Genomic DNA, 56,245 nt, shown 5'->3' on the forward strand with positions numbered 1-56,245 from the left:
TCCCCATGTTGGAGATGCTGAAGCCGCCGCCCTGGAACTCCTCCAGCTTGAGCTTGCCGGAGCGGGCGCGGGCGGCCAGGTCCTTCATCTCGTTGCTGATGGCGGCCAGGCCCTTCTGGTCGGCCTTGCGGACGATCGGCGTGATCAGCCCCTCGGGGATGGAGACGGCCACCGAGATGTCCACGTCGTGGTACTGGATGATGGCGTCATCGGTCCAGGAGGCGTTGACGTTCGGGAACTGGCGCAGCACCCGGGCGGCGGCCTTGATGATCAGGTCGTTCACCGAGAGCTTGAAGGCGCCGGGACCTTCCTTCGGCGCGCGGCTGTTGAGGTCCGCCCGCAGCTTCAGCAGCGCATCCAGCTCGATATCCATCGAGACATAGAAGTGCGGCACCGTCGCCTTGCTCTCCGCCAGGCGCCTGGCGATGACCTTGCGCATGGAGGAGTTGGGCAGGGCGGTGTGCGGCGCCGTGATCGGCGCGGCGGGTGCCTTCGGCGCCTGCGCCGCGGCCGCTGCCGGCGTGGCGCTGGTGGAGGGGCCCGCGGCCGGCGCGGCCTTGGCGGCCGGCGCGGTCTTGGGCTGCGCCGCAGCGGCCTCGATATCGGCCTTCACGATCCGGCCGTTCGGACCGGAGCCCTGGATGCCGGAAAGTTCCAGTCCCGCCTGCTTCGCCATGCGGCGGGCCAGCGGCGAGGCGAAGATGCGGTCGCCCGCCTCGGCCGGCTTCGGCGCCGGCTTGTTCTCGTTCGCGGTGGCGGCCTTGGGCTGCTGCTCGCCGGAAGCAGGCTTGCTGGCCGGGGCCGCCTCCTGCTTCGGGGTGGCCTCAGGCTTCGGCGCCGCCTTGGGGGCGGCACCGGCGCCCTCCGGCACCGCCTCGCCTTCCTCGACGAGGATGCCGATCGGGTCGTTGACCTTCACGCCCTCGGTGCCGTCCTGCACCAGGATCTTGCCGAGGATGCCCTCATCGACCGCCTCGAACTCCATCGTCGCCTTGTCGGTCTCGATCTCGGCGATGATGTCGCCGGCCTTCACCGGCTCGCCTTCCTTCTTCAGCCAGCGCGCGAGCGTCCCCTCCGTCATGGTCGGGGAGAGCGCGGGCATCAGGATGTTGGTGGCCATCGTCCCGCGTTCCCCTTACTTCCGGTAGGTGGCTTGCTTCACGGCGTCCACGACGTCCGCGACGGTCGGCAGGGCCAGCTTCTCGAGGTTGGCCGCATAGGGCATCGGCACGTCCTTGCCGGCGACGCGCACCGGCGGGGCGTCCAGATGGTCGAAGGCGTGCTCGATCACCTGCATCGCCACCTCCCCGCCGATGCCGGAGAAGGCCCAGCCTTCCTCGACGGTGACGAGGCGGTTGGTCTTCTTCACGGAGGCGACGATCGTCTCGATGTCCAGCGGGCGGATGCTGCGGAGGTTGACCACCTCGGCCTCGATGCCCTCCTCGGCCAGCTTCTCGGCCGCCTGCATCGCCAGGCCCACCTCGATGCTGTAGGCGACGATGGTGACGTCCTTGCCGGCGCGCTCCACCTTCGCCTTGCCGATCGGCAGGATGAAGTCCTCGGCGGTCGGGCACTCGAAGCTCTGGCCGTAGAGGATCTCGTTCTCCAGCACGATCACCGGATTCGGGTCGCGGATGGCGGCGCGCAGCAGGCCCTTGGCATCGGCCGAGGACCAGGGCGCCACCACCTTCAGCCCCGGCACATGCGCGTACCAGGAGGCGTAGTCCTGGCTGTGCTGCGCCGCCACGCGGGCGGCCGCGCCGTTCGGGCCGCGGAAGACGATCGGGCAGCCGAGCTGGCCGCCGGACATGTACAGCGTCTTGGCGGCGCTGTTCACGATCTGGTCGATCGCCTGCATGGAGAAGTTGAAGGTCATGAACTCGACGATCGGCTTCAGCCCGGTGAAGGCCGCGCCCACCGCCATGCCGGTGAAGCCGTGCTCGGTGATGGGGGTGTCCACCACCCGCTTCGGGCCGAACTCGTCCAGCAGGCCCTGGCTGATCTTGTAGGCGCCCTGGTACTGCGCGACCTCCTCGCCCATCAGGAAGACGTTGGGGTCGGCGCGCATCTCGGCCGCCATGGCATCGCGCAGCGCCTCGCGCACCGTGATGCTCTTGGTCTCGCCCCAGTCCTTCTCCGCCTCGAGGGCGGGCGCCTTGGGCTCGGCCTTGGCCTCCGGGCGCTCCTGCGCGCCGCGCGCGGCGACGGCGCCGTGGTCCTCCGCCTGCTCGGCCACCGCACCGGTCTCGCCGCCCTGCATGGTGGCGTTGGAGACGGGCTGCTGCGGACCGGCCGAGGCATTGCCGGCGTCGCCACCGTCGATCTCGGCGATCGGCGAGTTCACCGCCACGTTCTCGGTGCCCTCGGCCACGAGCAGCTTGGTCAGCGTGCCTTCATCGACCGCCTCGACCTCCATGGTCGCCTTGTCGGTCTCGATCTCGGCGATGACGTCGCCGGAGGCGACGGTGTCGCCTTCCTTCTTCAGCCAGCGCGCCAGCTTCCCCTCGGTCATGGTGGGGGAAAGGGCGGGCATCAGGATCGTCGCACCCATCGCTCAGCGCGCCTCCACCAGGATGTCGGTCCACAATTCGCTCTCGTCCGGCTCCGGGGAGGACTGCGCGAACTCCGCGGCCTCGCCGACAATGCGCTTCACCTCGTCGTCCACCGCCTTCAGCGCGGCCTCGTCCTGGCCGCGCTCCAGCAGGCGCTTGCGCGCGGTCTCGACCGGGTCGTGCTGCTCGCGCATCTTCTGCACTTCCTCGCGCGTGCGGTACTTCGCCGGGTCGGACATGGAGTGGCCGCGGTAGCGGTAGGTCAGCATCTCCAGGATGTAGGGGCCCTTGCCCTCGCGGCAGTGCGCGACGGCGCGCTCGCCGGCCAACCGGACCGCCTCGACATCCATGCCGTCCACCTGCTCGCCCGGGATGCCCCAGGGGGAGCCGTCCTTCGAGCGGTCCTTGGAGGCGGAGGCGCGCTCCATGGAGGTGCCCATGCCGTAGCGGTTGTTCTCGACGATGTAGACAACCGGCAGCTTGAACAGCGAGGCCAGGTTGTAGCTCTCGAAGACCTGGCCCTGGTTGGCCGCGCCCTCGCCGTAATAGGTCAGGCAGATATTGCCGTTGTCGCGGTACATGTTGGCGAAGGCCAGGCCGGTGCCGAGCGAGACCTGCGCGCCGACGATGCCATGGCCGCCGTAGAAGCCCTTCTCGCGGCTGAACATGTGCATCGAGCCGCCCTTGCCCTTGGAGTAGCCTCCGGAGCGGCCGGTCAGCTCGGCCATCACGCCGCGCGCCTCCATGCCGGTGGCGAGCATGTGGCCATGGTCACGGTAGGAGGTGATCACCTGGTCGCCCGGTTGCAGGCACATCTGCATGCCGACCACGACCGCTTCCTGGCCGATATAGAGGTGGCAGAAGCCGCCGATGAGACCCATGCCGTAGAGCTGGCCCGCCTTCTCCTCGAAGCGGCGGATCAGCAGCATGTCCCGATAGGCCTGGAGCAGTCGCTCCTTCGGGAGAGCGGAGGAATCGGCTGGCGGCGCCTTTGCCCTGCCGCGACGCTTGGTGGTGCCCGCTTCGGCGCCTTGAACCATCCGGCTGCTCCATATTTGCTTGCCGCCGCGCAGGGATTGGCGGCGCTGCAAGGCCGGAGATACGTGGCTCCTGCGCGGTCTGCAAGCGGCCCGCGGGACCTAAGCCTCTGATGCTGCACCGCAATACAACGATTAACCAATTTTCGGTTTAACCCTCCCGTCCCTATGTGCCGGCGCAACGGCCGGATGGCCTGCGGGACGTGCGATGGCCGAATCTTTCGCCTCACCCCCCTGGAGGCGAAATCCATGCACCGTTTGCTCCTGACGAACTTCGGCATTCATGCCGCCGATCAATTCACCTTGGCTGCCCTGCCATTGCTCGCCACCCTGCTGATGCCGGGGGGGCCAGCCCTGGCCGGGGTGATGGTGGCGGCCCAGGGCGCCGCCTGGCTGCTGCTGTCATTGCCGGCCGGCGCCTGGGTGGACCACTTTCCGCGCCGGCGGCTGATGGTGCTGGCCTCGGCCGGCGCGGCGCTGGCACTGGGAGGGGCCAGCCTGTTCGCCGCCGTGCCGCACCTCCTCGCACCACTGGTCATGCTGGCTGCCTCGGGAACGGTGGTGACGGTGCTGGCGGGCTTCGCAATCCTGCCGGAGCTGGTCGGGCGTGCCGCCCTGCCGGCGGCCAATGCGCGCCTGGAACTGGCGCGCGCCGCGGCGACGCTGCTGGCGGCGCCGGTGGCCGGGGCGCTGGCCACGCTCGGCCGGCCGGAGGCCACCCTGGTGCTGGCGGCAGGGCTGGCCTGCGCTGCCGGCCTCGCGGCCCTGGGATTGCCGGAGCCCGGCGCCGTGACGGCGGGGGAGCGGCGCCCGCTGCTGCGGCTTCTGGCGGCGGGGGCGCGGTTCGTCTGGGAGCAGGCGCTGCTGCGCGCGGTGGCGATGGCGGCCGTGGCCTGGAACTTCGCCTTCTTCGCGCTGGCCACCGTCGCCATGCCGTTGGCGCTGGAGGTGCTGCATTTCTCGCCCCGGATGGCCGGGCTGGCGATCGGCGGCTATGGCGCGGGGCTGGTGGCCGGCGCGCTGCTGGCCGGGCGCCTGGCACCGCGGCAGGCACCGGCGCGGATGTTGCTGGCGGGGCCGGCCCTGTCGGTCGCCGCGATGCTGGCCTGGGGCCTGGCGCCGCAGGTCGCCGCGCCGGGCGCGCGAATGGGGCTGGTGATGCTGGCGCAGTTCCTGCTCGGCTTCGGCCCGATGCTCTGGCAGGTCGTGCAGACCAGCCTGCGGCAGGTGGTGACGCCGCCCGCGCTGCTCGGCAGGGTGGGGGCCACCATGCAGGTGGCGGTGTTCGGCGTGCGGCCGCTGGGCGCGCTGGCCGGCGGGGCGCTGGCGGCCCAGATGGGCTTCAACGCCACGCTCTGGCTGGCGGCGCTCGGCTTCAGCCTGTCGCTGCTGGTGGTCGCCGCCTCGCCCTTGCGGCGCCTGCAGGCCATGCCGGTGCCGGCCTGAGGCTCAGGCGGGGGTGCCCTCCACCACCCGTCCGATGCAGGGGTTCCCGCCGAGCCAGTAGCACAGCTCGGCCGGGCGCTTGATGCGGTGAAGCGCGAGATCGGCGCGCAGCCCCACCCGCAGCGCGCCGCGGTCGGCCAGCCCGAGCGCGGCGGCGGCGTGACGGGTGACGCCGAGCAGCGCCTCGGCCACGGTCAGGCGGAACAGGGTGCAGCCCAGGTTCAGCATCAGGAGCAGCGAGCGCGCGGGGGAGGAACCGGGATTCAGGTCGGTGGAGAGCGCCATGCGCAGGCCGGCGGCGCGCATCGCGGCGATGTCCGGATGCCGGGTTTCGCGCAGGAAATAGGTGGCGCCGGGCAGAAGCACGGCCACGCTTCCGGCTTCCGCCATCGCTCGCAGACCTCCGGCGCTGGCATGCTCCAGGTGATCGGCGGAAAGCGCGCCGTGGCGGGCGGCGAGCGCAGCACCACCGAGATCGGAAAGCTGGTCGGCGTGCAGCTTGACCGGCAGGCCGACGGCCTTCGCGGCCTCGAAGACGCGCGCCGTCTGGGCAGGGGAGAAGGCGATGCGCTCGCAGAAGGCATCCACCGCATCGGCCAGGCCGGAGGCGGCGGCGGCGGGGATGATTTCGTTCGCCACAAAATCTGTATAGGCCTCCGCGCCGCCGGGGAAGTCCGGCGGCACGGCATGGGCGGCGAGCAGGGTGGTGGCGATCTCCACCGGGTGCTCGGCGGCGAGGCGGCGCGCCACGCGCAGCATCTTCAGCTCGCTGGCGAGGTCCAGCCCATAGCCCGACTTGATCTCGACCGTGGTGACGCCCTCGGCCATCAGCCCCTGCAGCCGGGGCGTCGCGGCGACGAGCAGCGCCTGCTCGCTGGCCTCCCGGGTGGCGCGCACGCTCGAAAAAATGCCGCCGCCGGCGCGGGCGATCTCCTCATAGGTGGCGCCGGCCAGCCGCTGCTCGAACTCCGCCGCGCGATCTCCCCCGAAGACGAGATGCGTATGGCAGTCGATCAGCCCCGGAAGAATCCAGGCGCCCTCGCAATCCGCGGTTTCCCTGGCGCCGCCCGGTAGGTCCGCGCGGCGGCCGAGCCAGGCGATGCGGCCACCCCGCACCGCCACGGCGCCATCCTCGATGATCCCGAGCGGCGCCTCCGCGGGTCCGTCCATGGTCGCCAGATGGGCATTCAGCCAGACGCGGTCGAACACGGCTCAGCCTCCCTCGACGAAGCCGGTGAAGGCGCCGCGCTCGACGAGCCGCTTCACCGCGGCGATGTCGGGCGCCATGTGCCGGTCCTCGTCCCAGGGCGCGGCGACCTCGCGGACACGCGCGATGGCCGCCTCCAGCGGGACGGAGGAGGCGAGGGGGTGATGGAAGCCCACGCCCTGCGCCGCCGCCAGCAACTCGATGGCGAGGATGGTGGCGGTGTTGTCGGCCATCTCGGCGAGGCGCAGGGCGGCGCCGGTGGCCATGCTGACATGGTCCTCCTGGTTGGCGCTGGTCGGCAGGCTGTCCACGCTGCGCGGCATGGCGAGCGCCTTGTTCTCGCTGGCCAGCGCGGCGGCGGTGACCTGGGCGATCATGAAGCCGGAGTTCAGCCCGCCCTCGCGCACCAGGAAGGCCGGCAGGCCGGAGAGCACCGGATCGGTCAGCAGGGCGATGCGCCGCTCGGCCAGGGCGCCGGTCTCGGCCAGGACCAGGGCGAGGCTGTCGGCGGCGAAGGCCACCGGCTCGGCGTGGAAGTTGCCGCCCGAGAGCACCTCGCCCTCGGCGGTGACGAGCGGGTTGTCGGTGACGGCATTGGCCTCGCGCGTCAGCACGGCGGCGGCGTGGTTCATCAGGTCGAGGCAGGCGCCCATCACCTGCGGCTGGCAGCGCAGGCAATAGGGGTCCTGCACGCGCGGATCGCCGAAGCGGTGGCTCTCGCGGATGGCGCTGCCTTCCAGCAGGGCGCGGAGGGCGGCGGCGGTGCGGATCTGCCCGGGCTGACCGCGCAACTCGTGGATGCGCGGGTCGAAGGGCGTGTCGGAGCCGCGCGCCGCGTCCACCGAGAGGGCGCCGGCCACCAGCGCGGTCAGCCAGAGCGCCTCGGCGGTGAAGAGGCCGGCCAGGGCGAGGGCGGTTGAGACCTGGGTGCCATTCAACAGCGCCAGCCCCTCCTTCGGACCCAGTTCCAGCGGAGTGAGCCCGGCGCGGCGCAGCGCCTCGGCGCCGGGCAGCACCTCCTCGCCGGCGAAGGCCTCGCCCTCGCCGATCAGCACCAGCGCCATGTGGGCCAGCGGCGCCAGGTCGCCCGAGGCGCCGACCGAGCCCTTGGCCGGGATGGCGGGCAGGATGCCGGCCTTCAGCAGCGCCAGCAGGTGCGCGATCACCTGCGGCCGCACCGCGGAGGCGCCGCGCGCCAGGGAGAGCGCCTTCATCGCCAGGATCAGCCGCACCACGGGCGCCGGCAGGCAGGCTCCGGTGCCGGCGGCATGGCTGCGCAGCAGGTTGCGCTGCAGCTTCGCCAGATCCGCCGCGCCGATGCGCTGGCTGGCCAGCTTGCCGAAGCCGGTGTTGACGCCATAGAGCGCCTCGCCTTCGGCGATGCGGGCCGCGAGGGCGCTGACGGAGGCCTCGACTGTCGCCTCCCAGCCCTGGGGCAGCTCCAGCACCTCGCCTTCCATGATGGCGCGCAGGTCTTGCAGCGTGGCGCTGCCGGGCGTGACGATCATCGGGCGCTCCTCAGCATCGGCAGGTCGAGACCCTGTTCGCGCGCGCAGTCGATGGCGATGTCGTAGCCCGCATCGGCGTGGCGCATGACGCCGGTGGCGGGGTCGTTCCACAGCACGCGCTTCAGGCGCCGCGCCGCGTCCTCCGTGCCATCGGCGACGATCACCATGCCGGCATGCTGCGAATAGCCCATGCCGACGCCGCCGCCATGGTGCAGCGAAACCCAGGTGGCGCCGGAAGCGGTGTTGAGCAGTGCGTTGAGCAAAGGCCAGTCGCTGACGGCATCCGATCCGTCCTTCATCGCCTCCGTCTCGCGGTTGGGCGAGGCGACGGAGCCGGAATCCAGATGGTCGCGGCCGATGACGACGGGCGCGGACAATTCGCCCTTCGCAACCATCTCGTTGAAGGCGAGGCCGAGGCGGTGTCGCTGCCCGAGGCCGACCCAGCAGATGCGCGCCGGCAAACCCTGGAAGTGAATGCGTTGCTGCGCCATGTCGAGCCAGCGGTGCAGGTGCGGATCGTCGGGGATCAACTCGCGCACCTTGTCGTCGGTCCTGCGGATATCCTCGGGATCGCCGGAGAGCGCGGCCCAGCGGAACGGCCCGATTCCGCGGCAGAAGAGCGGGCGGATATAGGCCGGCACGAAGCCGGGAAAGCCGAAAGCCCCCTCCAGCCCTTCATCCTTGGCCATCTGGCGGATGTTGTTGCCGTAGTCGAGCACGGCCGAGCCCAGGCGCTGGAAGTCGAGCATGGCCTGCACATGCGCGACCATGCTGCGCTTTGCGGCGGCCGCCACGGCCTTTGGGTCGCTCTCGCGCTTCGCCTCCCACTCGGCCAGCGTCCAGCCGGCGGGCAGATAGCCGTTGGAGGGGTCATGCGCGCTGGTCTGGTCGGTGACGATGTCGGGCACCACGCCGCGCCGCACCAGTTCGGGGAAGATCTCCGCGGCATTGCCGAGCAGGCCGACGCTGATCGTCTTCCGCTCCGCGCAGGCGGCACGGATCATCGCCAGCGCCTCGTCCAGCGTCCCGGCGCGGCGGTCGAGATAGCCGGTCTCCAGCCGCTTCTCGATGCGCGAGGGCTGGCACTCCACCGCCAGCACGCAGGCGCCGGCGAAGACGCCCGCCAGCGGCTGCGCGCCGCCCATGCCGCCCAGCCCGGCGGTGAGAATCCAGCGGCCGGCGAGATCGCCGCCGAAATGCTGCCGCCCGGCCTCGGCGAAGGTCTCGTAGGTGCCCTGCACGATGCCCTGGCTGCCGATATAGATCCAGGACCCGGCGGTCATCTGGCCGTACATCATCAGCCCCGCGCGATCGAGCGCGTTGAAATGCTCCCAGTTCGCCCAGGCCGGCACGAGGTTGGAATTGGCGATGAGCACGCGCGGCGCGTCCTTGTGCGTCTCGAAGACGCCGACCGGCTTGCCGGACTGTACCAGCAGCGTCTGGTTTTCCTCCAGCCGCTTCAGCACGGAGACGATCGTCTCGTAGCACTGCCAGTCGCGCGCGGCGCGGCCGATGCCGCCATAGACGACCAACTCGCCCGGGCGCTCGGCGACCTCGTCGTCCAGGTTGTTCATCAGCATCCGCATCGCCGCCTCGGTGGTCCAGGATTTGGCGTGCAGCGTGTTGCCGCGCGGGGCGCGGATGGCGGGGGCGTTGCGGAAGCGGGTCTGCGACATGGGTCTGTCTCTTCCGATGACGGTTCAGTCCAGCGCGCCACCGAGCCGGTAGCGCGTGCCGGGATGGGTCAGCCAGGCGCGCGTCGCCACCACCTGCCAGGACCAGGTCCGGCGATGGATCAGCAGGCAGGGCTCGTCCGGCGAAATCTCCAGCGCCGCGGCCACATCCGGCTCGGCGCGGACGGCCTCCACCACATGTTCGACCCGTTCGGGCGGGGCGCAGGAGGTCAGATAGCGATAGGGCGTGATGCGGCTGAAATCCTGCTCCAGGAAGCGGGGTGCGATCACCGGATTGACGGTGCGGTCCTCGAACTGGACGGGCTCGCCATTCTCCCGGTGCACCAGCCGGCAGCGGAACAGCTCGGCGCCCTCCGGCAGGCCGAAGGCGGCGGCCAGCGGCACATCGGCGCGGCAGCGGCCGAGCGAAAGCACCCGCGCCGTGTGCGTGCCGCCGCGCTCCTGCATTTCCTCGGCGATGTCGCGCAGCTCCAGCATGCTCGACTGCGGCTTGGCGCCGGCGACGAAGGTGCCGACACCCTGCACCCGCACCAGCAGCCCGGCATCGGCCAGCTCGCGCAGCGCGCGGTTGACGGTGACGCGGGAGACGCCGGTCATCCGCACCAGCTCGTTCTCGGAGGGCACGCGGTCCTCCGCCGACCACTCGCCGCTGGCGACGCGGCTGAGGATGAAGGCCTTGATCTGCTGGTAGCGGGGCGTGGCCGGGCTGGGCGAGGGCAGCAGGCCGGGAGCGGCGTCGGGCATGGGCGGGATGGTGGTTGTCTTGACAAGTCTCGTCAACCGGAATCACGATCCATCACCCAGACCGGAAGGATGATCCCGGCCATGAGCCTGTTCTTCGCCGCCGATGCCCTGCTGCCCGGAGGCTGGGCGCGGGATGTGCTGATCGAGGCCGATGCGGTGGGCGCCATCCGCACCGTCACGCCCGGTGCGGCCCCTGGCGCGGCCGAGCGCCTGCCGGGCGTGGCCATCCCCGGCGTGCCGAACCTGCATTCGCACGCCTTCCAGCGCGCCATGGCCGGCCATGCCGAGCGCCGCTCGCCGCCCGAGGCGCGCACGGCCGAAGGCGGCGCGGATTCCTTCTGGACCTGGCGCAACACGATGTACCGCTTCGTCCACAGCTTCACGCCGGAGGATGCCGAGGCCGTTGCCGCCCAGCTCTATGCCGAATGCCTGGAATGGGGCTTCACGAGTATCGCCGAGTTCCACTACCTGCATCACCAGCCCGACGGCACGCCCTATGCCGCGCCGGCGGAGATGGCGCTGCGGCATCTGGCGGCGGCGCGCCGCGCCGGCATCGGCCTCACCCTGCTGCCGAGCCTCTACCGCCATGGCGGCATCTTCGGGAAGGACCCGGCGCCAGGGCAGCGGCGCTTCCTGAACGACCTCGACGGCTTCTGGCGCATCGTCGAGGGCATCCGGGCCGCCATCGCGGGCGATCCGCAGGCCGGGCTGGGCCTCGGGCCGCACTCGCTGCGCGCCGTGACGCCGGCCATGCTGGCGGAAGTCGCGCAGTTTGGCGGCCCCATCCACATTCATGCGGCCGAGCAGCAGCGCGAGGTGGCGGAATGCCTCGCCGCCACCGGCGCCCGGCCCGTGCAATGGCTGCTGGAGAATGCACCGCTCGACACGCGCTGGTGCCTGATCCACTGCACCCACATGACCGGGGCCGAAGCGCGGACGCTCGCCCGCAGGGGCGCGGTGGCGGGGCTCTGCCCGACCACCGAGGCCTCGCTGGGCGACGGCATCTTCGACCTGCCGGCCTATCGCGAATCAGGCGGGCGGCTCGGCTTCGGCACGGACAGCCATGTCGGCACCTCGCCGCGCGACGAGATGCGGCAGCTTGAGACCAGCCAGCGCCTGGCGCGACAGCACCGCTCGGTGGCGACGGATGACGCGCACCCGCACCCCGCGCGCAACCTGCTGGAGATGGCAGTGGCAGGCGGCGCCCAGGCCAGCGGGCGGCCCATCGCCGGCCTCGCCGCCGGCCAGCGCTGCGACCTCGTGGTGCTGGACCCGGAGCATCCCGCGCTCTGCGGCCGGGACGGCGATGAGCTGCTGGATGCCTGGGTGTTCAGCGGCCAGGGCAATCCCGTGCGGCAGGTGGTCGTGGGCGGGCGCACGGTGGTGCGGGACGGGCGGCATATCCAGGCGGCCGAAATCGCGGCAGGCTTCCGCGCCGCGATGAAGAGGCTTGCCACATGACCCCGACCATCCGCCCCGCCCGGCGCACCGAAATGGACCTGCTGCTCGACTGGGCTGCCGCCGAAGGCTGGAACCCCGGCCTCCAGGACGCCGGCGCCTTCTTCACCGCCGATCCGGAAGGTTTCCTGCTGGCGGAGGTGGCGGGCGAGCCGGTCGGCTGCATCTCCGCCGTGCGGCAGGGCGGCGGGCACGGCTTCATCGGCTTCTACATCGTGCGGCCGGAGTGGCGCGGGAAAGGCGTCGGCATTGCCCTGTGGCGGGCGGGCATGGCGCGGCTGGCCGGGCGCGTGGCGGGTCTCGACGGTGTGGTGGCGCAGCAGGCGAACTATGCCCGTTCGGGCTTTGTCCTGGCCTGGCGCAATGTCCGCTTTGCCGCCGTGGCGCCGGTGCCGGTCGCGGGCGGGGAGGCGGAAGTGGTCCCGGCCGATACGGTGCCCTTCGCGGCGATCGCCGCGCTGGATGCCTCCGCCTCTCCGGCTGATCGGGAGGTCTTCCTGCGCGCCTGGATGGCGGCGCCCGGGCATCGCCCGCTGGCGGTGAAAGGCGAGGGCGGGTTGCGCGGCTTCGGCGTTGCGCGCCCTTGCCGGGAGGGCACCAAGCTCGGCCCGCTGACCGCCACCGACCCCGCCGCCGCCCGCGCCCTGTTCAACGCGCTGGTGGCGGGCATGCCCGGACCGGTTTTCCTCGACCTGCCGGAGAGCAATCCGGCGGCCGTGGCGCTGGCGCGGGAAGCCGGCATGGCTCCCGCCTTCGAGACGGCCCGGATGTATGCCGGACCCTCCCCCGCGCTGCGGCAGGAGCGGATCTTCGGCGTGGCAAGCTTCGAACTGGGCTGAGGCCGCCTCAACCGGCCGCCGCGACCACCTCCGCCGCCCGCATCACCCGCAGGAAGTTGCCGGACCACAGCAGGCCGATCGCCTCGGCGTCGTAGCCGCGGCGCTGCAGCTCGGCGGTCAGGCCGGCGCTCTCGGCGGCGTTCATCCAGCCCTGCACACCGCCCCCGCCGTCGAAGTCGGAGGAGAGGCCGACATGCGCGATGCCGACGCGCTGCACGGCGTAGTCCACATGGTCGGCCATGTCGGCGACGGTGGCGCGGACTTTGCCATCCGTGCCGGGCGCCCGCAGGAAACCTGGCACGGCGGTGATCTGCACCAGGCCGCCGGTGGCGCGCAGCGCGTCCATCTGCTCGTCGTCGAGGTTGCGGGGATGGTTGCGCAGGGTGCGGCAGCAGGTATGCGTGGCGACAACCGGGCTGCGCGACAGCTCCACCGCCTGCATCATGCTGCTCTTCGCGGCATGCGAGACGTCCACCAGCAGGCCGAGGGCGTTCATCTCGGCGATGGCGGCGCGGCCGAGGGCGGAGAGGCCGCCATGCAGCGCCGGCCCGTCACCGAGATCGGGGCGGGGAATGGCAGCATCGGCCAGCAGGTTATGGCCGTTATGCGTGATGGTGACGTAGCAGGCGCCGAGCCCGCGCCACAGCGCCAGGCGCGAGAGGTCCTCACCCATGCCGTAGCCGTTCTCCACCGCCAGCAGCACGCCGAGCGCGCTGTTCTCGCGCAGCGCCTCCAGCTCGGCCGCGCGGGTGACGATGCGGCGGTTGCCGCCGCCGGCGCTGCGGCGGATGACGCGCAGCATGGCCTCGGCGCGCCGTGCGGCCTCGGCATGGGCTTCCGGCGTGCGCGGCCCCTGCGGCAGATAGGCGGCGAAGACCACCGCCCGCAGGCCGCCGGCCTCCATCTTCGGGAAGTCCACGCAACGCCCGGTGGCGCCGCGCGGATCCGGCGTATCGGGCCAGGGGATGTCGACATGCGTATCGAGGGTGAGGGTGGCCGTGTGGACCGAGGCAGGGGACAGGCTGTCGTTCATCGCTCACCCGGGGACAGTGGAGATGCCAGGGTCCGCTCCCTTGTGCACCGCGTCAACGGGGCGGCGCAGGATCAGGGCGGCGCGATAGGGCGGCTCGCCGTACCAGGCCATGAGCTCCAGCGCTTCCGCACGCAGCGGCAGGTGCTCGGCATCGGCGGCGGTTTCCTGGCGCAAGGGATCGGGCCAGGGATCGTTCACCAGGAAGCGGTCGCTCCAGGCATGGTGCAGCAGGATCCAGTGCGGGGTGTACCGGCCATGCGTCGGGAACTGACTGACCAGCAGCAGGACCGGTGCGCCCTCGGCCACCGGCGCGGCGAGGTCGGTCACCGCGAAGCCGCCCAGTCGCACGGGAATGCCCGCCTCCGCCACGCGGGCGCGGAACCCGGCCTGGACGAAATCGATCAGGTCCCGCTTCTCGTCGGTGTCCACACGCTCGGTGAGGGTCGGGCGCTCGGTGGTGACCAGGATCTCCGGCGCGAAGCCGCGCGCCTGGGCGGCCAGCGCGAGGCCGAAGGGGTCGCAGCCGCCCGGGCCGGACTGGGCGACGATGCTGCTGGCCTCACGCCACAGCGCGATCTCCTCGCTGCGCGTGACGGGCCGGCCGGTGAGGGCACCGAAGCCCATCAGCAGCGAGGCCGGGCCGCAGGTGAAGCGCGTGCTCTGCGGATAGAGCGGGATGGCGCGGCGCGGAACCGGCACGTCGTTGTCCAGCCAGCGCTCGGCATAGGAGGCGCCGCCCTCACCGCCAAGGCCGAGCAGTGGCAGCAGGGCGGGGTCCAGCCCATCCTCCACCGTGCCGGCCGGCGCGCGCAGCACCAGCACGCCCTCCCTCCGCGCCGCTGCCTCCAGCCGGGCGGCCAGCCGGCGGGCGATGGCCTCACGGTCGGGCGCGGCCGCGTCCACCCAGAAGCCGGCGATGCGCAGCAGCGCGCCGGTCGGGCGGCGCAGGGCGAGGATGGCGCCCTGCGGAGCCGCCTCAGGCCCCTCGGCCAGCCAAAGCGTGCCGGGAAAGTCGTGCAGCGCCTCCCGGCGCGCCCGCAGCGCGTCGGGCATGGCGGTGGCAAGAACAGCTTGGGACATGGCGACCGGGCCTCCCCTCAGGCGGATTTCTCAAGGTTCCAGAACAGCGCCACCGGGCTGGGGATGAAGCCGGAGAGCTTCGTGCTGTAGGCCTGCGGCGTGAAGTACTGGCCGAGCGGCAGGAAGGGCGGCTCCTCGAAGGCCAGGAGCTGCATCTGCTCGGTGATGCGGCGCTGCTCGGCGGCCTCGGTGGCGGCGAACCAGGCGTCGCGCAGCGCCTCCATCCGCGGATTTGGCCGGGTGCCATAGAGGTGCAGGTGACTGCCGGGGTTGGAGACCCAAAGGCCCGCCCAGCCCGTGCAGTAACAGTGCCAGCCGCCGCGCCCGGCGGCCCCGGGTGCATTGGCGCGGCTGATCAAGGTGCCCCAGTCGACGCTCTGATAGTCCACGTTGAAGCCGATATCGCGCAGCATCTGCTGCGCCACCGGGGACATGGCGGCACTGGAGGCAAGGTCCGTCGCCGCCATCTGCACGATGGCCTCGCCGGCATAGCCGGCCTGCTTCACCATCTGGCGGGCGCGCTCCAGGCTACGCTCGCCGGTGATCGCCTCCAGCCCGGCCGTGCTGGCGGCCGCCGAGCCGGGCAGGAAAACGCCGGCCCCGGTGCGGTAGAGCTCCGGATTGCCGCCCACCAGGGACTGCATGTAGTCCACCTGCCGCACCGCCGGCAGCAGCGCGCGCCGCAGCGCCGGGTTGTCGAAGGGCGGCACGCTGTCGTTCAGCCGGAATTCGGACCAGACGCCGATCGGGTCGATGGTCTCCACCTTCAGCCCGCGCTGGCCGCGCAGCACCGGCAGCAGGTCGGCCAAGGGCCGCTCCAGCCAGTCCACCTCGCCGCTCTGCAGGGCGGAGACGGCGGTGGCGGGATCGGGCAGGATCTTCCACTCGATGCGCGCCAGCTTCGCCACCTTGCCGCCCGCCCACATGTCCGGCGGCTCGTCGCGCGGCACGTATTTCTCGTTGCGGGCGAAGGCGACCGAGGCGCCGGAGACCCATTCGTCGCGCAGGAAGCGGAAGGGGCCGCTGCCGGTGAAGTCGGTGACGGTGGTGGTGGCCGGCGTGCGCGCCACGCGCTCGGGCATGATGTAGCAGGCGGTGGCGCCGAGGCCGTAGAGCAACTGGCCATAGGGCTGCTTCAGCCGGATTTCGAATTCCTTGTCCCCGCTGGCCCGCATCTCGTCGAGCTGCGCGGCGAGGCGCTTGCCGAACAGGTCGCGCTGCGACCACCGATGGATGGAGGCGACGCAGTCGGCGGCGCGCACCGGCTCGCCGTCATGGAAGGCCAGCCCCTCGCGCAGGCGGAAGCGCCAGCGGAGCCTGTCATCGGAAAGTTCATAGGACGCCACCATCTGCGGGCGTGGCACGAGCTTGCTGTCGAGCCCGAAGAGCTGGTCCCAGATGGCGGAGGCGGCATTCAGCGAGACCAGGGTGCTGGATTGCAGCGCATCCGGCGTCTGCAGGTTGGCGTGCGGGACGAAGCGCAGCGTGTTCGCCGCCGACTGTGCCAGTGCAGGCCGCCCCAGCGCCCCGGCGGCAAGTGCGGCGCCGCCCAATTGCAGCGTGGCACGGCGGGGGAGGGCGGGTGCGGGCATGGCGATCTCTCCGGCGGCGTCCTGAGGCGAGGGTGCGGCGTCATGCCCGGGGGAGCAAGCCTGAACCGGGCCGCTCCACCTTTCCTGATGCCCGGCGCCGGCGCGGCGGGCCGGGCTGCGCCACCTCCGCGCGTCCGCAAATGCACAGAAAAAGGAGGGGGTTTGGGGGAGTTCGCTCCCCCAACCTTGTTCAGGCCTTCGCCGCCATCACCTTCGCCAGCAGTTCCGGCCGCGCGGTAGGCGCCAGCCAGCGGAAGGCGCCGACGATGCGGTTGCGCGGGTCCACCCAGATCACGTTGCCGCCCGCGCCCTGGGCGAAGAAGCTCTCGCGGCTGGCGGCGGGGTAGCGCCCCTGGCCGTTCAGCCACCAGAGCAGGCCATAGTCGGCGTTCAGCGCGCAGGGCGTGGTGCAGGCCGCGACCCATCCCTCCGGCAGGACGCGCCGGCCTTCCCAGATGCCGTCCTGCAGCATGAGCTGCCCGATGCGGGCCTGGTCCTCGGCATGGGTGAAGACGCCGCCGCCCCAGTGCCCGCCGCCGGAGACCGACTGGATGCGCCGCCCGTCGATCTCGACGAAGCTGGTGCGATAGCCCTCCCACCGCCAGTCCTCGCTGGCGCCGATGGGGCGCATGATGCGTTCGGCGAAGACCTCCGGCAGTGGCCGGCGGAAGCGGTGCAGCAGCGCCAGCGAGAGCGCGTTCACCCGGATGTCGTTGTATTCCCAGTAGGTGCCCGGGGTCTTCAGCGGGCGGTCTATGCCCTTGGGGCCGGTGCCCTCGCGCTTCAGGTCGCGGCCGCGGTCGATGCGGTCGGCCTTGCCGAACAGCGTGCCTTCCCATTCGCTCGTCTGCTGCAGCAGCATCCGCCAGGTGATGGCGCCGTTCCGCGGTCCCTGGAAGGCCGGGTCCCGCACGCCGGCCGAAACCGGGGCGTCGAGGTCGCCGATCAGCCCGTCCCCCACCGCCAGACCCGCAAGCAGGGCGAGGTAGCTCTTGGCGACGCTGAAGGTCATGTCCACCCGGCGCGTGTCACCCCAGCGCGCGACCAGACGGCCCTCGCGCAGGATCAGCCCGTTCGGCGCGCCGCGCGGGGCGGTGTTGCCCAGCACCTCATTGTCCGGCGGCGGCTCAAAGAAGCCGCTTTCCAGATGCGCCAGCAGGTCGCGCGGGAAGGGGCTGTCGCTCGCCTCGGCGAAGGCGACGGCCTCGGCGAGGCGGTCAGGGTCGAAGCCGGCCTCGGCCGGGGCGGCGGACGGGAAGGGAGATGGCGATTCCATGCCCAGGACGGTGCGCGCGCCGCCAGTGCGGCGCAAGCCAGGGGAGGGATGCGGAAGCGCCGCGCCCACCCCATCTCTGCGCCCGAACAGAGGAGGCCCGCATGTCCGAACCCGCGAACCGCGAAACCGCCATCCTGGGGGGCGGCTGCTTCTGGTGCATCGACGCCGCCTACCGCGACCTCGAGGGCGTCACGGAGGTGGTCTCCGGCTATGCCGGCGGCCATGCCGAGAACCCGACCTATGAGCAGGTCTGTGGCAAGAAGACCGGCCACGCCGAGGTGGTGAAGGTGGTCTTCGACCCCGCCGTGCTCTCCTACGCCGATCTGCTGCGGATCTTCTTCACCCTGCACGACCCGACCACCAAGGACCGGCAGGGCGCCGATATCGGCCCCCAGTACCGCAGCATCATCCTCACCACCTCGGAAGCCCAGGCGGAGACGGCGAAGGCCGTGATGGCGGAGATCGAGGCAGCCGGGATCTGGGGCGCTTCGCTGGTGACGGAGGTGGAACCCGCCGGCGCCTTCTGGCCGGCCGAGCCGGAGCACCAGGACTACTTCAAGCGCAATCCGTGGTCGGGCTATTGCCGCGCGGTGATCGCGCCGAAGGTGGCGAAGTTCCGCCAGCACTTCGCCAACCGGCTGAAGGCGCGCGCCGCTTGAACGCGGCCAGGGAGGGCGCTGCCCTCCCTGGACCCTCCCGCCGGGAGACAGTGTCACCCCGGACCCCGCCATTCGTTTCAGTGGCCGGCTGTCAGCTCCGCGCCCGGCTTGTCATGCACGCCAAGCCGCTCGACCAGCGTGGCGCTGGCCGCGTTGAGGCCCACCACCTCGGCCGCGACGCCACGCGAGCGGAAGCCCAGCACCACCCGGTCCAGCGCGCCGATGCCGCTGATGTCCCAGAGATGGGCGCCCGAGACGTCGATCACCACGCGGTCCAGTTCCTCCTTGATGTCGAAGGCGGCCAGGAAATCCTCGGTCGAGGCGAAGAAGATCTGGCCCAGAACCGTATAGGTTCGCTGGCGGCCATCCGCGGAAAGGGCGGACTGCACGCTGAACATGCGGCGCACCTTGCCGGCGAAGAAGATGCCGCTCAGCAGCACGCCGACCAGCACGCCCTTGGCGAGGTCATGCGTCACCAGCACCACGGCGACCGTCGCCAGCATCACGACCGAGGAGGAGTGCGGATGCGTCATCAGCGTCCGCAGCGAGGCCCAGTTGAAGGTGCCGATGGAGACCATGATCATCACCGCGACCAGTGCGGCCATCGGGATGCGGCGGACGAAGTCGCCCAGCACCAGGATCAGGAACAGCAGCACCGTGCCCGCCACGAAGGTGGAGAGCCGGCCGCGGCCGCCGGAGCGCACATTGATCACCGACTGCCCGATCATCGCGCAGCCCGCCATGCCGCCGAGGAAGCCGGTGACGAAGTTGCCCAGGCCCTGGCCGACGCACTCGCGCGAGCGGTGGCTCGGCGTGTCGGTCATCTCGTCCACCACCGCCGCCGTCATCAGCGACTCCAGCAGGCCGACCGCCGCCAGCGTCACGGAATAGGGCAGGATGATCTGCAGCGTCTCCCAGTTCAGCGGCACGTCGGGCAGGAAGAAGCTGGGCAGCGTGTCCGGCAGCGCGCCCATGTCGCCGACCGTGCGGAGCTGATCAAAGCCGAAGCCGAGGGAGACCGCCGTCAGCACGACAATGCAGACCAGCGGCGAGGGCACCGCCCTGGTGAAGCGTGGGAGGATGTAGATGATGGCCAGCCCGAGCGCGACCATCGGGTAGGTCAGCATCGGGACGCCGATCAGCTCCGGCAGCTGCGCCGAAAAGATCAGGATGGCCAGCGCGTTGACAAAGCCGGTCAGCACCGAGCGGGAGACGAAGCGCATCACCCGGCCGAGCTTGGCGAGGCCTGCCAGCATCTGCAGCACGCCGGTCAGGATGGTGGCGGCGAGCATGTACTGCAGGCCGTGATCCTTCACCAGGTCCACCAGCACCACGGCCATTGCACCGGTGGCTGCCGAGATCATGGCCGGCCTGCCCCCTGCGATGGCGGTGATGACCGCCATGGAGAAGGAGGCGTAGAGCCCGACCTTCGGGTCAACGCCGGCGATGATCGAGAAGGCGATCGCCTCCGGGATCAGCGCAAGGGCAACGACGAGGCCGGAGAGCAGGTCGGCACGGATATTGCCAAACCACTCGGCACGCAGCCGGGATGGTGGAGACATGTCGGGAATTTCGCTTTCGGCAGGAGGGATGAAGGGGAGCGCCAGCCACGCACGGCGTCAGCGCACCAAAGACCGGCGCGGCTGCAACGCTGTGAATCAGAGGTCTGGCGCGGGCCTACATCGGACCGATCGGCTTCCTGGCGGGAGGGCTGCCACGGACTTTGCCGCAGCGCAACATGAACGATTTGTCTCTAAACCGCTGCTGCGGGCGGTGACAAGCACGAAACGAAGATCGCTCTTCATGCTTTATCGCAGTGCGCGGGTGCAGGAAGGCCACTATCAACGCGCTCGGATTGCGGACGGGAAGGCAGTTACGCAGGGGCAGAAACAGCGGACGGCGCCCAGCTATGCCGGGCGCCGTCAAAAACACTGGGTTCCTTTGCGGAACTGTTCCTCCCCAAACTCGGCCTGCAGAGCAACCCCGAGAGCCCGCACCTTAGCAGGTCTTATATAAGACACAAGTCTGCCTTTGCGGGATCTTGATCCCACATCCAGGATAGGGGAACACGCCCGCGTGTTGTCCGACCCATGCCCAGGAGTCGTCCCGCCAGCCATGTCCATCCCACTCTCGTCATCGCCTGCCCGGCTGGACGCCCGCCCGTTGTACCGGCAGGTGGAGGAGATCCTGCTGGGGCGAATCGTCGGTGGGGAATGGCCGCCGGGCCATGCGCTGCCTTCCGAGCCTGAACTCGCGGCGGAACTCGGGGTTTCGCAGGGCACGGTGCGCAAAGCGCTGACGGCGCTTGAGCGGCGCCACCTGATCGACCGGCGGCAGGGCCGCGGCACCACGGTCACCCAGCACAACAGCGAGACGGCGCGGCACCACTTCTTCCGGGTGCGGGACCTCAGTGGTCGCGCGGTCGTCTCGCGCATCATGGTCGTCTCCTGCCTGGCGCGCGCGGCCGAGCCGTGGGAGGCGAAGGCGCTGAGCATTCCGGAGGGCGCGCCGGTGCATCACATGCGCCGCATCCGCCAGCTCGACGGCAGCCCGCGAATCTTTGAGCGATGCACCCTCTCGGGCCTGCTCCTGCCCGGCTTCCGGCTGGAGCCGGGGGAACTGCACCAGGAACTCTATGTGCACCTGCAGCAGGCGCATGGCGTGACCATCGAACGGGCGGAGGAGGAGCTTTCCGCCGCCGGCGCCGATGCGGAGACCGCCGCGGCGCTTGGCAAGCCGGCCGGCGTGCCGTTGCTGAGGGTGCAGCGAATCGCCTATGACGTGGCGGACCGCGCGGTTGAGGTGCGGCTGTCGATGATCGATACCGAGCGCCACCGCTACGCCGTGAAGCTCGACTGAGACGGCCCCAGGCCGCGTGACGCTTGCATGCAGGGGGGGGCGGTGGTAATGGCCGCGCCTTCCTGATTGACCGCTGACTCTATACAGCACGACGAAAAGAGAGGCCCGGCGCCATGGCCGTTCCGAAGAAGAAGGTTTCGCCCTCCCGCCGCGGGATGCGCCGCAGCCACGAGGCTCTGTCCGCCCAGGCGCACCATGAGTGCCCGAACTGTGGCGAGCTGAAGCGCCCGCACCACGTCTGCGCCTCCTGCGGCCACTATGACGGCCGCGAGGTCGTGGCGGCGGGCAAGCCCCTGAAGTCCGCGGTTCGCGTCTGAGCCTTCCGGCGCCGTCGAGGGACATGGACAACTTGCCGCAGGTGACACTGCCGCAGGATGGCGCCCCGCAGCCATCGCCGTCGGAGGGCTTTGCCCTTGCCATTGACGCGATGGGCGGGGACCACGCCCCCGACTCCATTCTCGACGGTGTCGAGATCGCGGCGGAGCGGCACCCCAAGGCGCGCCTGCTGCTGGTGGGCGACGAAGCTCGGCTGGGGGCGCTTCTGTCCCGCCGGCCCCGTGCCGCGCGCATCTGCGCCATCCGCCACGCCCCCGACGCCATTCCCGGCGACATGAAGCCGACGGCCGCACTGCGCGTCCGCCACTCCTCCATGCGCGTCGCCATCGACGCCGTGGCGGCGGGGGAGGCTGCCGGGGTGGTCTCGGCCGGCAATACCGGTGCGCTGCTGGCGCTCGGCAAGGTGGTCCTGAAGACGCTGCCGGAGATCGACCGGCCCGCGCTCGCCGCCATCGGGCCCTCGGCGCGAGGGGACGTGGTCCTGCTCGACCTCGGCGCGAATGTCGTCTGTGACGCGCGCAACCTCGTCGAATTCGCCATCATGGGCGACGCCTTCGCCCGCGCCGTGCTCGGACTGACCAATCCCAGCATCGGGCTGCTGAATGTCGGCAGCGAGGAGCTGAAGGGCGATGACCGCGTGCGGCAGGCCGCCGAAATGCTGCGCGAGTCGGTGCTCGGCGCCCATTTCCGCGGCTTCGTGGAAGGGCACGACATCACCGCCGGCACGGTGGACGTCATCGTCACCGACGGCTTCACCGGAAATGTCGCCCTGAAGACGGGCGAGGGCGCCTTCAAGCTGATGGGGAGCCTGCTGAAGCAGGTCTTCACCTCGTCCTGGACGGCCAAGCTTGGCTACCTGCTGGCGCGCCCGGCGCTGGAGCGGCTGCGCGAGTTCATGGACCCGCGCCGCTACAACGGGGCGGTGCTGGTCGGCCTGAACGGCGTCATTGTGAAGAGCCATGGCGGCACCGATGCACTGGGCTTCGCCCATGCCATCGACGTTGCCATGGATATGGTGACCCATCGCTTCAACGAGCGGATCCGCGAAAGCGCCGCGACGCTGCCGCCGCGCGGGCGCACAGTCGCCGCCGAGCCCGGCGTGAACGCTCGCTGACCGGCCGCTTCTGGACATCTGCCGCATGACCCCTCGCGCCCTGATTGCCGGCACCGGCGGCTATCTCCCGGAGATGGTGCTGGACAATGACGCCCTGGCTGCGCGGCATGGACTCGACACCTCCGATGCCTGGATCCGTGAGCGCACCGGCATCCGTCAGCGCCACCTGGCAGCGCCTGGCGAGCAGGCCAGCGACATGGGCGCGGCCGCCGCACGGGCGGCGCTGGAGCAGGCCGGGCTGCCGGCCGGGGCGGTGGACGGCGTCATCGTTGCCACGGCCACGCCCGATGCGGTGTTCCCCTCCACGGCGGCCCGGCTGCAGGCCAAGCTTGGCATCACCACCGGCTTCGCCTTCGATGTTGCCGCGGCCTGCAGCGGCTTCGTCTATGCCCTGTCCATCGCCGATGCCATGATCCGCACCGGTCAGGCGCGCTGTGTGCTGGTGATCGGCACCGAGGTCTTCTCGCGCATCCTGGACTGGACCGACCGCGGCACCTGCGTGCTGTTCGGCGACGGCGCCGGCGCCGTGCTGCTGCGCGCCAGCAGCGAGATTGAGGCAGCGGGGCGAGGTATCCTCTCCTGCCATTTGCATGCCGACGGGCAGCACGGCGATATCCTGCAGGTCGAGGGCGTGCCGGGGCTGGTTCGCATGGCCGGGCGCGAGGTGTTCCGCCATGCCGTCAGCAAGCTCGCCGCCGTGGTGGACGAGGCGCTGACGCATAACGGGCTCGACAAGTCGGACATCTCCTGGCTGGTGCCGCACCAGGCGAACCTGCGGATCATCGAGGCGATGGGCCGCAAGCTGGGCCTTCCCTCGGAGCGGGTGGTGGTCACGGTGGATCGTCATGCCAATACCTCGGCCGCCTCGATCCCGCTGGCTCTGGCCGAGGCCACCCGCGACGGCCGCATCCAGCGCGGGGATCTCGTGTTGATGGAAGCCATCGGTGGCGGCCTCACCTGGGGCGCGGCGCTGGCACGCTTCTAAGGGCGCCAGGCTGCCGGCCTTGTGAGGCCGGTCACCTGTTTGTGGATTGTGCAACGAATCCCCGCTTCGCAGCGTAGAGGGCGGCGACGAAAGCGTCGCCTTTGCGCCAGCGGGAAGGATTCGGGCCTTGAAGGCAAGCATGCACCCCCTTTCGGAGCCGCCGGCGGCGGACCCGAATGCCTCGAACGGCGAAGCGTGGCGCAAGCGCCAGCGTCCGGCCTATCACCCGGAAGAGGGGGGTGGCGACCGGTCGGAATGGACGAGCCTGGCCAAGGCGGCTTTCCTCGTTCTGCTGCCTGTCGCGATGCTTGCGCTTCTGTTGAGCCACTGAGCCTTGCCGGCGGCCGGTGGCGCTGCCCCGGCCGTCACCAGGGTGCCGAAGTTTGCGGCAGCGCAAGGCGCGCATTTGAAAATTCATGGAAGGTGCTCCATCTGCGCCTCTTGGCGTGAGATGGGGCGCGCCTGTATGGTCCGGCCGCCCTTGGGGGCGCTTCGTTCCGTTGCGCCCCCTCGGTTGGGGGATCGAACCAATGCTGGTAACTTTGCCGCCCGACTATCGGCCGTCCGAAAACGAAGAGTTCATGAATCCCCTGCAGCAAGAGTACTTCCGCCAGAAGCTATTGCGGTGGCGTCATGACTTGCTGCGGGAGGCGGGCGACACGCTGGCCAGTCTCAGCGAAGGCGGGATTGCCGAGGCGGACCTGACCGACCGGGCAAGCGTCGAGACTGATCGTGCGCTGGAGCTCCGCACCCGCGACCGTGCCCGCAAGCTGATCACCAAGATCGATCAGGCCCTGGAGCGGTTGGAGAACGGCACTTACGGCTATTGCGAGGAGACTGGCGAACCCATCGGGCTGCGCCGTCTGGAAGCCCGGCCCATTGCCACCCTGTCCATCGAGGCGCAGGAACGCCACGAGCGGATGGAGCGCGTGCACCGCGACGACTGAGCGGTGCGGGCTCCATGGCCTGCCGCGCCCCGCCGGAAGGCCTGGGCGTGCCAGCCTCCTGCCCGGGATCTGGCCGATCCCGCGGCCTGGGCGCGGGCCGAGCGGGTTCATCCCCGCCGGCCGGCACCCCTGAAGCCGGCGCCCTGGCAGGCTGGCCAGTGGCTAATTTCGTCTTAGCGCTTGCATTCAGGGCGCATCCGGTGCATCTGCCGGCCCGACGGTGGGCGCGGTGAATCGCTTCGGCGAACGCCGCCGGCCCGCTGTGTTCCGGGAGCCTGTTCGGCCATTCGGCGGCAACGAGGCGGGAAGGGGTTCGCTCCTCCCCGCAGTTCGGATTTGGGCCGCGAGTGGCGCGATGGCTTTCCCGGGGCAGCCAAGGTAAGGTTCTGGCGAGCACGCGGGACGGGACGCCGCGCTTGACTCGCATCGCTTTGTTCCCGCGCGGCTCGCGCCGCGACGCGTATGGAGGCCCCCCGTGGCGCGCACCCCGCTCGAGAAGATCCGCAATATCGGTATTACGGCGCATATTGACGCCGGCAAGACGACGACGACCGAGCGGATTCTGTATTACACCGGCAAGTCGCACAGGATCGGTGAGGTCCATGAGGGCAACACCACCACCGATTACATGGAGCAGGAGCGTGAGCGTGGCATCACGATCACCTCCGCCGCCGTGACCGCCGAGTGGAAGAACCACCGGATCAACGTCATCGACACGCCGGGCCACATCGACTTCAACATCGAGGTGAACCGCTCGCTGCGCGTGCTCGACGGCGCCGTGTTCATCATCGAGGGCGTGGCCGGCGTGCAGCCGCAGTCCGAGACGAACTGGCGCCTGGCCGACCGCTACAACGTGCCCCGCATCATCTTCATCAACAAGCTGGACCGCACCGGCGCCGACTTCTATCGCGCCGCCGCCACGCTGACCGAGAAGCTGGGCATCAACTGGCTCGCCCTGCAGCTGCCGATCGGCATCGAGGACACGCTGAAGGGCGTGGTCGATCTGGTGACGATGAAGGCGCTGATCTGGGAGGGTGACGAGCTCGGCGCCAACTACCACGAGGCCGAGATCCCGGACGACCTGAAGGAGAAGGCGGCCGAGTACCGCCAGACCCTGCTCGACACCGCGCTGTCGGTCGATGACGCGGCGATGGAGGAATACTTCGACAAGGGCGACGTCTCGGTCGAGACCCTGAAGCGCTGCATCAAGCGCGGCACGATCGACGGCACCTTCCGCCCGGTCTTCTGCGGTTCGGCCTTCAAGAACAAGGGCGTGCAGCCGCTGCTGGACGGCGTGGTCGACTACCTGCCAGCGCCGACCGACGTCGCCGGTATCAAGGTGGCGCTGGAGGAAGGCCAGGAGGAGGATCCGGCGAACCCGGCCCGCATCATCCCGGCCCGGGAAGACGCCCCCTTCGCTGCGCTGGCCTTCAAGATCATCAACGACAAGTATGGCAACCTGACCTTCGTCCGGGTCTATGCCGGCGTCATCCGCTCCGGCGACACCTTCATGAACACCACGAAGGGTCACAAGGAGCGGATCGGCCGCATGTTCCAGATGCACGCCGACAAGCGTGAGGAAGTGAAGGAGATCTACGCCGGCGACATCGTCGCCATCGTGGGCCTCAAGGACACCGGCACGGGTGACACCCTGGCCGACGCCTCCGACCCGGTCGTGCTCGAGCGCATGGCCTTCCCGGTCCCGGTCATCGACATCTCCGTCGAGCCGAAGACCAAGGACGGCGTCGAGAAGATGACGCTCGGCCTGCAGAAGCTGGCCGGCGAGGACCCGTCGCTCCGCCTGAAGACCGACCAGGAGACCGGCCAGACCATCCTGTCCGGCATGGGCGAGCTGCACCTCGAGATCATCATCGACCGCCTGCGCCGCGAGTACGGCGTGGACGCCAACATCGGCGCGCCGCAGGTGGCCTACCGCGAGACGATCACCAAGTCGCACACCGAGATCTACACCCACAAGAAGCAGTCGGGTGGCTCGGGCCAGTTCGCCGAGGTGAAGATCACCTTCGAGCCCAAGGAGCGGAACGAGGGGATCGAGTTCGTCAACGCGGTCGTCGGCGGCTCCGTGCCGAAGGAGTACATCCCGGCGGTCGAGAAGGGCATCAAGGTGCAGGCCGACACGGGTGTGCTCGCCGGCTTCCCGACGGTGGACTTCAAGTACACCCTGACGGACGGCAAGTACCACGACGTCGACTCCTCGGCCCTGGCCTTCGAGATCGCCGCCAAGGCCTGCTTCCGCGAAGGCATGAAGAAGGCCGGCCCGGTGATCCTGGAGCCGATCATGGATGTCGAGGTGACCACCCCGCAGGACCATGTCGGTGACGTGGTGGGCGACCTGAACCGTCGCCGCGGCATCATCCAGAGCCAGGACATGGCGGGCACCTCCGTCATTGTCCGCGCCCATGTGCCGCTGAAGGAGATGTTCGGCTACATCTCCAACCTGCGTGGCATGACGAAGGGCCGTGCGTCCTTCTCCATGCAGTTCCACCACTATGATCCGGTGCCGCGCAACGTTGCGGACGAGATCATGGCGAAGAGCGCCTGAGGCATCTGGTGCGGCTCCGCTGGCAGCGTGGCCGCATCGAAGATCCGGAGCCCGGAGCCGACGAGGCCAGCCGGGCCCTGGAATGGATTGGTTGTGACGACGCGGGCGATCCCATCGCCCGCGTCGTTCGCATTCGGGGGCCGGTGTTGTTCCGCTGGCGGCTGCGCCATGCCGTGGCGCTGGATGACGAGGCGCGCGTCGTGGAACTGCGGCCTGCCGTGCCGGAGGGCCGCTGGCTCGTGGTGGTACGGGACCGCGTGGTCGGGCGAACGCGCCTGCCGCTCGACGGGGTGCGTCGGGCTGAGGCGCTGCTCGGCCGCGGCGGCGAGGCGTCCTCGCGCTCCTAGAGCATTTTCACCTGTTCCGATGGTGCCATCGGAACGGGATCTGCTCTAGCGGACCTGCTTCAATCGGGCAGGCAGCGGATGATGTCGCGATGGCCGCGCGCCAGGACCGGCCGGGTGCCGGCCGGGCAGGCGGCCATGGCCTCGCGTTGCGGGGCAGGCAGGCCGTTGTCCCAGGGGCTGCGGTCCAGGCCGCGGTCGCAGCGGCCGGGTACGCCGCGCACCGGGGCACCGCCGTGGGGGCAGAGCCAGCGCCGGATCGCCTCGAGCTGTGCGGCGTTCGGGCGGCGCGACGGTTCGGCCGGCGCCGCCGGGGCGCTCTCCGCCGCCAGCAAGGTCAGCGCGGCGCAGAAGATGCGGCAGAGCCTCATATGCGGCAGCCTTAGCATCATTTCGCTTCCGCGTCGCCCTGTGGGCTTGCCCCTTGAAGTCCTGCCCGGATGCCGCAACATGGAGACCATGGACCCGCGAGCCGACCAACGCCCCGTTCTGGACATGACGCCTGAGGGCGAGTTCCGCGACCCTGCGCCGCGGCAGGCCACCTGGCTGGACCGCGCGCTGGCGCGGCTGGGGGGCGTCGCTGTGCTGGTGGCGCTTGTCGCCGCCGGGGTGGTGGTGGCGGGCATCGCGGTGGCTTTCCTGGCGCTGGCCCTGCCGGTGGCCGTGGTCGCCGGGCTGGTGGCCTTCGGAAGCCTCTGGTGGCACGCCCGGCGCGGCACGGCGAGGGGCCGTAGCTTCACTTTCGTCATGCGGCGCTAGGCTGGGCGCGGCCTAGCCCCCGTTGAGCTGCGCCCCGCGCTGCCGGTAGGTCAGCGCCTCGGCCATGTGCGTGCGCAGGATGCGCTCCTCTCCCGCCAGATCGGCAATGCTGCGGGCCACCCGGAAGCAGCGGGTGAAGCCGCGATTCGACAGGCCCAGTTGCCCTGCGGCACGCTCCGCCAATGCCAAGGCCTCCGGTGCTGCCGTTGCGGTCAGCCTGTCCAGCGGCGTCTCGGCGTTGCTGCGCGGCCCCTGCGGCCCGCCGCGCCGTGCCTGCAGCGCCCTTGCCTCCGCGACCCTGCGCGCGACCGCCGTGCTCGGCTCCCCGCTTGGCGCGCGGGCCAGTTCGCCCGGGGCAATGGGCGCCATGCCGATGTTCAGGTCCATCCGGTCGAGCAGGGGACCCGAGATGCGCGCCTGATAGGCCTCCCCGCAGCGCGGGGCGGAGCCGCACTCCCGCGTGGCATTGCCGAGATGGCCGCAGCGGCAGGGATTCATCGCCGCCACGAGCTGGATGCGGGCGGGATAGGTGACATGGGCGCTGGCGCGGCTGATGACGCATTCGCCGCTCTCCAGCGGCTGCCGCAGCGCCTCCAGCGCCGGTCGCGGGAATTCCGGCAGTTCGTCCAGGAACAGCACACCGCGATGCGCAAGGCTGACCTCGCCGGGCCTGGCGCGCGGCCCGCCGCCGACCAGCGCCGCCTGGCTGGCGGAATGATGCGGATTGCGGAAGGGTGGCCGAGTGGAGATGCGGCCACCCTCGATCAGTCCCGCCACGCTTCGTACCAGACTGACCTCCAGTGCCTCGGCAGGGCTGAGGTCCGGCAAAAGGCCCGGCAGGCGCGCGGCGAGCATGGACTTGCCGGCGCCGGGCGGACCGTTCAGCAGCAGATTGTGTCCGCCCGCCGCCGCAATCTCCAGCGCGCGCTTGGCGGTTTCCTGTCCCTTCACCTCGGAGAGGCACGGGCTCTCCGCCCGCTCCGGCGCCAGCCGAGGCGGCAGCGGGGCGGTCATCACCTGCCGGCCGGTCAGATGGGCGATCAGCTGCCGCAGATCCGTGGCGGCGAGGATTTCGACCGAGCCGGCCCAGGCCGCCTCGCTCCCCTGGGCGCCGGGGCAGATCAGTCCCAGCCCGCGTGCCGCCGCGCCCAGTGCGGCAGGCAGGATTCCGGCCACCGGGCCGATGGCGCCGTCCAGCGCCAGCTCGCCCAGCGCGGCGAAGCCGGCCAGCTCCTCTGCCGGCACCACCTCCATGGCGGCCAGCACGGCGAGCGCGATCGGCAGGTCGAAATGCGAACCTTCCTTGGCGAGGTCCGCAGGAGCGAGGTTCACCAGCACCCGCTTCGGCGGCAGGCTGAGGCCGAGCCCGTTGAGGGCGGCCCGCACGCGCTCGCGGCTCTCGGCCACCGCCTTGTCCGGCAGGCCGACCACCGTGAAGGCGGGCAGGCCGCTGGCGATCTGCACCTGCACCTCAACCGGCAGGGTCTCGATTCCCGAAAAGACGAAGCTGGCGAGGCGTGCGATCCGCATGCCACAGGGGCGTAATGAGTCCCGCGCGCCTTTTCAACGGGAAGTTGAGCGTGGTTCAGCGGCCCCAGGCTGCCAGGAAGCGCTCCAGCAGGGCACCGATCACCCCGACATTGTAACCGCCCTCCTGCACCACCACCGTGGGCAGGCCGAGGGCGGAAAGCCGCTCGGCGGCGCGGGCGAAGCCGTCGGAGGTGACGCGGAGGAAGCTGAGCGGCTCGTGTTCGGAGGCGTCGAAGCCGAGCGGCACCACCAGTGCCTCGGCGCCGAAGGCGCGCGCGCGGGCGGCGGCGGTTTCGATCGCCTCCAGCCAGGCGTCGTCGGCACTGCCCTGTGGCAGAGGAAGGTTGAGGTTGCAGCCGGCCCCCGCGCCGGCGCCCTGCTCGCCGGCATGGCCCACATACCAGGGGTAGTAGCCGGAGGGGTCGCCATGCACGGAGGCGGTCAGCACATCCCCTCGCTCCCAGAAGATGCCCTGGGTGCCGTTGCCGTGGTGGGCGTCGATGTCGATCACCGCCACGCGCGCGGCGCCCGCGCGGCGCAGCGCCTCGGCGGCGAGGGCGCTGTTGTTGACGTAGCAGTGGCCGCCGGCGCGTGCGGCATAGGCGTGGTGCCCGGGCGGCCGGCTCAGCGCATAGGCGCAGCCGCCCTGCGCCGCGATCTCGGCCGCCGCAAGCGCGCAACTCGCGGCGGAGCGGATCGACTCCCAGGAACCGGGGCCGATCGGGCAGGCGGTATCCGCCGTGTACCAGCCGGTTCGGCCGATGATGGCGGTGGTGGGGGTGGCGCCCTGGGCCAGCATCTCGGGCGAGGGATGCATGTTGGCCACCACCTCCGGCCCCTTTTCCGGCAGCGCGGCCCAGGCTTCCGCCGCCTCGGCGAGGAAGGCGATATAGCCGGCGTCATGCACCGCCGTCAGTGCTTCGGGCGCGACCAGAGGCGGGGTTTCGACGGTGGCGCCCATGCGGTGCAGGGCGGCGAGCAGGGCCTCGGCCCGCTCGGGCACCTCGAAGTTCCGGCGGACCTGGCCGCGCTGGAGGAAGAACTGCGGCGTGTGCCGCGACTGGTCGGGGTGAGCGAGGGCGCGCATGGGAAACGAGGCTAGGCTCACCGCCTGGCCTTGTCGATCCGGTGGAAGCAAGGCTAGCGTTCCTCCCAGGGAAGTTTCATCGGGAGACAATAACAATGGCTCTTTCACGTCGCGGCCTCATGGCCGCAGCGGCCGCTACCCCTTTCCTGATGCGCGTCGAGGACGCGCTGGCGCAGGGCATCCAGCCCAAGCGTGGCGGAACCCTCAACACCATCGTCAACCCGGAACCGCCGGTCCTGCATGTCGGCGTCAACAACCAGGCGCCGACGCTGATCGTCGGCGGCAAGATCTTCCAGGGCCTCCTGCGCTACAGCGCCAAGCTGGAGCCGATGCCGGAGCTGGCGAAGCGCTGGGAGGTGAGCCCGGACGGGCTGGAATACACCTTCCACCTCCAGGAGAACGTCAGGTTCCACGACGGCAAGCCGATGACGGCCGAGGATGTGGTCTTCTCCATCATGAAGTTCCACATGGAGCTTTCGCCGCGTGCCCGCGGGGTCTTCGCGCGCATCAAGGAGGGCGTCGCCGTCGATCCGCAGACGGTGAAGTTCACCCTCTCGGCGCCCTTCGAGCCCTTCCTGCTGATGTTCGACGTGACCGTCTCGGCGATCGTGCCGAAGCACCTGTTCGAGGGCCAGGACTACCGGCAGGCGCCGGCCGTGCAGAAGCCGGTCGGCACCGGGCCGTTCAGGTTCGCCGAGTGGCAGCGCGGCAACTTCATCCGCCTGGAGCGCTTCGACGGCTACTGGAAACCGAACCAGCCCTATCTCGACGCCATCATCTACCGCGTCATTCCCGACAGCCAGTCGCGCCGCCTGGCGCTGGAGACCGGGCAGGTCATCCTAACCCAGTCGAACGACATCGAACCTTTCGACGTGCCGCAGATGCGCGCGCAGCCCAACCTGGAGGTTCAGACGGCAGGCTGGGAATATTTCGGCCCGCTGATGTGGGTGGAGCTGAACCATCGCGTCAAGCCGCTCGACGATGTGCGGGTTCGCCGCGCCCTGGCGCATGCGGTCAACCGCGACTTCATCGCGCAGCGGCTCTGGTTCGGCATCGGCAAGCCGGCGACCGGGCCGGTCGCCAGCACCACCCGCTTCCATGAGCCCGGCGCCAAGATGCCGGCCTATGACGTCGAGGCCGCCAAGAAGCTGCTCGACGAGGCCGGGCTGAAGCCGAACGGGCAGGGGGTGCGCTTCGCCATCAAGCACATGAGCCTGCCCTATGGCGAGGTGTTCACCCGGCTCGCGGAGTTCCTGCGGCAGTCGCTGCGGCAGGTCGGCGTGGACCTGCAGCTGGAGAGCGTGGATGTCGGCACCTGGGCGCAGCGCACCGCCAACTGGGACTTCGACACCACCATCAACTATCTCTACCAGTACGGCGATCCCACGCTCGGCGTGGAGCGCAGCTACGTCTCGACCAACATCAAGAAGATCCTGTTCTCCAACGTCTCGGGCTACGCAAACCCGAAGGTGGACGAGCTCTTCACCGAGGCGCGCGATGCCGCCGATCCAAAGCAGCGCCAGGCCTCCTTCAGCGCGGTGCAGAAGATCCTGGTGGAGGACGTGCCGCTGGTCTGGCTGATGGAGATGGCCTTCCCGACCATCCATGACAGGAAGCTGCACAACGTGATCACCTCGGGCGCGGGCGTGCACGCCAGCTTCGACGACGTGTTCCTGGCCTGAGCAGGCATGGAGCCATCCCGGCTGCCCGCTTTCCTGCTGGGCCGTGTCGTGAAGGCGGCGATCGTGATTCTCGCGATCGTCGTCTGCAACTTCTTCCTGATCCATGCCGCGCCGGGAGACCCGGCGAGCATCATCGCCGGGCAGTCCGGCGCCGCCGACGCGCGCTTCCTGGCGCAGCTCCGCGCGCAGTTCGGGCTCGACCAGCCGCTCTACGTGCAGCTCTGGCTCTATCTGAAAGGCGTGCTGACGCTCGATCTCGGCTTCAGCCATCGCCAGCAGATGTCCGTCGCGGCGCTGCTCTGGGACCGCTTGCCGGCAACCCTGCTGCTCACCGGCGCCGCCTTCGTCTTTGCGCTTGTCATCGGCGTCAGCATGGGCGCGCTGGCAGCACGCCGGGTCGGCACCTGGTCGGATTCGCTGATCACCGTGCTGGCGCTGGCCTTCTATGCCACGCCATTGTTCTGGGTGGGGCTGATGCTGGTGCTGCTGTTCAGCGTCACGCTGGAGTGGCTGCCCTCCTTCGGCATGGCCTCGGTTGGGGTGGAGATGTCCGGCCTCGCGGCGGTGCTGGATGTCGGTGAGCACCTGATCCTGCCGGGGCTGACGCTCGGGCTCTTCTATGTCGCGGTCTATGCCCGGCTCACCCGCGCCACCATGCTGGAAGTGGCCGACCAGGATTTCGTCAAGACGGCGCGCGCCAAGGGCGTGCCGGAGGGGCGCATCCTGCGGCGGCACATCCTGCGCAACGCGCTGCTGCCGGTCATCACCTTCGCCGGCATCCAGGCCGGGCAGCTCATCGGCGGCTCCATCCTGGTGGAGACGGTCTTCGCATGGCCGGGCATCGGCCGCCTCGCCTTCGAGGCGCTGCTGGCGCGCGACTACCAGGTGCTGATGGGCGTGTTCTTCCTGACCAGCGTGATGGTCGTGCTGTTCAACCTGATCACCGATCTGCTCTACGCCATCGTCGATCCGCGCGTGGAGGTGTCCCGATGAACAGCTTCTGGCGCAATTTCGCGCGCAACCGCGGCGCGGTGGTGGGCCTCGTCATCCTGCTGCTGGTGATCGCTCTGGCGGTGCTGGCGCCGGTGCTCTTCCCGGGCAGCCCCTGGGACATGGTCGCCGCACCCTTCGCGCCACCGGGCGAGATGGGCATGCTGCTCGGCTCCGACAGCCTCGGCCGGGACGTGGCCGCAGGCATCGCGCATGGCGCGCGGGTCTCGCTGCTGGTGGGGGCGGTCTCCACCGTGGCGGCGCTGGCCATCGGCGTCACGCTCGGCGCGGTCGCCGGCTATCTCGGCGGGCTGGCGGACGAGGTGGTGATGCGCTTCACCGAATTCTTCCAGACCATCCCGAGCTTCGTGCTGGCGATCCTGCTGGTGGCGATCTTCACGCCCACCATCCAGTCCATCGTCTTCGCCATCGCCGTGGTCTCCTGGCCGCCGGTGACGCGGGTGGTGCGGGCCGAATTCCTGTCACTGCGCTCGCGCGAATTCGTGCAGGCGTCGGAGGTGCTCGGCAAGTCCCGGCTCTCCATCGTCATGGGCGACATCCTGCCGAACGCGCTCTCGCCCATCGTCGTGCTCTCCTCGCTGATGGTGGCGACGGCGATCCTGCTGGAGAGCGCGCTCTCCTTTCTCGGGCTGGGCGATCCCAACATGATGTCCTGGGGCTTCCTGATCGGCTCGGGCCGCAGCGTCATCCGCATCGCCTGGTGGATGAGCGTCTTCCCCGGCATCGCCATCTTCCTCACCGTGCTGTCGCTGAACCTGGTGGGCGAGGGACTGTCGGATGCGCTGAACCCGCGCCTGGCGCGCAACCGCGGAGGCGCGGCATGACCCGGCTGCTGACCGTCGAGAACCTCACCGTCGGCCTGCCGCGCGGCGCCGACCGGCCGAACGCGGTGGAGAACCTCTCGTTGCATCTGGATGCGGGCGAGATCCTCTGCGTCGTCGGCGAAAGCGGCTCGGGCAAGTCGATCACCGCCAACACGGTGATGGGGCTGCTGCCAAAGGGCCTGCCGGTGAAGAGCGGCCGCATCACGGTTGAGGGTGAGTCGCTGCTCGACCTCTCGGCCGAGGAACTGCGCGAGCGGCGCGGCGCCCGCATGGCCATGGTGTTCCAGGAGCCGATGACGGCGCTTAACCCGCTGATGCGGGTGGGCGACCAGATTGCCGAGGCTCTGGCCGTGCATGGCAAGGGCGGCGAAGCGAAGGCCCGGGTGCCCGAGTTGCTGGAGGCGGTGAATCTGCCCGATCCGGCGGCCATCGCGCGGATGCACCCGTTCCGCCTCTCCGGCGGGCAGCGGCAGCGCGTGATGATCGCCATGGCGCTGGCGCTGGAGCCGGCGCTGCTGATCGCCGACGAGCCGACGACCGCGCTCGACGTCACCACGCAGATGCAAATCCTGCACCTGATCCGCGAGATCCAGCAGCGGAAGGGTATGGGCGTGATGTTCATCACCCATGACTTCGGCGTGGTGGCGGAGATCGCCGACCGTGTGGCGGTGATGCAGCACGGCCGTGTCGTCGAGGAAGGGTCGGCGGCGGAGATCCTGAACGCGCCGAAGCATCCCTATACCCGTGCGCTGATCGCCGCGGTGCCGCATGGCGCGGCGTCCGACCGGCCGCCGATCCGCCCGGCGCCGGTGCTGGAGATGAAGGGCGTCACCAAGACCTACCAGCGCGGCGGATGGTTCGGCGCGCGGGCGGTGGTGAAGGCGGTGCACGACGCCGACTTCGTCCTCAACAAGGGCGAGACGCTGGGGCTGGTGGGCGAGAGCGGCTCGGGCAAGTCCACCCTGGCGCGCTGCGTGGTGCGGCTGGTCGAGCCGGAACAGGGAGAAATCCTGTTCCACGGCGCCGATCTGCGGCCGCTCTCGCGCCAGGGCTGGCTGCCCTATCGCAGGCGCATCCAGATGGTGTTCCAGGACCCCTACGGCTCGCTCAACCCACGCCGCAGCGTAGGCCGGGCGATCACCGAGGGGCCCATCACCCATGGCGTGCCGCCCGCCGAGGCGCGCGCGCGGGCGCTGGAGCTGCTGCGGCTGGTGCGGCTCGATGAATCCGCCATGGACCGCTACCCGCACGAGTTCAGCGGCGGGCAACGGCAGCGGATCGGCCTGGCGCGGGCGCTGGCGATGCAGCCGGAACTGCTGATCGCCGACGAGCCGGTCTCGGCGCTCGACGTCTCGGTGCAGGCCCAGGTGCTGGACCTGCTGGCCGAGATCCGGCAGCGGCTCGGGCTCACCATGCTGTTCATCACGCATGACCTGCGGGTGGCCGCGCAGATCTGTGACCGGATCGCCGTGATGCAGCGCGGCGCCATCGTCGAGCAGGGGCCGACGGCGGAGGTCTTCGGCGCGCCGAGGCATCCTTATACCCGCGCCCTGCTGGACAGCATCCCCGGACGGGGCTGGACTCCCCCCGTACTGACCGAATCCGCGTGAAGGACCGACCCATGCCCCAACTCGACCCCGGCATTCGCCGCGCCATCCTCGATGCCGTCGCGGCGCTGGAAGGGGAGGCCGTCGCGGCCCTTGAGCGGCTGGTGCGCTGCCCCTCCACTCTGGGCAACGAGGCCTCCGCCCTGGAGGAGATGGCGCGCAACTACCAGTCGCTTGGCCTCGACCCGATCCGTATCCCGACGGTGCCGGCGAAGCTGGCGGAGCATCCCGGCTTCTCGCCGCCGCTGATCTCCTACGAGGGGCGGGACAACGTCGCCGCCGTCTTCACACCGCGCGAGAGGAAGGGGCGCTCCCTGGTGCTGCAGGGGCATGTGGACGTGGTGCCGGAAGGCGCCGCCGATATCTGGCAGACCCCGCCCTACGAGCCCTCGATCCGCGATGGCCGCATGTACGGCCGCGGCGCCGGCGACATGAAGGCGGGCGACATTGCCAATGTCATGGCGTTCCGCGCGCTGCAGATGGCCGGGCTGCAGCCGGCGGCCGAGGTGCAGTTCCAGTCGGTGATCGAGGAGGAATGCACCGGCAATGGCGCGCTGGCCTGCATGCTGGCGCTGCCGAAATGCGATGCCGTCATCATCCCCGAGCCCGGCCCGGGCGTGGAGGGCCTCTACACCGCCGAGGTCGGCGTCATCTGGGCCTGGGTGACGGTGACGGGCCGCCCCGTGCATGTGCGGGACATGCAGGCCGGCGTGAACGCCATCGAGGCCGCCTATGTCATCTCCCAGCGCTTCAAGGACTACGAGGCGGAGATGAACCGGGCGGAGAACATCCACTCCAGCTTCTTCGGCGTGAACCATCCGGTGAACGTGAATTTCGGCACCGTGCAGGGCGGCGAGTGGAACAGCTCCGTGCCCACCCGCGCCAAGATCGGCCTGCGCGTCGGCATCATGGTCGGCAACACGGCGAAGCGGGTGAAGGCCGATATCGAGCGCATCGTCGCCGAGGCCGGCGCGGACGAGCGGCTGCGCGGCACCAAGCTGCAACTGGAATTCGCCGGCTTCATGGCCGACCCCTGCGTCTTCGACAAGGAGGCGCCCATCGTGCGGATGGTGCAGCGCCACTTCGCCGAGGCGAACGGCCGCGAGCTGCGCGACTATCCGGCTTCCGGCCTGACCGACGGGCGGTTCTTCACCCTCTACCAGGACACGCCGGTGGCCTGCTTCGGGCCGGACGCGGATTCCATCCACGGCATCGACGAGAGCGTCAGCCTGGAGAGCTTCCACGCCACCACGCGGACGATCGCGCTGACCATGGCCGAATGGTGCGGAGTGGAAAAAGCATGAGCGGAACCAACCTGCCCGTCTCCGGCGCCCGGCTATGGGACAGCCTCATGGAGATGGCGAAGATCGGCGCCACCTCGAAGGGCGGCTGCAACCGGCAGACCCTGACCGACCTGGACGGCCAGGCGCGCGCCCTGCTGCAAGAATGGGGCGAGGCGCTGGGCTGCACCGTCACGGTGGACCGCATCGGCAACATGGTGCTGCGGCGGGAGGGCCGGGACCCCTCGCGCCCGGCCGTGGCCATCGGCAGCCACCTCGATACCCAGCCCACCGGCGGCAAGTTCGACGGCGTGCTGGGCGTGCTGGCGGGGCTGGAGGTGCTGCGCGCCCTGCACGAAGCGGGCATCGAGACCGAGGCGCCGGTCGTCCTGATCAACTGGACCAATGAGGAGGGCGCCCGCTTCTCGCCGCCGATGATGGGCAGCGGTGTCGCCATGGGCCTGTTCGACGAGGCCGAGGTGCTGGCCAAGACCGACCCGGCCGGCGCCGTCTTCGGCGAGGAATTGCGCCGCATCGGCTGGCAGGGCGAGGCCGATCCGGCCGCCTTGCAGTCGCTCGGCGCCTATTTCGAGCTGCATATCGAGCAGGGGCCGCTGCTGGAGACCGATGGCATCCCGGTCGGCATCGTGGACAGGGCGCTGGGTCAGCTCTGGTTCGACGTGACGGTGACGGGCGAGGAGGCCCATGCCGGCTCCGCCATGGGGCCGCGCCGGGATGCCATGGTGGCCGCCGCCATCCTCGTGCAGGCGGTGGAGGAGATCGCCCTCGCCGCTGGCGGCGACGGGCGGGCCACGGTCGGCCGGCTCACCGTCGCGCCGGACAGCCGCAACGTGGTGCCCTCCCGCGTCTGGTTCAGTGTGGACCTGCGGCATGGCGACCCCAAGGCCCTGGCCCGCATGGGCGAGGCGCTGGAGGCCCGCGCCGAATCCCTGGCCGCCGAGCGGGACGTGGAGATCGCCGTGGAGCGCTTCTGGGAGTTCCCGCTGACGCCCTTCGACCCGAAGCTGATCGAGGCGTTGCGGCAGGCGGCGCAGGGCCGCAACCTGCCCTGGCGCACCATGCCGACCGGCATCGGGCATGACGCCGTCTATCTCGCGCGGCGGGTGCCCACCGCGATGATCTTCTGCCCCTGCGAAGGGGGCATCAGCCACAACGAGGCCGAATCCATCACCCCCGAATGGGCCGAGGCCGGGCTGGTGGTGCTGGCCGATGCCGTGCTGGCCACCGCCGGCCGGGCAACCGGAGAGTAAAGACGTATGCGCATCGCCCTTGGCGGCTTCCTGCACGAGAGCCACTCCTTCGCCCCGCGCCCGACCACCTGGGCCGAGTTCCAGCACCCCGGCGGCTTTCCGCCCTTCCAGCGTGGCGAAGGGCTGCTCGACGCGCTGCGCCCGACCTCCGTGCCCTCTGCCGGCGCCATCGCCGAGGCGGAGAGGCGCGGCTTCGAGCTGGTGCCGCTCGCCTGGTGCTTCGCCAACCCGGCCGGTCCCGTCACCGAGGAGGCCTTCGAGCGGATCAGCGCCTGCATCGTCGCCGACCTCGCCGATGCGCTGGATGCCGGCCCGCTGGACGGCGTCTATCTCGACCTGCACGGCGCCATGGTGGCCGAAGGCTACCCGGACGCCGAGGGCGAGCTGCTGCGCCGCGTGCGTGCGGTGGTGGGGCCCGAGATGCCGGTGACGGCCAGCCTCGACCCGCACTGCAACCTGACGGCGCTCATGGTGCGCATGGCCGATGCGCTGGTGCCCTTCCGCACCTATCCGCATGTGGACATGAAGCAGGCCGGCGCCCGCGCGATGGAACTGCTGGCCGAACGCATCGCCCGCAAGGCGCCCTGGGCCCGCGCCTTCCGTCAGCTCGATTACTGGATGCCGCTCACCGCGCAATGCACCATGGTCGAGCCGATGGCGGGGGTGATGGCGACGCGGGCCGATCTTGCGGAGCGCGAAGGGATGGCGGAGCTCGCCTTCTGCTTTGGCTTCCCCTATGCCGATTTCCCGGATTGCGGCGTGGCCCTGGCTGCCTTCGCCGCCGATCCCGCCGCTGCCGAGACCGCCGCCGACGCCCTGGTGCAATACCTCCAGCAGCGCGAGGCGGATTTCGCCGGCGGCGTGCTCCCGGCCTCCGAGGGCGTCGCCGAGGCGATCCGGCTGGCGAAATCCGCTCAGAAGCCGATCGTGCTGGCCGACACGCAGGACAATCCCGGCGGCGGCGGCCATGGCGACACCACCGGCCTGCTTGCCGAACTGGTGAGGCAGCAGGCGCCCGCAACGCTCGGCATGATCAACGACGCCGAGAGCGCCGCTGCCTGCCATGCTGCGGGCGAGGGGGCCGAGCTCGCCCTCCGGCTCGGCGGCAAGTCGGATGGCGCGCCGCTGGAGGTGACGGCAAAGGTGCTGCGCCTCTCCGATGGCCGCTTCACCTGCACCGGGCCGATGAGCGCCGGCAACCCGGCCGATCTTGGCCCTTCGGCGCTGATCGGCATCGGGCCCGTGAAGGTGATCGTGGTGAGCCGCAAGATGCAGGCGCATGACCAGGCGCTGTTCCGCCAGATCGGCGTCGAGCCGGCGGCGGAGAAGATCCTGGCGCTGAAGAGCAGCGTGCATTTCCGCGCCGACTTCCAGCCGATCGCGGAGAAGGTGCTGGTGGTCGCGGCGCCGGGACCGGTGCTGGCCGACCCATCCTCGCTGCCCTTCCAGCATCTCCGCCCGGGGCTGCGGACCAGCCCGCGCGGGGGCTAGGCAGGAAGGGCCGCGCTGGCAAGGCATTGGCCTTGTTTCCGCGGGCCGGCGATGCCGTGTTGAGGCTGCCCCGGAGCGCCGCCTGAAAGCCGCGGCCAGTACTGCGGCTTTCTTTTGCCCAGGACAACCTCTTGCCGCTCGTGCGATGGTTGTGTTTCGAGGCCGAAGCTCGCGACAACCCAAAGGAATGGGGAGAGCAGACCGTGCTGCACGCGTCCCGCTTCCGCCCGCTCCGGCGTCGTGTTCCTGCCTATGGCCTGGCCATCGTGGCGGTCCTGCTCGCGCTCGCGGGGCGCCTTCTGCTGGCGGGGGTGCTGCCACCCGCCGGCTTTCCCTTTCTCACCTTCTTCCCGGCCGTGATCCTGGCGACGCTGTTCGGTGGCATCGGCCCTGGTTTGCTGGCTACCTTTCTCAGCACCGCAGCGGCCAAGTACTTCTTCATGCCGGCGCTGGGCAGCTTTGCCTTTGTCACGCCGGCTGACGCCATTGCCCCGGCCTTCTTCGTGGCGGTCCTGCTGGTGAACTGCACCATCATCCATGTCATGAGCACCTCGCTGATCCGTGTGGCCGAGGAGCGCAGACGCGTGGCGGAGTTGTCGGCGGCGCGCGGTGCGCTCGCGGCGGAGCTGGAGCTCCGGCTGGATGAGCTGAAGCGGGCGGTCGCGGCGGGGGAGCGCGCGCGTGCGGAGCTTCTCACCAAGGAGGCGCGGTTCCGCGACCTTGCCGAGGCTTTGCCCGCCCTGCTCTTCATCACCGCGCCGGACGGGGCCAACACCTACGTCAACCGGCGCTTCCAGGATTATACCGGGCTGCCGGTGGAGCTGTTGCGCGGCAACGGTTGGCTGCGGGTCATCCACCCCGAGGACCGCGCCCGCGCCGCCGAGGTCTGGAGCGGCGCCGTTGCGGGCGGCGGAGCCTACGTCGCCGAATACCGCTTTCGCCGCCATGACGACACCTGGCGCTGGTTCCTGGTGCGTGCCGAGCCGGAGCGCGGCCCAGCCGGACGCATTTTGCGCTGGACCGGCACCTGCACCGACATCGACGACCAGCGCCGCGCCGAGGCCGCGCTGGTGCAGAGCGAGGCGCGGCTGCGCTCGGTGGTGGAGACGGCGGCAGATGCCATCATCGTCGCCAACGGAAGCGGGCACATCGTCTCGGCCAACCCCGCCGCACTGCAGATGTTCGGCTATGACAGGGCGGCCGACCTCATCGGGCACGACCTGGGTGTGCTGATGCCGCACAGCGAGGCGGTGCGGCATGGCGGCTACCTCGCAGCGCACCGCCACGGCAGCGCCGCCACCCCGGCACCCGCGAGGGCTATCGGAGTGCCCGGGCGCGAGCTGATGGCGCTCCGCCGCGACGGCACGCCGTTTCCCATCGAACTTTCGGTCGGCTCCTTCGCTTCGGGGGACGAGCACTTCTTCACCGGCGTGGTGCGCGACGTGACGGAGCGCAGGCGGGCCGAGCAGCTGCGCGCGATGCTGGCGCGCGAGGTTGACCACCGGGCCAAGAACGCCCTCGCGGTCGCGCTGTCGCTGATCCGGCTGACGCCGCGCGAGGATGCCGGGCATTTCGCGGAGTCCGTCGAGGGGCGGATCGCCGCGATGGCGCGGGCGCACTCGGTGCTGGCGACGCAGAAATGGGTGGGCGCGGATCTGCGCACCCTGGCGCTGGGCGAGCTTGCGGCCCATTCCGGGCGCGTCTCAGCCTCCGGGCCGCCGGCCTATCTTGCGCCCGAGGCCGTGCAGGCGGTGGCCATGCTGCTGCACGAACTGGCGACCAATGCCGCGAAGTATGGCGCGCTCACCCGGCCGGGCGGCCAGGTCCGGCTCGCCTGGGCCTTCGAGGCGAGCGGAAGCCTGAGCCTTGCATGGTCTGAGCGCGGCGGCCCGGCCGTGCAGGCACCGCCCCGCCAGCGCGGCTTCGGCTCCCGGCTGGTCAGCACGCTCGCGGCACAGCAACTCGGCGGGTCCGTCAGCTGGAACTGGGAGGAGGCGGGGCTGACCTGCGCCGTCGGCATCGCCGCCCGGTTCCTCAGGCCATTCGGCGAGGCGCAGGAGGCGGATGGCACGACGCAGGCGAACTCCGCGGAGGCAGCGCCGGACGCTCCTCTGGCGGCGCCCATCCTCGGAGCTGCACACCCGCGCATCCTGCTGGTCGAGGATGAGGCGTTGCTGGCGATGGAACTCGAAGGCACCACACGGCAACTCGGTTACGAGGTGGTCGGCCCGGCCAGGACGCTCGCCGAGGCGGTGCGGCTCGCCTCCACCGAGCCCGACCTCGCGGCGGCGGTGCTCGACGTCAACCTTGGCAGCGGGGACTATTCCTTTCCCGCCGTGGATATCCTGCAAACCCGTGGCGTACCCTACATCTTCGCCACGGGCTATGGCAGCTCGCGCTCGATGCAGGGGCGCGAGCACGGTGCCGCGGCCGTGCTGATCAAGCCCTATCCGCGCCAGGCCCTGGCCGAAGCGCTGGGTGCGGCCCTGCGCCGGAGGGCGGCGAATGAGCCGCCCGCCCCTCACGCACAGCCGTCCAGTGGTGATCCGGGGACGGACTGAGCTGCGGGAAAGGAGCGCCGGGCCGGCTCCTGATGAGCCTCAGCCCGCCGGCTGCAGATGGATGCGCTGCATCACCTTCGCATCCACCGCCTCGCGCGAGTAGAGCAGCGGCACATACTCGCCGCGCGACCAGTGTGGCGCCAGGTCGGCATAGTGCGGCGAGGCGGGATCGCCCGACTGGCCGGGCGCGTTGATGCAGAGGCTGCCGTCCCAGGCCCCCACATCCATGACCAGCCGCACCGAGGCGCCGTAGTTGCAGCGGAAGTCGCTCGGGCGGTAGCCCGTATGCATCGGTGTGCTGGCGCTGCCGCCGATGGGAAAGGAGCCGACATCGAAATTCGCCGTCTCCGGCGTCAGGCCGGTCAGGGCGTGGCTGAAATAGCCCTTGTGCAGCCGGCCCCAGGACCATTCGGAGGGCGAGAGGCCCATGCGCTCGCCGCAGTCGCGGAAGGCGGTGATCAGGCATTCGGCCAGCAGCGCGTCGCGCGCGGCGGCGGGATCGGCGCCGAAGCGGGCATCCGGCTGCTCCAGCACCTGCAGCAGGCTTTCGGTATCCTGCGGCACCAGCAGCGGCCGCAGCGCGGCGTCCGGCACCAGCGCCGCCAGCAGGCGCGGCTTCAGGTGCTTGGTCATGAAGACCTCGAACAGCGCGGCGGCGGGGCTGTCGGCCTCCAGGCGGTGGTCCCAGTCCTCCAGCAGCAGCTGCGCCGCCCAGAGCTCCGGGGCGCTGCCGCGCGGCAGGGCGGCCAGCAGGGCGCAGAGGCGGCGGGCGGGCAGGGAGGTCACGTCGGTCTGCAGCGCGGTGCAGTCGGCCAGCGTCAGCAGCGGCCCGCGGGTCAGCGCCTCGCGGATGCGGCGGGCGCGGGAGGGCTCGGTCCACTCATAGCCATAGGTCTTGGTCGCGTGCGGCCAGTCTGGCGGCAGGTTCATCTCGTTGGCGCTGTGGACGAAGCCCTCCAGCGGGTCGATGCGCCAGGGATGCTCCGCCGGGTCGAGCAGGCCGGACCACTCGTAGCGCCCGTCGCCCGGCACCGGCAGCAGCCCATCCCAGTTCGGCCGCTGGGGCGCGTAGCCGGCCGGCGTCCAGGCGACCGTGCCGCTGGTATCGGCATAGACCTTGTTCACCGAGGGCGTGCCCCAGCGCGCGACTGCCGCGCGGAACTCCTCCAGCGAGCGGGAGCGCATGGTGGAGAGGCTGGCGAGATAGGGCGCCGAGCCCGGCAGCGACCAGACCGTGCGGATCGCCACCGCCCGCCCCGCCGCAGCGTCCCGCGCGATGACCGGACCATGCCGGGTGAAGCGCAGTTCCAGTTCCTGGTCCGGGTGGCCCTTCACCGCGAAGCGCTCGGTGGCGACCTCCATCGCCGCCCAGTCGCCGTTGTAGCGGTAGCGGTCGCCCTCGGTCTCGTAGACGTAGACGTCCTCCTGGTCGGCGCCGTGGATGGTCAGGGCGAAGGCGGCGGTGCCGTTATGCCCGATGGAGATGCCGGGCACCGCCGGCTCGCCGGCGCCGATGGCGTTGAAGCCGGGACTGTCGAGATGCACGATGTAGCGCAGCGAGGGCGCGGCGTGGGCGCGGTGCGGATCGCTGGCCAGGATTGGCCGGCCGCTCTCGGTGCGGCTGCCATGGATGGCCCAGTTGTTCGAGCCCTCCATCTCGGCGCCCTGCACCACCTCGCCGAGATCGGTCAGGCTGCTCCAGCGGCGCCAGTCCTCCAGCGGCGCGGCAAGGCGCTCGGGCGAGAAGGTGACGGCGGCGGTGGCCAGCTTGAAGGTGGCGAGGCACTCCGTGCCGAGGCTGGAGAGGTCGAGCCCCTCGGCCCGCACCGGCTCCTTCATCGGCTCCAGGTTCTTGCGCAGCAGGTCGGTGGCGAGATCGGCGCGGGAGAGCACGACGGCGCGCAGCACTTCCGAGAGGGCGTTGCGCGTGAGCGAGTGGCTGCGGATGCGCACCACGTCCTCCGCCGCCCAGCGCGCCGGGCGGGTGCCGAGGGCGCGGAACTCGGCGGGCAGGCGCCGCGGCTCGGCCTCGGTAAGCGTGACATAGGCGCTGATGCCGGCGACGAAGGCCTCGCAGATGGCGCGGGCATCGGGCGCATAGGCCTCGAACTCGGCCTGCATGTCGCCGCGGTAGAGGAAGAGGCGGGCGGCGCGGTCCTGCGCCAGGTAGCCCGGGCCGAAATCGGCGGCGAGCAGGCCGAGGCCGCGCTTGCGCCAGAGGTCGATCTGCCAGAGCCGGTCCCGCGCCGCGTTGAAGCCCTGCAGGAAGAAGAGGTCATGCTCGTTCTCGGCGCGCAGGTGCGGGATGCCCCAGCGGTCTACATGGATCGAGGCCGGCTGCTGCAGCCCCTCCAGCGCGATGGTTTCCTCGAGAGGGGCAGGCTCGGTCATCGGGCAGGGCTTCCCTGGTGGCGCGAAAGGTGGGGAGGCTAGAAGCGGCGCCCGCGTGACGCAATGCAACCGGCGGCCGGGCGGGGGGAAGGACTTTCCCGGCTGACAGAAAAAGATGAGGGGTTCGGGGAGAATTCCTTCTCCCCGGCCTTTTCTTTCATCCCAGCCCCCGCCCGCCGCCGAGGGCGCGCGCCGCTTCCAGCGCCAGCGGCGCGAATCGCGCGGCGAAGCGATCGGCGGGCCATTCGGTGAGCGAGCCGGCGATATGCACCGCCGCGACAGGCTGCCCGGTCCGCTCCAGCACCGCGGCGCCGACCACCACCTCCCCCAGCAGCATCTCTTCCTGCACCAGGGCGAAGCCCTCGCGCCGGGCGGCCTCGATGCGAGCCAGGATGGCGTCAGGGTCGAGCAGCGTCTTGGGTGTGGCGGGTCGCAGGTCGGCGCGGGCCAGCATGGCCTCCACCTCGGCGCGCGGCAACTGCGCCAGGCAGGCGCGGCCACCGGCGGTGCTGAAGCTGGTCAGGCGCCGCCCGGCCAGGGTGGCATAGAAGGTCTCCCGCTTGCTCTGGCGGCGCACGGCGTAGACGATGGTCTGCCCGTCGAACAGGCTGAAATCCACGCGCTCCCCCGTGCTGCGCTGCAACTCGATGATCAGCGGCGTGGCCCGCTCGATCAGGGGCCGGCTGCGCAGGAAGTCGAAGCTGCGGTCGAGGATCCGGCGGCCGGGTGTGTAGCCGCGGCCCTGCGCCCCCCGCTCCAGGTAGCCGAGCTTCAGCAGGGTGTGCGCCATGCGCTGGGCGGCGCTGCGGTCGATGCCGGCGAGGGCGGCCAGTTCGTTGAGGCTCAGCTCCCCCGGCCGCTTGCCGAAGGCTTCCAGCAGCGCCAGCCCCTTCTGCAGGGATTGCACGAACAGTCGGTCCTCCGGCATCCGTCGCCTCCTCGTCCGCCTCCGGTTTGCGGGGGCGGCGGGGGCGGTGCAAGCCCATGCGGGGAAATCGCAGGCGGCGGCTTTATCGCGCGGCGGCTCTGGCGCATGATCCCATCCCCTGTTCGCCTCGCTTCGCATAAGGACATGCCGCCCCATGGCGCTCCGCTGTGACCTCATCATCCGTGATGCCACCATCTTCGACGGCACCGGCGCGCCGCGCCAGGTGGGGGATGTCGGCGTCAGCGGCGACCGCATTCTAGGCGTCGGCGATCTTGGCGGCGCCAGCGCCGACCGCGAGGTGATCGGCACCGGCAAGGCGCTCGCCCCCGGCTTCATCGACGCCCACACGCATGACGACCGCGCCGTGCTCTGCGGCCCGCAATGCACGCTCTGCAAGATCAGCCAGGGCGTGACGACGGTTGTGGTCGGCAATTGCGGCATCAGCCTCTCGCCGATGCGGCACACCGCGAAGCGCCCGCCGGCGCCGCTCGACCTGCTGGGCGACGAGGCCTGGTGGACCTATGACAGCTTCGGCGACTACGCCCATGCCCTGAAGACCAAGGGCAGCGAGGTGAACACCTACGCGCTGATCGGCCACCAGACGCTGCGCGTGGAGGCCATGCAGGGCGACGTCTATCGCCCGGCGAAGGATGTCGAGATCGCCCGCATGCAGGCGCGGCTGAAGCAGGCGCTGGCCGAGGGCGGCTCCGGCTTCTCCACCGGCCTCTACTACCCGCCGAATGCCCAGGCGCCGACCGAGGAGGTGATCGCGGTAGGCGAGGCGCTGCGCGGCTCGGCCGGCATCTACGTCACCCACATGCGCGACGAGGCGGACAAGGTCTGCGCCTCGATCGAGGAGACGCTGAAGATCGGCCGCCGCATCGGCGTGCCGGTCCACATCAGCCACCACAAGTGCTCGATGCCGGAGAACTACGGCCGCTCGGTGCAGACCCTGGCGCTGATCCAGGCCGCCGCCTCGATGCAGGAGGTGGCCTTCGACGTCTACCCCTATCCCGCCGGCTCCACCGTGCTGATGCCGGAGAAGGTGCGGGACGACAGCCGCGTCATCATCACCTGGTCGGTGCCCTATCCGGAGATGGCGGGCAAGGACCTCTCCGAGATCGCGCGCGGCTGGAACACCGATCTGCGCGCCGCCGCCGAGCGTCTCACGCCCGCCGGCGCCGTCACCTTCCAGATGGACGAGGAGGATGTGCGCCGCATCATGCGCCACCCGCTCTCCATGATCGGCTCGGACGGGCTGCCGCATGACGAGAAGCCGCATCCGCGCCTCTGGGGCACCTTCCCGCGCGTGCTCGGCCTCTACACCCGCCAGCTCGGCCTGTTCGACATGGAGACGGCCATCCACAAGATGACCGGCCGCGCGGCAGGCGTCTTCGGCATGGTGGACCGCGGCGTGATCCGCGAGGGCGCCTATGCCGACCTGGTGCTGTTCGACCCCAACACGGTGATGGACAACGCCACCTTCGAGGACCCGATCCAGATGAGCGTCGGCATCGAACAGGTCTGGGCCAATGGCGTGCTGACCTTCGCCGGGGGCAAGGAGACGGGCGAGAAGCCGGGCAGGCTGGTGACGCGCGGCCGCTGAGGCGCCCGCCGGGGGCGGGGGCACGGGGCCGCCGCCGCCATACCGCCGGGCTGAAGCTGCCTTGCAACCCCTCGCCACTTGGCGGAAAGTCAGTGGGTTGCAACTGCGGAATGGTCGCCCGTGCAGGTTCCCGGCGTCAGGAGGACGGTCTCCCGCATCCTCATCTCCGTCTTCCTTGTCGGGCTGCTGGCGGGGCTCGGCGGCTTCTATTTTCTGCTGCAGGAACGCGCGCTGCGGCAGGCTGCCGCCGAGGCGCGCATCCTGCTGAGCTCGGCGCTCGCCATCCGCGGCTACACCGCCAAGAACATCTTCCCCAAGCTCTCCCGCCTGCCCGCGGACGAGTTCCACGAGGAGACGGTGCCTTCCTTCGGGGCGCAGACCGTCTTCCGCATGGTGGCCAGCGACTACGGCGCCTACACCTACCGCGAGCCGGCGCTGAACCCGACCTCCCGCGCCGATCTGGCGACGCCCTTCGAGGTCGAGCTGATCCAGCGCTTCCGCGCCGATCCCGCGCTGCACGAGCTGAGCGGCGTGCGCCCCACCGAGACAGACCGGCTCTTCTACCTGGCCAGGCCGATCCGGGTGACGCAGGAAGGCTGCCTGACCTGCCACAGCACGCCGGACCGCGCCCCACCGGCCATGCTGGCCAAATACGGAAGCGCCAACGGCTTCGGCTGGCAGATGAACGAGGTGGTCGGCGCCCAGGTGCTGACCGTGCCGGTCACCGAGGGGCTGAAGGGCTCGCTGGAACTGGTGGGCATGCTGGGCCTCGGCCTCGCCGTGATCTTCGGCGTCGCTTATGTGGCGCTGGTCCTGGCGCTGGATACCATGGTGATCCGGCCGCTCGGCGCACTCTCGCGCGCGGCTGAGGCGGCCAGCCAGAGCCATGACACGCGGCTGCGCCTGCCGCGCGCCGGCGCCAGCGAGATCCGCAGCCTGTCCGAGGCGATCGAGCGGCTGCGCACCTCGCTCGGCAAGGCGCTCGGCCAGCTCGGGCGCGGCGAGCGGCCGGCGCCGCCGCGGCGGGAGGGCGGCGCATGAGCGGCAGCGCGGGGGGTGCGCGGCGCGGCCCCGGCACGCTCTGGTCGCTGCTCGGACTGGGGCTGCTGGCGGCTGCGCTGTGGCTGCTTTACTGGGTCAGCGAGGACAGCCTGCTGCTCGGCGGCGGCCCGGTGCATGGCGGCGTGCGGGTCGCGGCCACGCTGCTGACGGCGCTGCTGGTGGTGCTCTCCGGCGGGCGGGCGGTGCTCGGCTTCGGGCTCTCGGCCGGGCTGGGTGTGGAGCCGACCGGCCTGCAGCGGGCCATCGCCTATGGGCTGCTGACCTTCATCGCCTCGGCGGTGGTGCTGGCCTCCTTCGGCTTCGACATCAGTGCCGTGCTCACCACTTCGGCCATCCTGACCGCCGCCGTCGGGCTGGCGTTGCAGCCGACCCTGGGCAGCCTGATCTCCGGCGTGGCGCTGCATATGGATCGGGTGCTGCATGTCGGCGACGCCATCATGCTGGACGGGCAGCGGGTGGAGATCATCCGGCTGGACTGGCGCACCGCCGTGGGGCGGCGGAAGGACGGCATGCTGGTCGTGGTGCCGAATGCGCGCATCAGCAACGAGATGCTGATGATCAACACGGCCGGCGAGCCCTCCCGGCGCGACACCTTCTTCCCGGCCCCTGCCGCCGTGCCGCCGCAACGTGTCACCGACCTCGTCACCGCCCTGCTGGTGGACTTTCCGCAGATCGACGTCTCCCACCCCGTGATGGTGATGGTCTCGGCCTATGAGCCGGAGCACGCCGTCACCCGCTATCTGGCGCGCTACTGGGTGCGCAATGTCTGGGACATGCCGGAGGTGGAAAGCGAGGTGCTGCGCCGCGTCTGGTACGCCTTCCAGCGGGAGGGCATCCCCTGGCCGGTGTCCCGGCTCTATGCGGAGGAGCAGCGCGCGGTCGGCATGGCCGCGCTGCTGCCCGGCGGGCAGCGGCTGGCGGAGATGGTCGCGGCGCTGCTGCCCGGTCTCGGCCACCCTGAGGCCGCGCGACGGCTGGCGGGGGAGGGCGAGCTGCTGCTCTACGCGCCGGACGAGCGCCTGGTCCTGCCGGCCCGCTGCGCCGGGCATGCGCTGCTGGTCGTCGCGGGCTGGGCGCAGGAGGAGCTGGCGGGCAGCGGCGTGCTGGCCGATGCCGCGCCGCCGCCGCTGCTGCGCATCCAGCGGCTGGGCCGCGCGGCCGCCCTGCGGCAGGTGGCTGACACGTTGGCCCGCCATATCGGCCCCTATGCCGAGCACGCGGTGCGCCGCGCGGCGGCCGAGGCGCCGGGACTGGACGAACTCTGCCGCGTCCTGGCGCGCGAGATCGAGGACCCGCACCGCCGCGCGCGCTTCCTGGCCGAGCTGGAGCAGCCGGAGGAGCCGGAGCTCGGGCCAGGATGCGTGATGGGCACGCAGCAGGATGCGACCGCGCGCTGGGTCTCCGACCCGCCGGCGCGGGCGGCCGAGGAGGTGGCTCTGCTCGCCGTCAGGCCCGAGCTGGCGGTCCTGCTGCGCGACCGCCCCTTCCCGCGCGCCGCGGCAGCCGCGGACTGAGCCGCGGCGCCGGAATCCTGGCGGGAGGCTGCCATGTGGCGAGGGCGCGCATCGGGCGTAGCCCTCGGCGCCCTGCTGTTGCTATCCTGCCAAGCCAAAACTCTTGTCGAGGAAACTAGGTGTCATGACGGTGCGCGGGTGGCAGCCCGGTAGCTGGCGGGAAATGCCGATCCGGCAGGTGCCGGACTATCCGGACCAGGCCAGGCTCAAGGCGATGGAATCCCGGCTCGCGAGCTTTCCCCCGCTGGTGTTTGCCGGCGAAGCGCGGCGGCTGCAGCAGAACCTTGCGCGCGCCGGGCAGGGGCAGGCTTTCGTGCTCCAGGGCGGCGACTGCGCCGAGAGCTTCGCCGATTTCCGCGCCAATCCGATCCGCGACACCTTCCGCGTGCTGCTGCAGATGGCTGTCGTGCTGACCTTCGGCGGCTCGCTGCCGGTGGTGAAGCTCGGCCGCATGGCCGGCCAGTTCGCCAAGCCGCGCTCCTCGGACACCGAGACGCAGGAGGGCGTGACGCTGCCCTCCTATCGTGGCGACATCATCAACGGTCCCGAGTTCACCGCCGAGGCGCGCATTCCCGACCCCGGCCGGATGGAATTCGCCTACATGCAGTCGGCCGGCACGCTGAACCTGCTGCGCGCCTTCGCCACCGGCGGCTATGCCGACCTGCACGAGGTGCACCGCTGGAACCTCGGCTTCGTCGCCCGCTCGCCGCTGGCCGACCGCTACCGCGACCTGGCGGCACGGATCGACGAGACGCTGCGCTTCATGGCGGCCTGCGGCATGTCCGAGGCGCCGCAGGTGCGCGAGACCGACTTCTACACCAGTCACGAGGCGCTGCTGCTGCCCTATGAGCAGGCGCTGACCCGCGTGGATTCCACCACCGGCGACTGGTACGCCTGTTCGGCGCACTTCCTCTGGATCGGCGACCGCACGCGGCAGCCGGAGGGCGCGCATGTCGAGTTCCTGCGCGGGGTGAAGAACCCGATCGGGCTGAAGGTCGGCCCGAGCAGCGACCCGGACGAGCTGGTCCGCCTCACCGAGATCCTGAATCCCGGCAACGTCCCGGGCCGGCTGACGCTGATCAGCCGCATGGGCGCGCAGAAGGTGATGGAGAAGCTGCCGCCGCTGCTGCGCGCGGTGAAGCGGGCCGGGCGCGAGGTGGTCTGGATCTGCGACCCGATGCACGGCAACACCCACACCGCCGGCGGCTACAAGACCCGCTCCTTCGACGCCATCCTGGCCGAGCTGCGCGGCTTCTTCGACTGCCACGAGGCCGAGGGCACCTGGGCCGGCGGCGTGCATGTCGAGATGACGGGCTCCGAGGTGACGGAGTGCGTCGGCGGCGCCCACCGCCTGACCGAGGCCGACCTCTCCGCCAACTACGCCACCTTCTGCGACCCCCGGCTGAACGCCGAGCAGGCGCTGGAGCTGGCCTTCCTGGTGGCCGAGGAGCTGAAGGCCCGCCGGCCGGACGGTGTCTCCGTGCCCCTGGTGGCGGCACAATGAGCCAGGCGGAATGCGGTGCCGGCGTGGATGACGCCGGCATCGCGCGGCTGACCGATGCCTATTTCAACCGCACCCGCGAGATCGTCAGCCGTTACGGGGACGCGCAGGTCACCTACGCGGTGTTCATGCGCCGGCCCGTGGTCTCGGCGCCACGGCTGGTCATCGAGTGGCTGGAACGGGTGGCTGCCGAGCGCGGCACGCGCTTCGGGATCGAGCTGATGCACCGCGAGGGCGAGTGGATCGGCGCCGGTGACCCGATCCTCTATCTCACCGGCTCGATGCAGCAGCTTGTCAACCTGGAGACGATCTATCTCCAGAAGCTCGGGCCGGCCTGCGTTGCGGCGCACAACGCCTACCAGATGTGCGTGGAGCTGCCGGAGGCCGCCTTCCTTGCCATGGAGGCCCGGCACTGCGCCGGCGCCGAGATGGAGGAGATGATGGCCTATGCCGCCTCGGTCGGCAGCGCCGCTGCCAAGCGGGAGGGAGCGAAGGGCTTCGTCGGCAACGCCACCGATGCCACGGCGCACTGGTTCGGCAACCGCTACGGCTTCGGCACCATGCCGCATGCCCTGATCGGCTATGCCCGCAGCACCGTCCGCGCCGCCGAGATGTTCCACGAGACCTATCCGGACGAGCCGCTGACCGTCCTGGTGGACTATTTCGGCCGCGAGGTCACCGACAGCCTCGCCGTCTGCCAGCGCTTCCCGGAGCTGGCGGCGGAGGGGCGGCTCTCGGTGCGGCTGGACACGCATGGCGGCCGCTTCCTGGAGGGGCTGGACCCGGCGGCCTCCTATGCCGCGCTGGAGCGGCACGCGCCGGGCGCCATCCGCCGCTACCGCTCCGAGACGGAGCTGCGTCACCTGGTTGGCACCGGCGTCTCCGCCGCCGCCATCTGGCGGATGCGCGAGGCGCTGGACGAGGCCGGCTTCCCGAAGGTGCGGATCATCGCCTCCTCCGGCTTCGGCGTCTCCAAGTGCCGGGTCATGCGCGAGGCCCGCGCGCCGATCGACGTGGTCGGCACCGGCAGCTTCATCCCGGACAGCTGGAGCGAGACCTACGCCACCGCCGACATCGTCGCTTATGACGGCGTGGCGCGGGTGAAGGTCGGCCGCGAGTTCCTGCTGCACAAGAACGGTGCCCGCAAGAAGGTCAGCGCTGCCTGAGGCATCGGGCCGGGGCCGCCGTTGCCCCGGCCGGTCGCCGCTCAGGCCGCCAGCGCGGGGCGGGAGGGCCGCAGCACCGCTTCCGCCTCGGCCAGCAGGCGCGCCTTCACCTCCGCCACGAAGGGGTTGTCCTCCGTGATGGTGCGGAACAGCGCCTCGGAATCCTGTGACACCATGGCCACCGCCCGCATCAGCTGATCGAAGCTGCTGGTGGTATGGGGCAGGGCCGGCACCTCCAGCGCCGAGACAATCCGCCCGAGCAGATGCGTCAGCCCCTGCACCCAGGCCATCTGCCGGTCATGCTCCTCCGGCGACATCCGCACCACCTCCAGTCCGAGGCGCCGCAGCATCCGCGCCGCCAGCCGCGCCCGCGCGCTCGGGCGTGCTCCGGTTGGCGGGCAGAGCGCCAGCCGCAGGCCGGCGATGCCGTCGCGCCCGCTCTGCGGGCCGAAGAGCGGATGGGTGCCGAGAAGCTCCACATGGGCCGGCAGGGCGCCGCGCAGCACCGCCAGCGGGTGCATCTTCAGCGAACAGACCTCCACCACCAGCGCGCCGGGCCGCAGGTGCGGCGCGATGGCCTGCGCCACCTCGGCCAGCCGCGCGACCGGCACGGCCAGCACCACCACGGGCTGGCTGGCGGCCTCGGCGAGCGTCGCGTCGCAGGGCAGCGCCGGGTCGTGGCCATGGACGGTGAAGAGCCGCTCCAGATGCGGCCGGCAGAAGCCGCCGAAGGCACCCAGGCCGATCAGGCCCAGCGAAGGTCGGGAAGAGGGGGACATGGGCATCCTCAGGCTTGGCTGCCGCCGGGAGAAGGCCTGTCCACACATGGAAATGCCGCCCGGGGGCGGCATGGGGTCATTCAGGCATGGACGACCGCGCCGCTCGTTATGCCGAGCGACGGTAATAGGAGCGCAGGAAGGGCGCGGCCGGGATCATGCCCGCATTAACCGCGCCGCCGCCCGCCGCGTCAAGCCTGCGTCGCATACCGCCAGGGCGCGAACTCCGCGGCGCTGCTTTCCCCGATACGGGAGAGCAGCAGTGGCCAGGCGCGCAGCCCTTCCTCCAGCGAGGAGAGGCGGAAGAACTCGTTGGGCGCGTGCACGTCCTCATCCGGCATGGCGAAGCCGAACATCAGCGTGTCGATGCCCAGCATCTCCCGGAAGATGCCGGTGATCGGCAGGGTGCCGCCGATGCGGGCGCGCACGGGGTCGCGGCCCTGGATCTCGCGCACCACCGCCTCGGCGGCGATCAGCAGCGGATGCCCCTCGGGCAGGGTGGAGGCGGGCGCATTGCCGCCCGGCGGCGAGAAGGCCAGCTCCACGCCCTCCGGGCAGTGGCGCCGCAGGTGCTCGACGATGCGCTCCCGCGCGCGGTCCGGGTCCTGGCCGGGCACCAGGCGCGCGGTGATCTTGGCCTGCGCCTCCGCGGGGATGACGGTCTTGCTGCCGGCCCCGGTATAGCCGCCCCAGAGGCCGTTCACGTCGATGGTCGGGCGCAGGGTGATGCGCTCGCGGACGGTATAGGCCGGGTCGCCATGCGGCAGGGCGCCGGTATTGGCGTAGAAGGCGGCTTCGTCGCCGGCGAGCGCCGCGGCGTCGGCGCGGTCGCGCGCGGTGAGCGGCGCGGCGTCGCTGTCGAAATCCGCGACCTGGATGCGCCCCTGCGCGTCATGCAGCGTGGTGACGAGGCGCGCCAGCTCGTGCAGGGCGTTGCGCACGGCGCCGCCGTAACGGCCGGAATGCATGTCCTTCCGCGCGCTGCGCAGCGTCACCTCCAGCTTGCACAACCCGCGCGCCCCGGTGTTCAGCGTGGGAAGCGAGGTGCTGGCGCGGCCTCCGTCGGCGGAGAGCATGGCGTCCGCCCGCAGCAGCTCGCGGTGCGTCTCGATGATGCGGCGGATGCTCGGGCTGCCGGTCTCCTCCTCGCCCTCCAGGAAGAGCTTGACGTTGACCGGGCATTTGCCCTCCGCCGCGAGGAAGGCGCCGATGGTCTCCACGGCGATCAGCGTCGAGCCCTTCACGTCCGAGGCGCCGCGGGCATAGAGGCGGCCGTCGCGGATGGCGGGCTCGAAGGGCGGCGACACCCAGCGGTCCAGCGGGTCGGGCGGCTGCACGTCGTAATGGCCATAGATGACGATGGTGGGCTGGCCGGGCGCGCCGAGCCATTCGCCATAGACCGCCGGCTGGCCGCCGCCATCGAGCAGCTGCACCTTCTGCAGCCCGAGTTCGCGCAGCCGCGCCGTCAGGAAGTCCCGCGTCGCCGCCATGCCCTCGGCATAGGCGGGATCGGTGCTGACGCTCGGCAGGCGCAGCAGCGCCATCAATCTCTCCAGCACCTCGTCCTGGCGGGCGAGAAGGTGATCGGCGACGGCAACGCTCATGCTGCGGGACTCCCGGTGTAAGGCCCCGAGTGTGGAACGGCCGCGCGCTGCCATCCAGCCCAGGCGGCGCCCCTTCCGGTTTGACACCCTTCGGTCGGCGCGGGCTTGACGCGGGCCGCCGCCATGCGAGGCTCCGCGCTATGCGCATTCACGTTCAGAACCCGGCCGACGAGGTCCTCTTTCCCATCACGCCCGAGCAGTGGGCCAATGCCGTGGCGCGGGCGCCCGACATGGCCGGTCTGCGCGTCAGCTTCGCCAGCGACGACGCCGGATATGCCGAGGCGATCCGCGAGGCGGAGGTGCTGGTCACCTGGACCCGCGTCGTGCACGAGCGCTTCCCCAAGGGGGCGCTGCCCGGCGCCGCGCCGAAGCTGCGGATGATCTTCTGCACCTCGGCCGGCCTGGACCGCCTGGCGCCCTTCGACTGGCTGCCGGATGATGTGCTGCTGTTGAACAACCGCGGCACGCATGCGGCCAAGGCCGGCGAATACGGCATCATGGCGCTGCTGATGCTGGCCAACAACATTCCCTTCTTCGCCGAGCGGCAGCGCGAGGGGCAGTGGCAGCCGCGCTTCGCCTCGGTGCTGGCGGGGCGGACGGTTTGCGTCGTCGGGCTGGGCTCGCTCGGTGGCGCGGTGGCGGAACGCGCGAAGCAGTTCGGCATGCGCGTCATCGGCGTGCGCAACAGCGCCAGGCCGCATGACGCCTGCGAGCGCGTGGTGGCGCAGGATGCGATCGACAGCGTGCTGCCGGAAGCCGAGTTCCTCGTGCTCGCCTGCCCACTGACGCCGCAGACGCAGGGCCTGCTCGACCGCCGCCGGATGGAGCTGCTGCCGCGCGGCGCCAGGCTGGTCAATATCGGCCGTGGCGCGCTGTGGGATCAGGAGGCGCTGTGCGACCTTCTGGACGCCGGCCATCTGAACGGCGCGGTGACCGATGTGGCGGTGCCTGAGCCGCTGCCGCCCGAGCACCGGGCCTGGCGGACGCCGGGCCTCTTCATCACGCCGCATATGTCCTCGGACGATCCTGGCACCTATAACGACCGCAGCCTCGACATCCTGTTCGAGAACCTCCGCGCGCTGCGTGCCGGGCGGCCTTGCCCGAACCGCGTCGAGCCCGCCCGCGGCTACTAGAGCAGCAGATCCCGTTCCGAAGGCATCATCGGAACGGGTGAAGATGCTCGTCAAAACAAAATGCTCTAAGCGGTGGTGACGATTTCAGCGGAGTAGGATGGCGATTGAGGCGAGCAGAACGAAGCCGCGGAAGTTGGCGAGGAGCTTGTCGTAGCGGGTTGCGACGCGACGGAACTGCTTGAGGTTGT

The 56,245-nt window shown here is 70.7% G+C and carries 46 protein-coding genes and 1 pseudogene (1 of these 47 only partly in view); 27 read left to right on the top strand and 20 right to left on the bottom strand.

Annotated features, from left to right (window positions below; translation table 11 throughout):
* The 3 genes in view from QMO56_RS04015 to pdhA are tightly spaced (at most 15 nt apart) and all read right to left on the bottom strand, a layout consistent with a single transcriptional unit that may run on beyond the window.
* Positions 1-1,120 carry the 5' portion of a pyruvate dehydrogenase complex dihydrolipoamide acetyltransferase gene (locus tag QMO56_RS04015; protein WP_283523742.1) on the bottom strand. The gene continues 230 nt to the left of window position 1, outside the view, so 1,120 of the gene's 1,350 nt are visible here — the first part of the coding sequence; its start codon is at positions 1,118-1,120; the stop codon falls past the left edge of the window.
* A 15-nt stretch (positions 1,121-1,135) separates the two neighbouring features.
* A complete protein-coding gene (locus QMO56_RS04020) occupies positions 1,136-2,551 on the bottom strand; it encodes a pyruvate dehydrogenase complex E1 component subunit beta (RefSeq protein ID WP_283523743.1) in 1,416 nt (471 codons plus the stop codon).
* A 3-nt stretch (positions 2,552-2,554) separates the two neighbouring features.
* Positions 2,555-3,592, bottom strand: coding sequence for a pyruvate dehydrogenase (acetyl-transferring) E1 component subunit alpha (pdhA, locus tag QMO56_RS04025; RefSeq protein ID WP_283523744.1), 1,038 nt, complete (start codon positions 3,590-3,592; stop codon positions 2,555-2,557).
* A 246-nt stretch (positions 3,593-3,838) separates the two neighbouring features.
* On the opposite strand from pdhA, the gene QMO56_RS04030 reads away from it, so the two are divergent.
* Positions 3,839-5,035 (top strand): MFS transporter, encoded by a 1,197-nt coding sequence (locus tag QMO56_RS04030; RefSeq protein ID WP_283523745.1) that lies wholly within the window; start codon positions 3,839-3,841, stop codon positions 5,033-5,035.
* Positions 5,036-5,038: 3 nt separating this feature from the next.
* Here the strand turns inward: QMO56_RS04030 and hutI are convergent, their stop codons facing one another.
* Genes hutI through hutC form a run of 4 tightly spaced genes read right to left on the bottom strand, consistent with a single transcriptional unit; the run spans position 5,039 to position 10,224 of the window.
* Complete coding sequence (gene hutI, locus QMO56_RS04035; protein ID WP_283523798.1) at positions 5,039-6,205, bottom strand: imidazolonepropionase; 1,167 nt, start codon at positions 6,203-6,205, stop codon at positions 5,039-5,041.
* 42 nt (positions 6,206-6,247) lie between these two features.
* Positions 6,248-7,750 carry a histidine ammonia-lyase gene (gene hutH, locus QMO56_RS04040; RefSeq protein ID WP_283523746.1) on the bottom strand — a complete coding sequence of 501 codons (1,503 nt, stop codon included), beginning with the start codon at positions 7,748-7,750 and terminating at the stop codon, positions 6,248-6,250.
* Complete coding sequence (gene hutU, locus QMO56_RS04045) at positions 7,747-9,426, bottom strand: urocanate hydratase (protein ID WP_283523747.1); 1,680 nt, start codon at positions 9,424-9,426, stop codon at positions 7,747-7,749. The genes hutH and hutU overlap by 4 nt, the downstream gene beginning before the upstream one ends.
* A 24-nt stretch (positions 9,427-9,450) precedes the next feature.
* Entirely contained in the window at positions 9,451-10,224 is a 774-nt protein-coding gene (hutC, locus tag QMO56_RS04050) for a histidine utilization repressor (RefSeq protein WP_349362338.1), read from the bottom strand.
* Positions 10,225-10,269: 45 nt separating this feature from the next.
* Here hutC and QMO56_RS04055 point away from each other — a divergent pair, with 45 nt between their 5' ends.
* Both QMO56_RS04055 and QMO56_RS04060 read left to right on the top strand, forming a co-directional pair.
* Entirely contained in the window at positions 10,270-11,649 is a 1,380-nt protein-coding gene (locus QMO56_RS04055; protein WP_283523748.1) for a formimidoylglutamate deiminase, read from the top strand.
* Entirely contained in the window at positions 11,646-12,485 is an 840-nt protein-coding gene (locus QMO56_RS04060) for a GNAT family N-acetyltransferase (protein WP_283523749.1), read from the top strand. The genes QMO56_RS04055 and QMO56_RS04060 overlap by 4 nt, the downstream gene beginning before the upstream one ends.
* Positions 12,486-12,492: 7 nt before the next feature.
* On the opposite strand, the gene QMO56_RS04065 is transcribed toward QMO56_RS04060, so the two are convergent.
* The 4 genes from QMO56_RS04065 to QMO56_RS04080 all read right to left on the bottom strand — a co-directional run bounded on the left by QMO56_RS04065 (position 12,493) and on the right by QMO56_RS04080 (position 17,466).
* The gene (locus tag QMO56_RS04065) at positions 12,493-13,518 is read right to left on the bottom strand and encodes a dipeptidase (RefSeq protein WP_283523750.1); all 1,026 of its coding nucleotides are present in this window, start codon (positions 13,516-13,518) and stop codon (positions 12,493-12,495) included.
* A gap of 3 nt (positions 13,519-13,521) precedes the next feature.
* A complete protein-coding gene (locus QMO56_RS04070) occupies positions 13,522-14,598 on the bottom strand; it encodes a peptidase C39 family protein (protein WP_283523751.1) in 1,077 nt (358 codons plus the stop codon).
* A gap of 17 nt (positions 14,599-14,615) precedes the next feature.
* Positions 14,616-16,190: an ABC transporter substrate-binding protein gene (locus QMO56_RS04075; RefSeq protein ID WP_283523752.1), complete on the bottom strand. Its 1,575-nt coding sequence runs from the start codon at positions 16,188-16,190 to the stop codon at positions 14,616-14,618.
* A 190-nt stretch (positions 16,191-16,380) separates the two neighbouring features.
* Positions 16,381-17,466: a serine hydrolase gene (locus QMO56_RS04080; protein ID WP_283523753.1), complete on the bottom strand. Its 1,086-nt coding sequence runs from the start codon at positions 17,464-17,466 to the stop codon at positions 16,381-16,383.
* 101 nt (positions 17,467-17,567) lie between these two features.
* Here QMO56_RS04080 and msrA point away from each other — a divergent pair, with 101 nt between their 5' ends.
* Complete coding sequence (gene msrA / locus QMO56_RS04085; protein ID WP_283523754.1) at positions 17,568-18,125, top strand: peptide-methionine (S)-S-oxide reductase MsrA; 558 nt, start codon at positions 17,568-17,570, stop codon at positions 18,123-18,125.
* 77 nt (positions 18,126-18,202) lie between these two features.
* Here msrA and QMO56_RS04090 read toward each other — a convergent pair whose 3' ends face one another.
* A complete protein-coding gene (locus QMO56_RS04090) occupies positions 18,203-19,687 on the bottom strand; it encodes a SulP family inorganic anion transporter (RefSeq protein ID WP_283523755.1) in 1,485 nt (494 codons plus the stop codon).
* Positions 19,688-20,240: 553 nt separating this feature from the next.
* Here QMO56_RS04090 and QMO56_RS04095 point away from each other — a divergent pair.
* The 8 genes from QMO56_RS04095 to QMO56_RS04130 all read left to right on the top strand — a co-directional run bounded on the left by QMO56_RS04095 (position 20,241) and on the right by QMO56_RS04130 (position 27,276).
* Positions 20,241-20,984: a GntR family transcriptional regulator gene (locus QMO56_RS04095; RefSeq protein ID WP_283523756.1), complete on the top strand. Its 744-nt coding sequence runs from the start codon at positions 20,241-20,243 to the stop codon at positions 20,982-20,984.
* 113 nt (positions 20,985-21,097) lie between these two features.
* Positions 21,098-21,301, top strand: a complete 204-nt coding sequence (gene rpmF, locus QMO56_RS04100; protein ID WP_160934931.1) for a 50S ribosomal protein L32 — start codon at positions 21,098-21,100, stop codon at positions 21,299-21,301.
* Between the two features lie 110 nt (positions 21,302-21,411).
* Complete coding sequence (gene plsX / locus QMO56_RS04105) at positions 21,412-22,434, top strand: phosphate acyltransferase PlsX (protein ID WP_408906502.1); 1,023 nt, start codon at positions 21,412-21,414, stop codon at positions 22,432-22,434.
* A gap of 25 nt (positions 22,435-22,459) precedes the next feature.
* Positions 22,460-23,419 carry a beta-ketoacyl-ACP synthase III gene (locus tag QMO56_RS04110; protein ID WP_283523758.1) on the top strand — a complete coding sequence of 320 codons (960 nt, stop codon included), beginning with the start codon at positions 22,460-22,462 and terminating at the stop codon, positions 23,417-23,419.
* A gap of 127 nt (positions 23,420-23,546) precedes the next feature.
* Positions 23,547-23,750: a hypothetical protein gene (locus tag QMO56_RS04115; RefSeq protein WP_283523759.1), complete on the top strand. Its 204-nt coding sequence runs from the start codon at positions 23,547-23,549 to the stop codon at positions 23,748-23,750.
* Between the two features lie 199 nt (positions 23,751-23,949).
* The gene (gene dksA / locus QMO56_RS04120; RefSeq protein WP_283523760.1) at positions 23,950-24,366 is read left to right on the top strand and encodes an RNA polymerase-binding protein DksA; all 417 of its coding nucleotides are present in this window, start codon (positions 23,950-23,952) and stop codon (positions 24,364-24,366) included.
* Between the two features lie 475 nt (positions 24,367-24,841).
* Complete coding sequence (fusA, locus tag QMO56_RS04125; protein WP_283523761.1) at positions 24,842-26,929, top strand: elongation factor G; 2,088 nt, start codon at positions 24,842-24,844, stop codon at positions 26,927-26,929.
* Positions 26,930-26,937: 8 nt separating this feature from the next.
* Positions 26,938-27,276 carry a hypothetical protein gene (locus tag QMO56_RS04130; RefSeq protein WP_283523762.1) on the top strand — a complete coding sequence of 113 codons (339 nt, stop codon included), beginning with the start codon at positions 26,938-26,940 and terminating at the stop codon, positions 27,274-27,276.
* 59 nt (positions 27,277-27,335) lie between these two features.
* On the opposite strand, the gene QMO56_RS04135 is transcribed toward QMO56_RS04130, so the two are convergent.
* Entirely contained in the window at positions 27,336-27,644 is a 309-nt protein-coding gene (locus tag QMO56_RS04135) for a hypothetical protein (protein ID WP_283523763.1), read from the bottom strand.
* 79 nt (positions 27,645-27,723) lie between these two features.
* Between QMO56_RS04135 and QMO56_RS04140 the strand changes: the two genes are divergently transcribed.
* Complete coding sequence (locus tag QMO56_RS04140; protein ID WP_283523764.1) at positions 27,724-28,032, top strand: hypothetical protein; 309 nt, start codon at positions 27,724-27,726, stop codon at positions 28,030-28,032.
* Between the two features lie 12 nt (positions 28,033-28,044).
* On the opposite strand, the gene QMO56_RS04145 is transcribed toward QMO56_RS04140, so the two are convergent.
* Together QMO56_RS04145 and QMO56_RS04150 are read right to left on the bottom strand one after the other, a co-directional pair.
* Positions 28,045-29,562 (bottom strand): YifB family Mg chelatase-like AAA ATPase, encoded by a 1,518-nt coding sequence (locus QMO56_RS04145; RefSeq protein ID WP_283523765.1) that lies wholly within the window; start codon positions 29,560-29,562, stop codon positions 28,045-28,047.
* A gap of 55 nt (positions 29,563-29,617) precedes the next feature.
* Entirely contained in the window at positions 29,618-30,649 is a 1,032-nt protein-coding gene (locus QMO56_RS04150) for a histone deacetylase family protein (protein WP_283523766.1), read from the bottom strand.
* Positions 30,650-30,744: 95 nt separating this feature from the next.
* On the opposite strand from QMO56_RS04150, the gene QMO56_RS04155 reads away from it, so the two are divergent.
* The 8 genes from QMO56_RS04155 (at position 30,745) to QMO56_RS04190 (ending at position 42,376) form a co-directional block, all read left to right on the top strand.
* A complete protein-coding gene (locus QMO56_RS04155; RefSeq protein ID WP_283523767.1) occupies positions 30,745-32,331 on the top strand; it encodes an ABC transporter substrate-binding protein in 1,587 nt (528 codons plus the stop codon).
* A gap of 6 nt (positions 32,332-32,337) precedes the next feature.
* The gene (locus QMO56_RS04160; protein WP_283523768.1) at positions 32,338-33,324 is read left to right on the top strand and encodes an ABC transporter permease; all 987 of its coding nucleotides are present in this window, start codon (positions 32,338-32,340) and stop codon (positions 33,322-33,324) included.
* Positions 33,321-34,166 carry an ABC transporter permease gene (locus QMO56_RS04165; protein WP_283523769.1) on the top strand — a complete coding sequence of 282 codons (846 nt, stop codon included), beginning with the start codon at positions 33,321-33,323 and terminating at the stop codon, positions 34,164-34,166. Before QMO56_RS04160 ends, QMO56_RS04165 begins: the two co-directional genes overlap by 4 nt.
* On the top strand, positions 34,163-35,776 hold the full coding sequence (locus QMO56_RS04170; protein ID WP_283523770.1) for an ABC transporter ATP-binding protein: 1,614 nt from the start codon (positions 34,163-34,165) through the stop codon (positions 35,774-35,776). The genes QMO56_RS04165 and QMO56_RS04170 overlap by 4 nt, the downstream gene beginning before the upstream one ends.
* 11 nt (positions 35,777-35,787) lie before the next feature.
* Entirely contained in the window at positions 35,788-37,077 is a 1,290-nt protein-coding gene (locus tag QMO56_RS04175; RefSeq protein WP_283523771.1) for an ArgE/DapE family deacylase, read from the top strand.
* Complete coding sequence (locus QMO56_RS04180; protein WP_283523772.1) at positions 37,074-38,324, top strand: Zn-dependent hydrolase; 1,251 nt, start codon at positions 37,074-37,076, stop codon at positions 38,322-38,324. The genes QMO56_RS04175 and QMO56_RS04180 overlap by 4 nt, the downstream gene beginning before the upstream one ends.
* A 6-nt stretch (positions 38,325-38,330) precedes the next feature.
* On the top strand, positions 38,331-39,815 hold the full coding sequence (locus QMO56_RS04185; protein ID WP_283523773.1) for a M81 family metallopeptidase: 1,485 nt from the start codon (positions 38,331-38,333) through the stop codon (positions 39,813-39,815).
* A 203-nt stretch (positions 39,816-40,018) separates the two neighbouring features.
* Positions 40,019-42,376, top strand: a complete 2,358-nt coding sequence (locus QMO56_RS04190) for a PAS domain S-box protein (RefSeq protein ID WP_283523774.1) — start codon at positions 40,019-40,021, stop codon at positions 42,374-42,376.
* Positions 42,377-42,415: 39 nt separating this feature from the next.
* Here the strand turns inward: QMO56_RS04190 and QMO56_RS04195 are convergent, their stop codons facing one another.
* Positions 42,416-44,767: a penicillin acylase family protein gene (locus QMO56_RS04195; protein WP_283523775.1), complete on the bottom strand. Its 2,352-nt coding sequence runs from the start codon at positions 44,765-44,767 to the stop codon at positions 42,416-42,418.
* A gap of 157 nt (positions 44,768-44,924) precedes the next feature.
* Positions 44,925-45,695, bottom strand: coding sequence for an IclR family transcriptional regulator (locus QMO56_RS04200; RefSeq protein WP_283523776.1), 771 nt, complete (start codon positions 45,693-45,695; stop codon positions 44,925-44,927).
* Between the two features lie 154 nt (positions 45,696-45,849).
* On the opposite strand from QMO56_RS04200, the gene QMO56_RS04205 reads away from it, so the two are divergent.
* The 5 genes from QMO56_RS04205 (at position 45,850) to QMO56_RS04225 (ending at position 52,544) form a co-directional block, all read left to right on the top strand.
* Positions 45,850-47,301, top strand: a complete 1,452-nt coding sequence (locus tag QMO56_RS04205) for an amidohydrolase family protein (protein ID WP_283523777.1) — start codon at positions 45,850-45,852, stop codon at positions 47,299-47,301.
* 120 nt (positions 47,302-47,421) lie between these two features.
* Positions 47,422-48,342, top strand: coding sequence for a DUF3365 domain-containing protein (locus tag QMO56_RS04210; protein ID WP_283523778.1), 921 nt, complete (start codon positions 47,422-47,424; stop codon positions 48,340-48,342).
* On the top strand, positions 48,339-49,877 hold the full coding sequence (locus QMO56_RS04215; protein ID WP_283523779.1) for a mechanosensitive ion channel family protein: 1,539 nt from the start codon (positions 48,339-48,341) through the stop codon (positions 49,875-49,877). Before QMO56_RS04210 ends, QMO56_RS04215 begins: the two co-directional genes overlap by 4 nt.
* A gap of 124 nt (positions 49,878-50,001) precedes the next feature.
* Positions 50,002-51,381, top strand: a complete 1,380-nt coding sequence (locus QMO56_RS04220; protein WP_283523780.1) for a class II 3-deoxy-7-phosphoheptulonate synthase — start codon at positions 50,002-50,004, stop codon at positions 51,379-51,381.
* Positions 51,378-52,544 (top strand): nicotinate phosphoribosyltransferase, encoded by a 1,167-nt coding sequence (locus QMO56_RS04225; protein WP_283523781.1) that lies wholly within the window; start codon positions 51,378-51,380, stop codon positions 52,542-52,544. The genes QMO56_RS04220 and QMO56_RS04225 overlap by 4 nt, the downstream gene beginning before the upstream one ends.
* A gap of 41 nt (positions 52,545-52,585) precedes the next feature.
* On the opposite strand, the gene QMO56_RS04230 is transcribed toward QMO56_RS04225, so the two are convergent.
* Positions 52,586-53,323, bottom strand: a complete 738-nt coding sequence (locus QMO56_RS04230) for a prephenate dehydrogenase/arogenate dehydrogenase family protein (RefSeq protein WP_283523782.1) — start codon at positions 53,321-53,323, stop codon at positions 52,586-52,588.
* Positions 53,324-53,511: 188 nt separating this feature from the next.
* Positions 53,512-54,924, bottom strand: coding sequence for a dipeptidase (locus QMO56_RS04235; protein WP_283523783.1), 1,413 nt, complete (start codon positions 54,922-54,924; stop codon positions 53,512-53,514).
* Positions 54,925-55,064: 140 nt separating this feature from the next.
* Between QMO56_RS04235 and QMO56_RS04240 the strand changes: the two genes are divergently transcribed.
* Positions 55,065-56,057 (top strand): D-2-hydroxyacid dehydrogenase, encoded by a 993-nt coding sequence (locus tag QMO56_RS04240; RefSeq protein ID WP_283523784.1) that lies wholly within the window; start codon positions 55,065-55,067, stop codon positions 56,055-56,057.
* An 84-nt stretch (positions 56,058-56,141) separates the two neighbouring features.
* Here the strand turns inward: QMO56_RS04240 and QMO56_RS04245 are convergent.
* Positions 56,142-56,245 (bottom strand): annotated as a pseudogene (locus QMO56_RS04245) (IS5/IS1182 family transposase); the annotation flags it as partial.

The sequence above is a fragment of the Roseomonas sp. E05 genome (assembly GCF_030063475.1).
Lineage (GTDB): Bacteria > Pseudomonadota > Alphaproteobacteria > Acetobacterales > Acetobacteraceae > Pseudoroseomonas.

What these genes read in the sequence shown, in the direction of transcription:
- QMO56_RS04020 (WP_283523743.1), bottom strand. Translation starts at nt 2,551, where the DNA reads ATGGGTGCGACGATCCTGATGCCCGCCCTTTCCCCCACCATGACCGAG.
- pdhA (WP_283523744.1), bottom strand. Translation starts at nt 3,592, where the DNA reads ATGGTTCAAGGCGCCGAAGCGGGCACCACCAAGCGTCGCGGCAGGGCA.
- QMO56_RS04030 (WP_283523745.1), top strand. Translation starts at nt 3,839, where the DNA reads ATGCACCGTTTGCTCCTGACGAACTTCGGCATTCATGCCGCCGATCAA.
- hutI (WP_283523798.1), bottom strand. Translation starts at nt 6,205, where the DNA reads ATGGACGGACCCGCGGAGGCGCCGCTCGGGATCATCGAGGATGGCGCC.
- hutH (WP_283523746.1), bottom strand. Translation starts at nt 7,750, where the DNA reads ATGATCGTCACGCCCGGCAGCGCCACGCTGCAAGACCTGCGCGCCATC.
- hutU (WP_283523747.1), bottom strand. Translation starts at nt 9,426, where the DNA reads ATGTCGCAGACCCGCTTCCGCAACGCCCCCGCCATCCGCGCCCCGCGC.
- QMO56_RS04055 (WP_283523748.1), top strand. Translation starts at nt 10,270, where the DNA reads ATGAGCCTGTTCTTCGCCGCCGATGCCCTGCTGCCCGGAGGCTGGGCG.
- QMO56_RS04060 (WP_283523749.1), top strand. Translation starts at nt 11,646, where the DNA reads ATGACCCCGACCATCCGCCCCGCCCGGCGCACCGAAATGGACCTGCTG.
- QMO56_RS04065 (WP_283523750.1), bottom strand. Translation starts at nt 13,518, where the DNA reads ATGAACGACAGCCTGTCCCCTGCCTCGGTCCACACGGCCACCCTCACC.
- QMO56_RS04070 (WP_283523751.1), bottom strand. Translation starts at nt 14,598, where the DNA reads ATGTCCCAAGCTGTTCTTGCCACCGCCATGCCCGACGCGCTGCGGGCG.
- QMO56_RS04075 (WP_283523752.1), bottom strand. Translation starts at nt 16,190, where the DNA reads ATGCCCGCACCCGCCCTCCCCCGCCGTGCCACGCTGCAATTGGGCGGC.
- QMO56_RS04080 (WP_283523753.1), bottom strand. Translation starts at nt 17,466, where the DNA reads ATGGAATCGCCATCTCCCTTCCCGTCCGCCGCCCCGGCCGAGGCCGGC.
- msrA (WP_283523754.1), top strand. Translation starts at nt 17,568, where the DNA reads ATGTCCGAACCCGCGAACCGCGAAACCGCCATCCTGGGGGGCGGCTGC.
- QMO56_RS04090 (WP_283523755.1), bottom strand. Translation starts at nt 19,687, where the DNA reads ATGTCTCCACCATCCCGGCTGCGTGCCGAGTGGTTTGGCAATATCCGT.
- QMO56_RS04095 (WP_283523756.1), top strand. Translation starts at nt 20,241, where the DNA reads ATGTCCATCCCACTCTCGTCATCGCCTGCCCGGCTGGACGCCCGCCCG.
- rpmF (WP_160934931.1), top strand. Translation starts at nt 21,098, where the DNA reads ATGGCCGTTCCGAAGAAGAAGGTTTCGCCCTCCCGCCGCGGGATGCGC.
- plsX (WP_408906502.1), top strand. Translation starts at nt 21,412, where the DNA reads ATGGGCGGGGACCACGCCCCCGACTCCATTCTCGACGGTGTCGAGATC.
- QMO56_RS04110 (WP_283523758.1), top strand. Translation starts at nt 22,460, where the DNA reads ATGACCCCTCGCGCCCTGATTGCCGGCACCGGCGGCTATCTCCCGGAG.
- dksA (WP_283523760.1), top strand. Translation starts at nt 23,950, where the DNA reads ATGCTGGTAACTTTGCCGCCCGACTATCGGCCGTCCGAAAACGAAGAG.
- QMO56_RS04135 (WP_283523763.1), bottom strand. Translation starts at nt 27,644, where the DNA reads ATGAGGCTCTGCCGCATCTTCTGCGCCGCGCTGACCTTGCTGGCGGCG.
- QMO56_RS04140 (WP_283523764.1), top strand. Translation starts at nt 27,724, where the DNA reads ATGGAGACCATGGACCCGCGAGCCGACCAACGCCCCGTTCTGGACATG.
- QMO56_RS04145 (WP_283523765.1), bottom strand. Translation starts at nt 29,562, where the DNA reads ATGCGGATCGCACGCCTCGCCAGCTTCGTCTTTTCGGGAATCGAGACC.
- QMO56_RS04150 (WP_283523766.1), bottom strand. Translation starts at nt 30,649, where the DNA reads ATGCGCGCCCTCGCTCACCCCGACCAGTCGCGGCACACGCCGCAGTTC.
- QMO56_RS04155 (WP_283523767.1), top strand. Translation starts at nt 30,745, where the DNA reads ATGGCTCTTTCACGTCGCGGCCTCATGGCCGCAGCGGCCGCTACCCCT.
- QMO56_RS04160 (WP_283523768.1), top strand. Translation starts at nt 32,338, where the DNA reads ATGGAGCCATCCCGGCTGCCCGCTTTCCTGCTGGGCCGTGTCGTGAAG.
- QMO56_RS04165 (WP_283523769.1), top strand. Translation starts at nt 33,321, where the DNA reads ATGAACAGCTTCTGGCGCAATTTCGCGCGCAACCGCGGCGCGGTGGTG.
- QMO56_RS04170 (WP_283523770.1), top strand. Translation starts at nt 34,163, where the DNA reads ATGACCCGGCTGCTGACCGTCGAGAACCTCACCGTCGGCCTGCCGCGC.
- QMO56_RS04175 (WP_283523771.1), top strand. Translation starts at nt 35,788, where the DNA reads ATGCCCCAACTCGACCCCGGCATTCGCCGCGCCATCCTCGATGCCGTC.
- QMO56_RS04180 (WP_283523772.1), top strand. Translation starts at nt 37,074, where the DNA reads ATGAGCGGAACCAACCTGCCCGTCTCCGGCGCCCGGCTATGGGACAGC.
- QMO56_RS04185 (WP_283523773.1), top strand. Translation starts at nt 38,331, where the DNA reads ATGCGCATCGCCCTTGGCGGCTTCCTGCACGAGAGCCACTCCTTCGCC.
- QMO56_RS04195 (WP_283523775.1), bottom strand. Translation starts at nt 44,767, where the DNA reads ATGACCGAGCCTGCCCCTCTCGAGGAAACCATCGCGCTGGAGGGGCTG.
- QMO56_RS04200 (WP_283523776.1), bottom strand. Translation starts at nt 45,695, where the DNA reads ATGCCGGAGGACCGACTGTTCGTGCAATCCCTGCAGAAGGGGCTGGCG.
- QMO56_RS04205 (WP_283523777.1), top strand. Translation starts at nt 45,850, where the DNA reads ATGGCGCTCCGCTGTGACCTCATCATCCGTGATGCCACCATCTTCGAC.
- QMO56_RS04215 (WP_283523779.1), top strand. Translation starts at nt 48,339, where the DNA reads ATGAGCGGCAGCGCGGGGGGTGCGCGGCGCGGCCCCGGCACGCTCTGG.
- QMO56_RS04220 (WP_283523780.1), top strand. Translation starts at nt 50,002, where the DNA reads ATGACGGTGCGCGGGTGGCAGCCCGGTAGCTGGCGGGAAATGCCGATC.
- QMO56_RS04225 (WP_283523781.1), top strand. Translation starts at nt 51,378, where the DNA reads ATGAGCCAGGCGGAATGCGGTGCCGGCGTGGATGACGCCGGCATCGCG.
- QMO56_RS04230 (WP_283523782.1), bottom strand. Translation starts at nt 53,323, where the DNA reads ATGTCCCCCTCTTCCCGACCTTCGCTGGGCCTGATCGGCCTGGGTGCC.
- QMO56_RS04235 (WP_283523783.1), bottom strand. Translation starts at nt 54,924, where the DNA reads ATGAGCGTTGCCGTCGCCGATCACCTTCTCGCCCGCCAGGACGAGGTG.
- QMO56_RS04240 (WP_283523784.1), top strand. Translation starts at nt 55,065, where the DNA reads ATGCGCATTCACGTTCAGAACCCGGCCGACGAGGTCCTCTTTCCCATC.